At 41.3% G+C, this 54,174-nt stretch carries 38 protein-coding genes (1 of these 38 running past the window's edge); 13 read left to right on the plus strand and 25 right to left on the minus strand.

What is annotated here, in order from left to right; genetic code table 11:
- The 6 genes in view from HMPREF9447_RS18075 to HMPREF9447_RS18100 are tightly spaced (at most 50 nt apart) and all read right to left on the minus strand, a layout consistent with a single transcriptional unit that may run on beyond the window.
- Window positions 1-193 carry the start of a glycoside hydrolase family 88/105 protein gene (locus HMPREF9447_RS18075; protein ID WP_009131210.1) on the minus strand. 905 nt of this gene lie to the left of the window's left edge, so only the first 193 of its 1,098 coding nucleotides appear in the window; the start codon lies at window positions 191-193; the stop codon falls past the left edge of the window.
- A 16-nt stretch (window positions 194-209) separates the two neighbouring features.
- A complete protein-coding gene (locus HMPREF9447_RS18080; RefSeq protein WP_009131211.1) occupies window positions 210-1,982 on the minus strand; it encodes a RagB/SusD family nutrient uptake outer membrane protein in 1,773 nt (590 codons plus the stop codon).
- Between the two features lie 10 nt (window positions 1,983-1,992).
- Window positions 1,993-5,055 (minus strand): SusC/RagA family TonB-linked outer membrane protein, encoded by a 3,063-nt coding sequence (locus tag HMPREF9447_RS18085; protein WP_244267643.1) that lies wholly within the window; start codon window positions 5,053-5,055, stop codon window positions 1,993-1,995.
- 50 nt (window positions 5,056-5,105) lie between these two features.
- The gene (locus tag HMPREF9447_RS18090) at window positions 5,106-7,091 is read right to left on the minus strand and encodes a hypothetical protein (protein ID WP_009131213.1); all 1,986 of its coding nucleotides are present in this window, start codon (window positions 7,089-7,091) and stop codon (window positions 5,106-5,108) included.
- Window positions 7,088-8,314 (minus strand): DUF2264 domain-containing protein, encoded by a 1,227-nt coding sequence (locus tag HMPREF9447_RS18095; protein WP_009131214.1) that lies wholly within the window; start codon window positions 8,312-8,314, stop codon window positions 7,088-7,090. Before HMPREF9447_RS18095 ends, HMPREF9447_RS18090 begins: the two co-directional genes overlap by 4 nt.
- A 17-nt stretch (window positions 8,315-8,331) precedes the next feature.
- Complete coding sequence (locus tag HMPREF9447_RS18100; protein WP_009131215.1) at window positions 8,332-9,564, minus strand: DUF2264 domain-containing protein; 1,233 nt, start codon at window positions 9,562-9,564, stop codon at window positions 8,332-8,334.
- A gap of 1,132 nt (window positions 9,565-10,696) precedes the next feature.
- Between HMPREF9447_RS18100 and HMPREF9447_RS18105 the strand changes: the two genes are divergently transcribed.
- Window positions 10,697-13,960 carry a hybrid sensor histidine kinase/response regulator transcription factor gene (locus HMPREF9447_RS18105; RefSeq protein ID WP_244267644.1) on the plus strand — a complete coding sequence of 1,088 codons (3,264 nt, stop codon included), beginning with the start codon at window positions 10,697-10,699 and terminating at the stop codon, window positions 13,958-13,960.
- Window positions 13,961-13,967: 7 nt separating this feature from the next.
- Here the strand turns inward: HMPREF9447_RS18105 and mfd are convergent, their stop codons facing one another.
- Window positions 13,968-17,354 (minus strand): transcription-repair coupling factor, encoded by a 3,387-nt coding sequence (gene mfd, locus HMPREF9447_RS18110; RefSeq protein ID WP_044138444.1) that lies wholly within the window; start codon window positions 17,352-17,354, stop codon window positions 13,968-13,970.
- A gap of 97 nt (window positions 17,355-17,451) precedes the next feature.
- On the opposite strand from mfd, the gene HMPREF9447_RS18115 reads away from it, so the two are divergent.
- From HMPREF9447_RS18115 to HMPREF9447_RS18140, 6 genes are all read left to right on the plus strand, one after another.
- Entirely contained in the window at window positions 17,452-18,204 is a 753-nt protein-coding gene (locus tag HMPREF9447_RS18115; RefSeq protein WP_044138446.1) for a polyprenol monophosphomannose synthase, read from the plus strand.
- 27 nt (window positions 18,205-18,231) lie between these two features.
- Window positions 18,232-19,578, plus strand: coding sequence for a dihydroorotase (locus HMPREF9447_RS18120; RefSeq protein WP_009131220.1), 1,347 nt, complete (start codon window positions 18,232-18,234; stop codon window positions 19,576-19,578).
- Between the two features lie 14 nt (window positions 19,579-19,592).
- Complete coding sequence (locus HMPREF9447_RS18125) at window positions 19,593-20,498, plus strand: vitamin B12 dependent-methionine synthase activation domain-containing protein (protein ID WP_009131221.1); 906 nt, start codon at window positions 19,593-19,595, stop codon at window positions 20,496-20,498.
- Between the two features lie 116 nt (window positions 20,499-20,614).
- Window positions 20,615-21,100 (plus strand): RNA polymerase sigma factor, encoded by a 486-nt coding sequence (locus tag HMPREF9447_RS18130; RefSeq protein WP_009131222.1) that lies wholly within the window; start codon window positions 20,615-20,617, stop codon window positions 21,098-21,100.
- 1 nt (window position 21,101) lies between these two features.
- The gene (locus HMPREF9447_RS18135) at window positions 21,102-21,728 is read left to right on the plus strand and encodes a hypothetical protein (RefSeq protein ID WP_009131223.1); all 627 of its coding nucleotides are present in this window, start codon (window positions 21,102-21,104) and stop codon (window positions 21,726-21,728) included.
- A complete protein-coding gene (locus HMPREF9447_RS18140; RefSeq protein ID WP_009131224.1) occupies window positions 21,716-22,936 on the plus strand; it encodes a metallophosphoesterase in 1,221 nt (406 codons plus the stop codon). Before HMPREF9447_RS18135 ends, HMPREF9447_RS18140 begins: the two co-directional genes overlap by 13 nt.
- 250 nt (window positions 22,937-23,186) lie before the next feature.
- On the opposite strand, the gene HMPREF9447_RS18145 is transcribed toward HMPREF9447_RS18140, so the two are convergent.
- From HMPREF9447_RS18145 to HMPREF9447_RS18200, 12 genes are all read right to left on the minus strand, one after another.
- Entirely contained in the window at window positions 23,187-25,118 is a 1,932-nt protein-coding gene (locus tag HMPREF9447_RS18145; RefSeq protein WP_009131225.1) for a hypothetical protein, read from the minus strand.
- A 35-nt stretch (window positions 25,119-25,153) separates the two neighbouring features.
- The gene (locus tag HMPREF9447_RS18150; protein WP_009131226.1) at window positions 25,154-25,591 is read right to left on the minus strand and encodes a helix-turn-helix transcriptional regulator; all 438 of its coding nucleotides are present in this window, start codon (window positions 25,589-25,591) and stop codon (window positions 25,154-25,156) included.
- Window positions 25,592-25,608: 17 nt separating this feature from the next.
- Window positions 25,609-27,279: an O-antigen ligase family protein gene (locus tag HMPREF9447_RS18155; RefSeq protein ID WP_009131227.1), complete on the minus strand. Its 1,671-nt coding sequence runs from the start codon at window positions 27,277-27,279 to the stop codon at window positions 25,609-25,611.
- On the minus strand, window positions 27,276-28,184 hold the full coding sequence (gene lepB / locus HMPREF9447_RS18160; RefSeq protein WP_009131228.1) for a signal peptidase I: 909 nt from the start codon (window positions 28,182-28,184) through the stop codon (window positions 27,276-27,278). Before lepB ends, HMPREF9447_RS18155 begins: the two co-directional genes overlap by 4 nt.
- 40 nt (window positions 28,185-28,224) lie before the next feature.
- The gene (locus HMPREF9447_RS18165; protein WP_009131229.1) at window positions 28,225-29,127 is read right to left on the minus strand and encodes a DUF1573 domain-containing protein; all 903 of its coding nucleotides are present in this window, start codon (window positions 29,125-29,127) and stop codon (window positions 28,225-28,227) included.
- 71 nt (window positions 29,128-29,198) lie between these two features.
- Complete coding sequence (locus tag HMPREF9447_RS18170) at window positions 29,199-31,523, minus strand: hypothetical protein (RefSeq protein ID WP_009131230.1); 2,325 nt, start codon at window positions 31,521-31,523, stop codon at window positions 29,199-29,201.
- Between the two features lie 54 nt (window positions 31,524-31,577).
- Window positions 31,578-32,024: a hypothetical protein gene (locus HMPREF9447_RS18175; RefSeq protein ID WP_009131231.1), complete on the minus strand. Its 447-nt coding sequence runs from the start codon at window positions 32,022-32,024 to the stop codon at window positions 31,578-31,580.
- Window positions 32,025-32,048: 24 nt separating this feature from the next.
- Window positions 32,049-33,236, minus strand: coding sequence for a DUF4221 family protein (locus tag HMPREF9447_RS18180; RefSeq protein WP_009131232.1), 1,188 nt, complete (start codon window positions 33,234-33,236; stop codon window positions 32,049-32,051).
- A 125-nt stretch (window positions 33,237-33,361) separates the two neighbouring features.
- Entirely contained in the window at window positions 33,362-33,601 is a 240-nt protein-coding gene (locus HMPREF9447_RS18185) for a hypothetical protein (RefSeq protein WP_009131233.1), read from the minus strand.
- 87 nt (window positions 33,602-33,688) lie between these two features.
- Entirely contained in the window at window positions 33,689-34,750 is a 1,062-nt protein-coding gene (locus tag HMPREF9447_RS18190; RefSeq protein WP_009131234.1) for a BF3164 family lipoprotein, read from the minus strand.
- Window positions 34,725-34,964, minus strand: a complete 240-nt coding sequence (locus HMPREF9447_RS18195; RefSeq protein ID WP_009131235.1) for an NVEALA domain-containing protein — start codon at window positions 34,962-34,964, stop codon at window positions 34,725-34,727. Before HMPREF9447_RS18195 ends, HMPREF9447_RS18190 begins: the two co-directional genes overlap by 26 nt.
- A 151-nt stretch (window positions 34,965-35,115) precedes the next feature.
- Window positions 35,116-36,237: a helix-turn-helix domain-containing protein gene (locus HMPREF9447_RS18200; RefSeq protein ID WP_009131236.1), complete on the minus strand. Its 1,122-nt coding sequence runs from the start codon at window positions 36,235-36,237 to the stop codon at window positions 35,116-35,118.
- A 484-nt stretch (window positions 36,238-36,721) separates the two neighbouring features.
- Between HMPREF9447_RS18200 and HMPREF9447_RS18205 the strand changes: the two genes are divergently transcribed.
- Entirely contained in the window at window positions 36,722-37,474 is a 753-nt protein-coding gene (locus HMPREF9447_RS18205) for a lysophospholipid acyltransferase family protein (RefSeq protein ID WP_009131237.1), read from the plus strand.
- On the opposite strand, the gene HMPREF9447_RS18210 is transcribed toward HMPREF9447_RS18205, so the two are convergent.
- Window positions 37,468-38,202 (minus strand): DUF4369 domain-containing protein, encoded by a 735-nt coding sequence (locus HMPREF9447_RS18210; RefSeq protein ID WP_009131238.1) that lies wholly within the window; start codon window positions 38,200-38,202, stop codon window positions 37,468-37,470. The two genes, HMPREF9447_RS18205 and HMPREF9447_RS18210, sit on opposite strands and share 7 nt — an antisense overlap.
- 212 nt (window positions 38,203-38,414) lie before the next feature.
- On the opposite strand from HMPREF9447_RS18210, the gene HMPREF9447_RS18215 reads away from it, so the two are divergent.
- From HMPREF9447_RS18215 to HMPREF9447_RS18235, 5 genes are all read left to right on the plus strand, one after another.
- Window positions 38,415-39,641 (plus strand): anaerobic sulfatase-maturation protein, encoded by a 1,227-nt coding sequence (locus tag HMPREF9447_RS18215; protein ID WP_009131239.1) that lies wholly within the window; start codon window positions 38,415-38,417, stop codon window positions 39,639-39,641.
- 13 nt (window positions 39,642-39,654) lie between these two features.
- Window positions 39,655-41,814 carry a S46 family peptidase gene (locus HMPREF9447_RS18220; protein WP_009131240.1) on the plus strand — a complete coding sequence of 720 codons (2,160 nt, stop codon included), beginning with the start codon at window positions 39,655-39,657 and terminating at the stop codon, window positions 41,812-41,814.
- 140 nt (window positions 41,815-41,954) lie between these two features.
- Window positions 41,955-44,117 (plus strand): S46 family peptidase, encoded by a 2,163-nt coding sequence (locus HMPREF9447_RS18225; RefSeq protein WP_009131241.1) that lies wholly within the window; start codon window positions 41,955-41,957, stop codon window positions 44,115-44,117.
- Window positions 44,118-44,428: 311 nt separating this feature from the next.
- A complete protein-coding gene (gene trxA, locus HMPREF9447_RS18230; protein WP_009131242.1) occupies window positions 44,429-44,725 on the plus strand; it encodes a thioredoxin in 297 nt (98 codons plus the stop codon).
- A gap of 11 nt (window positions 44,726-44,736) precedes the next feature.
- The gene (locus HMPREF9447_RS18235; protein ID WP_009131243.1) at window positions 44,737-45,213 is read left to right on the plus strand and encodes a thioredoxin family protein; all 477 of its coding nucleotides are present in this window, start codon (window positions 44,737-44,739) and stop codon (window positions 45,211-45,213) included.
- Window positions 45,214-45,234: 21 nt separating this feature from the next.
- Here the strand turns inward: HMPREF9447_RS18235 and HMPREF9447_RS18240 are convergent, their stop codons facing one another.
- The 5 genes from HMPREF9447_RS18240 to HMPREF9447_RS18260 form a co-directional block, all read right to left on the minus strand.
- Window positions 45,235-46,092 carry a histidinol-phosphatase gene (locus HMPREF9447_RS18240; RefSeq protein WP_009131244.1) on the minus strand — a complete coding sequence of 286 codons (858 nt, stop codon included), beginning with the start codon at window positions 46,090-46,092 and terminating at the stop codon, window positions 45,235-45,237.
- 44 nt (window positions 46,093-46,136) lie between these two features.
- Window positions 46,137-48,017, minus strand: a complete 1,881-nt coding sequence (locus tag HMPREF9447_RS18245; protein WP_009131245.1) for an ABC-F family ATP-binding cassette domain-containing protein — start codon at window positions 48,015-48,017, stop codon at window positions 46,137-46,139.
- A 23-nt stretch (window positions 48,018-48,040) separates the two neighbouring features.
- Window positions 48,041-48,847, minus strand: coding sequence for a DUF3805 domain-containing protein (locus HMPREF9447_RS18250; RefSeq protein WP_009131246.1), 807 nt, complete (start codon window positions 48,845-48,847; stop codon window positions 48,041-48,043).
- A 346-nt stretch (window positions 48,848-49,193) separates the two neighbouring features.
- Entirely contained in the window at window positions 49,194-50,999 is a 1,806-nt protein-coding gene (locus HMPREF9447_RS18255) for a SusD/RagB family nutrient-binding outer membrane lipoprotein (protein WP_009131247.1), read from the minus strand.
- A gap of 28 nt (window positions 51,000-51,027) precedes the next feature.
- Window positions 51,028-54,174, minus strand: a 3,147-nt coding sequence (locus HMPREF9447_RS18260) for a SusC/RagA family TonB-linked outer membrane protein (protein ID WP_009131248.1), incomplete at its 5' end; no start/stop codon positions are given.

Below are 54,174 nucleotides of genomic sequence, written 5' to 3' on the forward strand. Positions count from 1 at the left end.
TCATACCCCTGTATAGTGCACCGTTTGTCCAATCCAAAGGATGATGCTTCACTTCCTTTTGATGGTTGATTTGCCACTTGGCCACTGCATCACAAACTTTCACTATATCAGCTTTCTTCATATTAGTTGAAAACTGCTGAGCGTATAGGCTATAACCTATTGAAAACAAAAACAGAACTAAAATCTTCTTCATGGTTTTAAATAATTTATTATTCAACATCTAATGCCGGTACGTTCTGGTCGGCTCCCGGATATCCTAAATTCTGATTGATGCGGCCGCGGGAATTAGAAGCTATCGCATTCTCCGGAACAGGCCATAATATGTGATATGGCTTAATGGTATAAATATTAATCCCATTATGATTGATCTTTTCACGGAAAAAGTTATTGTATCTCATCATGCGGTCATAATAATAATTCTTCTCTGAAATACTACCCAGTGAATATCCATTCAGGCCTTTTTCTGCCATAATAAAAGCCACACGAGTCAACTCCGTCTTGCGAGGTTCCTCAAAGAACAATTCTTTGGCACGCTCATCTAATATAGACTCAATGGTCACTTGCTGAGGGTTCGTTAACTCGGTTGCATTAGCACGCATCCGAATCTTATTAATATCGCTCATCGCAGCATCCGTATTTCCTTTCCAATAATAAGCTTCAGCTCTCAATAAATAAGTTTCAGCCAAACGGAATACATACCAATCTGTATATCCTCCCTGTGGAGTATCAGGTTTATTATCTTCAGGAACAAAAGTTTTGTAATGCATCATTGGGCTCCAAGCATAAATGGTATCTACGCAATACTCTTTTTGTAAAGGTTGCCCATAATATTTAGATGCCGGATTATTATAGACCATATCCTCCATATTCAGCCAGTTAGGAGCAGTATGACGATAATCTTCCTTAGAATCCCATATTTCATAGTTGAAATAATTAGTTGTCCTGACTCTACCTATGCCACGCCCCACTTGCCCTATCTGAGGCTGTCCTGCCGCTTTATCCATTGTTCCGCGTTTACCATCCGGATCATTGTTGGTATTTGCATTCCACCAGCACGGCACAAGGTCTCTCATCCGGTAAGAACCGGTAGATGTGCCTCCTTCAACTAATTGTTTATCCTCAACCAGAAAAATGCCTTCTAAATTCTCAGAAGAGTTGATGTTCTCCCTATTAAAGAGATCGCTTATAATGTTATATTGTGCATTCGACACATTAACTCCAAATCTCTTTTCCATCAGTTTATGCTGACTATGGTCTATAACAGCAGTAGTAGCAGTGACGGCTCCGTCAAAATCACAACATGCCAAACAGATTTTAGCCAGCAAATGATTTCCTGCCGCCTTGGATACAGCACCATGTGGAGCACTTTCCGGTAAATATTGAACGGCAAACATCATATCTTGCCGCAAGCGTTTCAAAATGCTGCCACGTGTATGCGAATAGAAATCCAGTTTAGGAGTAGTGACTTCTTTATCAATAAAGGGTACATCACCAAACTGATTTACCAATTTATAATACCAATAAGCTCTGTGAAAATAGCCTTCAGCCAAAATTACATTTTTATCATTCTCAGTAATCTCATCGGCAACCTGTACACGTGATATAATCGTATTCGCCTTCTGAATGGCACTATACCCTTTACTCCAGAAAGTACCAATTTGAGAATCTCCATAAGCACCCGGCTTTAACTGGATTTCAAAGTTCTTCAAAGTTTGGGCTACAATGTTCCCGGCTACGGCAACATCCGAAGTCATAAGTTCCGTACAGGCATAAGAATTATTGCCTATAAACTCCGGGCGTATCATGGCACGACAAGAAACCAGAGCACCTTCCAATCCCTCTTTCGTTACATAGGTATTCTCTGGAGAATAAAATGACAGTGGTTCCGGCTTCAGCCAATCATTACAAGAAACCAACAATGCGGCAAACAAGAATGCTGAGAATGCATAATGTGCCTTTCTGAATATTATTTGTGCTTTCATATCTATACTTTTATAACGAGAAATTAATACCAAAAGTAAACGTACGCGGTGCCGGAGATAATGATTCCGGATCCCAGAAATCCCATCCTGTTATCAATAAAGGATTAGAGATATTTACATAAACACGAGCATTAGAAACGCTCCATTTAGAAGTTATCTTATTAGGTATTCTATAAGCCAGCGAAACTTCCTGCAAACGCACATATGAACGATTCTTATAAACATTGAATGACGGAGATTTTGTATTCGACCCTAAACGTGCAAATTCATTGGTGGGATTCTCCGGAGTCCAATAGTCATATTTATAAGCATTGACGCGGTCATAGTAATAATCTGTGGGATGAGAGTAGTGACTATTAGAAGACTTATGCCCAAGATCCGAACGAATAAAGAATGAGAAGTCCACACACTTGAAGAACTCCATTGTATTACCAATACCGAATGAAAAACGGGGACGCTTGTATCCTTGAAAAACTTTATCATCTTCCGGCAAATATTCTCCGTCATTATTTACATCCCATATCTTAAAATCACCCGGCTCTTTACCATACTTAGCAGCCTCCTCACGCTCATTTTCCTGCCACACGCCCAGAATCTTATAATCATAGATTTCATCTAAGGCATGCCCGATATACCAACCATTCTGAATGTCATCATCTTCTCTCTGACCTATTACATTACCATCTTTATCCAGCACATCCACCATTTCGCCATATAAGTGGGCTATTTCATTCCGGTTGAGAGAAGCAATGAAAGAAGAAGACCATTTGAAGTTCTTATGCTCGATATTAACTGAATTTAAAGACAGCTCAAAACCCTTATTACGGACCTCTCCCAAGTTAGTGGTTACTCCGGAAAAGCCAATAATGTCCGGCAAAGAGCGAGTCAACAGTAAATCTTTCGTCGACATATAATAAGCCTCTATCGTTCCATTCAAGCGATTTCCCAGAAATGCGAAGTCGAAACCTACATTATACGCCTCCGTTTTCTCCCATTTCAGGTTTTCATTGGGAAGGCGAGTTGCATAAATACCAATAACCGTACTTCCGTTATGCAGATATTTCTCTGAATCCAAATTTGCCAAAGCGGCATAACGCCCAATACTCCGGTTTCCATTAATTCCCCAAGACAAACGAAGCTTCAGATTATCGATCCACGAAACAGTTTTCATGAAGTTTTCCTCATTCATTCTCCAGCCAAATGCAAATGCAGGAAAATTAGCATACGGATTATTAGAACCAAACGCCGAATAACCATCACGTCTGAAAGAAGCAGTAAATAGATAACGATCCATTAAATTATAGTTCAGCCTTGCCATCATGGCATTTCCGGTATCTACCGTGTCATCACTCCCCACAACCGGATTCGTTCCATTTGCAACGGCATGCCAGCCAAGCACTTCGGATGGAGTAAGATTGGAATTTTCCGCTTTATCAGACCAAGTCTGATTCTTTTCAAGATTAAACAAAAGAGTCAAATCGAACTTATGTATTTTATTGAACGTATGGTTCCACCTCAAAATATTATCCAACATCCAAGAATGAGCACTGTTATTACGCCGAACTGCATGTCCCTTATACTTTTCACCAGCCATACTGGTAGAGGAATCGAAATAATGATTCTTCTGCCAATCGTTGTAGTCCGAATAGTTCATTTCATACACAAATCCCAAAGGTAATGTAACCTTCGCACTGAGTGTAGCATTGAATGTCTGGGTCACATTGAAACGGTCACGTTGTTCATAACTTGCAAAGGGATTCGTGCTCATGTTATCATCATTAGGATAGAATTTCAGGGAACCGTCTTCTTCATATTTACTACCCCAGGGGCTAGCCTGAATGGCTTCTGCCCAATCAACTTCATCCACACTTTCATTACGGGTGGCATAGTGTGCCTGCAAACCAACCTGAAGCCAGTCTGTTACATTTACTTTCAGATTCAGGCGTGAACGAATGGTCTTATACTTGTCCCCTACTACAATTCCCTGATTATTAATGCTTCCTAATGACCAATAATAGGAAACTCTATCATTCTTACCAGAAATACTAACATTATAATCCTGACGCAAAGCATTCTGGAAAGAAGCATCATACCAATCCGTTTCTCTACCTGCAAGATAATTGTCTATCTCTGTAGTAGAAAAAGCCAGACGATTCATCCAAATCTCTGCCAGATTAGAATCTGAAGAAGCCCCTGTATATGATAGCCAAGTATTCAGATCGACTCCCTGCGGCAAATTGTCCGGATTATGAAAGTATCCCAAAGGACGAGACGGATTACTCCGTATCTTTTCATCCCTTCTCATTATCATATATTCCTGCCCATTAAAAGGCCGCTGATTACGAGTTAAATTCTGCATACCTATCTTCATGTCAAAATTGATAACTGGTTTCCCTTCATTGCCCTGTTTGGTCGATATGACAACCACCCCCGAAGCTGCACGCGATCCGTAAACGGCAGCCGAACTACCATCTTTTAAAATGTCAATCGTTTCAATGTCACTGGGATTAATATCCACCAGATCGCCATTAAAGATAACTCCGTCCAATACAATCAAAGGAGAATTACTGGCATTAATAGACTTTTCACCACGAATCAGCATAGAACCACCACCTTTAGCAGAAGTTCCGAATCCGGCTGAAAATCCGGCTACCGTGCCACGCAGCATCTCGGTTACACTGGTCACCGACTGTGTAGCATTCTCTGTCGAAATACGGGTAATCGCACCGGTAAGGTCCTTCTTCCTCATCGTTCCATAACCAACGACAACAACTTCTTCTAATTGAGCGACATCTTCTTCCAGTTCTACATTGATCACACTTTTTCCATTAACCGCAACCTCTTTAGACTGGTAACCTATAAATGAAAAAACGAGAGTCTCCTTAGAATTGTCCAGCGCCAACCGATAATTACCGTCCACATCAGTGATGGCACCGTTTATTTTCCCTTTCACTTGCACTGTTGCTCCGATGACGCTCTCGCCATTGGACGTTACTTTACCGGTGACTATAAAATTTTGTGCACAGATACCTGCCGAAAAACTGACCAGACAGAAAAACAGGTACAGTTTCATAAATAAATTGTATTTCTCATGCATAGTTATTAATATTTAAATGGTTAATACTAAAACTCAGTGGTTATTTTATATTGCATCCTATTCACATCAGATTCAAAGTAGGCAATATCTGCATACCCATTTCTATAAGGAATTCGTCTCTGTTTCCTTTGTACAGTAACATTTTGAGGCGATATGGCCTGGAAACAGATTCGACCGTCACGAGACTGCAATATCACTTTTTTCTCCTGAAAATCTATTTTTGTTTCTTCCATGCCATCATCCACCAACATGGGATAACATGCCCGCATTTTCTTTACATTTCCTTTCAGAATATCACGTATGGTAATTCCGGTATGATCTATATCAATACGTTGCGAAATTCGGCTAACCCCATCAAATCTACCCGTATAGACAACTTCAAATGCAACTCCATCTACAGATAGCTTGATATTTTTCACATCTATTTCAGGGAGTTTATCACCTCCATACGCAGAGAAGTACGAGGTATCCGGAAATAAAATATTGGTATATTCTGCCAAACGATGTACTTCACCTTTGGCATCGAACCATTCCGGCCCTACTGCATACAGTTCTCCGCCTAAATCCTTTTTCTTCTTATTATCCCATTTATGAGGAATACCATCCGAAGGTCCTAATTGTGGATTCGAATTTCTCAGATGTATTCTGATTAGTCCTGTTGCATTGTAGCGAGGATCACCACTCAGTTCATATTCAACGTAGTTTCCGCCGGAATTAGCAAAAACCTTATGGAAGACGTCTTTCATGACCAACACATATCCACCGGCATCAGCAGGAGACGGGCACTCGTCAATGGAATTATCAGCATATAAATATGCTACACACATTAGCCAACATGCCAATAAATTGTATTGAGACTGAGCAGAGTAGCTTTCATATCCATGCATCACTTCAATTGGGAAACGATTTTTCACAATAAAACCACTCCCGTCTTCTCTGATCCATCTTCCAATACTCTTAAGCGCTAAATGGGCAGCTCGCTTAAAGGCACCTGCTTCCTGCTTCTTCCCTAAAGTAGCATACTGCGAAGCATAAATCTCATATGTCACAGCTGCTGCCGCCTCATTCCAGATATGCTGAGCGCTTCTGCCACCTGTAGGCACCTCTCCATAAGGAGATTGCATAAAGAGAGAAGTCCATGCACCCAAACGTAACTTACGGGAATAAAAATCAAAAGATGTTCCACTATATCCTTCCACCAGAATAGAAGCCATGAACTGCCTCGTAAACTCATCATACACCATGGGCGGATTCGTCTTATTATCTATGTACAGACCAAAATCAGACATGTATTGCTGCTGGTGCTCCAAGTGAATATGAAAGAAATCATTATGACTGCCAAGTCCTTTCTTTAATCGCAAATACTCACCGGACAAAGCCACCACATTATGATTGTAACAGATTTTTTTACGTTTCAGATTATCCCGATACAGCACATAAGGATCTATCTCAGCCATCTTTTCATCCCATACGGTCATTTGTGCTTCAGAAACCAGTCCTTTATAAAGATCCATTGCCAACATGATGGGCTGAATGAAGAATTCGCCATGATGATGGGCACATCTATTTTCATGCATCTCACTCACAGAACAATCCAAAGCTTTTATTCCACTTTTTATCAAAGTATTATCTCTCAAATACCCAGTTCGCGCTAATAAGCCTATAGATAAAGCGTAGCAAGGCGTTGAATATTGCCACTCGATTTTATAAACCGGATCAATAATAGCCCCAGTCGCTTTATCCTGACAAGATGCAAAAGCACGGACCTGACATTCTATCAACCTCAAATATTCATTATTATCCAATCCTGAAGATTGAAAATCAAGCACTCGCTTCTGGTTTTTCAGAAAAGCCTCCACCAGTTGTCCCAATTGATCATTGTCTTCCCGAATGTCTTGTTCGGCCGGCAATATATTCTTTGCATCTCTCAACGCACCGGCATTTACCGTCAATACGCATATAAGAAGAGATAAGCAGACCAGACTTATCCTATGTATAATCTCTATTCTCATGGTTTTATGGCCTTATCAAGTTTAACATCCGGATTTCCACTCCATATCTTCTTTCCGGTCCATTCGGCATATGTAGTATCCCAGAATTCATCAATAGCAGGCAATCCCAATGCTGCAAAGACTGCCGTGCACAGATAAAGGCTTCCTGTAGATATATATCTTTCCGCTATCTGTGGCTGGTGTCCTGCAAACCCTAATGTCAGCCATCCCTTCGCGTCAAAATTTCCTTCAACTGACATATGCCTCTTTATAACAGCTGTCAAGGCACACCTCACCTGCGCCTTTACAACCGAAGTCGGCAACAAATCTTTCAATGCAGCTTGAGATAACACATGGAACGTCCCGAACCGATAAGCTATTGACCTTCCTATCACCGGATAGGCTCCATCCGGAGAAATCATTCTTTCCTGTTGTTCCGCATATCTGGTGAAACGCTTTTTCTCCAACTGGTAAAATTCTTCTTCACCCTTTGCATGCTTTTGCATTACTTCCAAGACATCCAATAACATAGGGTGGATAACATAACTATTGTAATAATCCATATGCAAGTCTGCTCCATCGCCATACCAACCGTCACCCTTATACCATTCCTTGAAACGCATAATTGCATAATTGACAGGCTCCATATTACACTCACCCGTCAGTTCCAGTAAGGTAACTTCTACCATAGCCGAAAATAACAACCAATTACTTTCTATCGGTTTTATCTTACGTATCTGCTGCAATGCATTCAGCACATTCTGCCGGGTCTCGTCCGAAAGGTTTCCCCAAATTTGCTTAGGTGCACGCAATATCCCCTGACAGAAAAAGGCAGCATCCACTAAAGGTTGCCGTGTTACTATAAAGTTTAAATAATCAGGAGACTGCGGGTTGAAGCCATTATCTATGGAAAGAATCATCAGACGTATGTATTTGTCTCTCAACTTACCTTCATCTGTCCCATCAGGCCCAAGTTCCAGCCATGGAGCTATGCCAACGAGCAAGCGTCCCAAAGCCTCCAAATGAGTGGTGCGTGTATTAGAAGGGTTCAAAGCTCCGGATATGGTCTCTACCGGCATATTCTTTTTCAGTTCCCCCTTACTCATATTATCCAATACAGGATCTGCTATTTTTGTTAATACATCAATCCAATAAGCACGGTCTTCCAAACCTGACGGATTCTGTGAGTAACTGCATAAACTTATCAATAGGAATAATGTACAGGTAAAAATATTCTTTTTCATAGCATATAGTATATTAATTACGGTTTTATAAATTTATCAATAGGAAACTCTTCTCCGGAAAAGGCTTTAACACTGGTCCACGGAGCAAGAGGGTCTGTCCAGAAAGCATCAGTTGCCGGCAATCCTAAAGGAAGGAAACCTAAAGAACAGAGGTAAACACAAGGGGTTGACAAATAAGAATCTCCCAATTCCGGTTGTTCCCCACACACTCCAATCGTCAACCAGCCATTTTTATCAAAAGTGCCAGACTGTTCAAACAAGCGCTTCAGCATAGCAGTCATTGCACCTCGCACCTGACCTGCTTTCAAACCCGACGGCAGCTTATGAAATAATGCACTGGCACCCAGAACTTGAAAGGCTGCCGAACGATAACTTACTGAACGTCCCAACACTGGATAACTTCCATCGGGCGCAATCATACGCTCCTGAATTTCTGCATATCTCACAAAGCGTCCCCACTCCTTATCTAAAAATTCCCGGTAAGACGAATCATGCTCCGCTACTACCTCCAAAACCTGCAAAAGCATAGGATGAATTACATAACTATTGTAATAATCCAAATGGAAATTCTCTCCATCTCCATAAATTCCATCTCCTTTATACCATTGTTCATGTGATGAGATGGCCTTCTTTACTACTCCAAAATTCCATTCACTGCCGAAACTTTTCAACCCACACTCTACCATTGCAGAAAACAATAACCAATTATTGTTTCCTGGTTTCATCGTACGGGTAGACTTCCATTGCTCTATCAAACGTTGTTGGGTCTTAACATCAAGATTTTCCCATAACTGAGTCGGCGCTTGCAGCAATCCTTGTATCAGAAAGGCACTATTCACCAAAATTTGCCGCGTAGCTGTACTGTTAAAATAATCATCTGCACGAGGGTCTACCGAGTTTTCCAATGCTTTGCAGGTCATCTTAATATATTTCTTACGCAATTTCCCTTCTGCGGTCTTGTCTGGTCCCAACTCCAGCCATGGCGCTATTCCTGCTATTGTCCGTCCCACAGACTCCATATGCGTAACAAACTCCCTACTACTGGCTTTTGCAGACGAAGAACGTCCAACCGGAATATTCTTCTTCAGCTGGTCTTTACTCAAATTACTTAAAACCGGATCTGCTATCTTCAATAGTGTATGTATCCAGTATCCTCTATCGTTCTGCGAAGAGTTCTGCCCCTGTACAGTAGAAACTACTATAAAAGAAAAGAAAAGAACCGATACAAATTTAATCAGTTGATGTGTCATAGCTTTATTTTTAGATTATAATTCTTGGTTGCAAAGCTATGGAATAAAACGAATTTCAAATAAGACTAAAATTCTAATATATATTCATTTCATTCACAAATTCTCCCCTTACTAAAAAAGGACAATATTGTTATTATTTGAACGATTGTATTATCAAATATAAGAGCGAAGCATTATTTTTGTATCACAATCAGTAATAATTTCAAATTTCATAAGTTTCTCCATATATCGAAGTGAGAAAAAGCATATATATTATAAATCCAATATAAGTATGATGCAAACTCGGTACAAATTCGATGCAAACTCGGTACAAATTCGGTTAAATGGCGTATTTTACCGGAAAGAACCGAATCTGCTAGAATGAAGTAGCAAGTATATATAGAAGAAAACAGGGACAAGAAACTTGAACAACAATTAAACTATGAGAAATGCCATTCTGCTAATACTTTACCTACTAACAGGAAATATATCCTGTATGCCTCTTTATGCAAATAACAGCATAAAACTACATGCATCTCATATATCTATTAATAAAGGAATGCATCAGTCAACAATTCATGCCATGTATCAGGATGAATTCGGAATGATATGGTTCGGAACCAAAAGAGGATTAGTAAGATATGATGGAACTCAAATGAAGTTCATACAAAAACTATATACTGATATTCCGAATGCAGAAGAGTTAGTACGCTCCATTACGGGCGATCAAAACGGCCATATTTATATAGAGACACGTTCGGGCATTATCGAGTATAACATACGAAAAGATCATTTCCGTACCATAACTCCTTATTCACAATGTATGTACTATTCGGACTCTTGCCTGTGGATAGGTCATAAAAACACAATTTATCAATGGAAGAACAATACCTTGAAACGGTACTTACACCTACCGAAAGAATCTTGTATCATTGATTGTATCACTGAAACATCCAAAGGGAATCTATATATAGGTACCAGAGACGATGGCATATTCCTCATCAGAAGAAATAAAGAGATAAAACAGATGCTATCGAATATCAATCAGATACGCCAATTATACATTGATTCGGAACAAAATATATGGGCTGCCACCCGAAGGAATGGACTATTTCTCATTGATAATGATGAAAATATCAAAAGTTTCAATTATGTGGAAAACAGCAATAATTGTATTTCAAGTAATATTGTGCGATCTGTTTGTGAAGACAACACCGGTAACTTATGGATTGCAACCTTCAACGGCCTAAACAAATACGATAAAAAAGAAAGGAAGTTCCTCCAATATGAATTTATCAATGAAAATGCCCATACTCTGAATGATGCATCCATCTATTGCTTAATGAAAGACCAACAAGGTACTATCTGGAGCGGATCATTTTACGGCGAAATCAACTGTTTCCATCCGGAACATAGCACTTTTTCCTATCATTTTATTACAAAGGATATAATGCCAACGTCTCCATCCAAACATGCAATCTTCGGAAAAACAGTAGAAGACAATGAAGGTAATCTATGGATGGCAACCGAACGGGATGGTTTATACTTCTTCAATACACATACCAAAGCATTAAAAAGGCTACCATTCACGGACAATATACAAACCTTATATCTGGATAAACAGAAAAACATTCTATGGATTGGAACACTACTTGGTGGACTTAAAAAATACAATCTACAAAACCAATCCACCCAGGTATTTCTCAGAAACGTACTACATAACAATAGCATCAGAGAAGTGATTCCGTATAATGATTCTTTAATAATAGCTACACACAATGGCATCAGTATATTTGATACTCAAACAAACAAAAGTACCATACTCTCTTCAAAACAAGTAAATTTACAAAGAATGTCTGTCACAACAATCTTATTAGACTCACAGAAACAATTATGGATTGCGGTCCAGAACCAACTGCTTTGCTATAATCTGCTAAATAAATCATGGCAACAGATTTGTATCCGTAAATCAGAGAACTGTATAGTCAATAAGATTATTGAGAATAGAAATGGAGATATCTTAATAGGAACCTCCCGGCATGGAATATTCCGGAAAAGAAAAGGAGAAGCAGAACTCAAACCTTTTGCAACAGACGCTATATTGATGAAAGACGTCATAGATATGTGCGAAGATAAATATGGTGGCATTCTCATTGTCACTAACGAAGGACTCATTTATATAGATAATGAGGAAGAAATCACTAATATTGATAAAAGCCGGTTCCTATCTACTTTTCAGGTAAGCAGCAACTGCTTATTTCTGGATCGGAACAATAATGTCTATTTAGGGGGAATCAATATGTTCTGCTCATTCCCATTAAAGCAAATATTCAATAAACCAGAGCATTATCAAGTGGGTATATCTGAAATCTCCGTCAATGACACCCCACTGGAGGCGGATTCAACCGGGAAAATTCTTCAACAATCCATTCTTTACACCAACAGGATTGAATTACCTTACGACCAACATGCCATAGGGATCAAAGCATATACCAATAACTATGCCGCCTCTTTCACCTGTGGCATAAAATATAAATTGGAACCCTTTGACAAAGAATGGAAACGTACCAATAGTTTAAATGAGATAAGCTACACAAATCTATCACCGGATAAATACACACTTCATATTCAAGGAGATGTAGCCTTGGCTAACGGAGAATTTCCGAAGCGTAAGCTTGATATAATAATAAATCCTCCTTTCTATCAAACTTCTTTTGCCTATTTATTATATATCCTATTGACCATTCTGTTACTATACGAAGCATACCAAGTCATCATTTTGCGCTCATCTCTAAAATTAGAAAAGGAACAGAAGCGGAACATGGAACAACTCAATCAAAGCAAACTACGCTTTTTCACCAATATATCTCACGAATTTAAAACACCTTTAACACTTATATCCAATCAAGTGGAACTACTGTTACAAGGCAAGAATATACCTCCAAAGTTAAATACCAAATTACTGAATATCTGGAGAAATATTACCCGATTAAACCAACTCATCATAGAATTGATGGAATTCAGGAAGCAAGAACAGGGATTTACCCCTTTAAAAGTAAACTGTTATAACTTAACAGAAATAGTGAATGATGTAGTAGGCTCTTTCAAAGAGTATGCGCAAACAAGAAAAATAAATTTAACTTTGCTGGCCGAGCAAAATGACATTTCTTTCTACTTTGACAAACAACTAATTGAAAAAGCACTGTTCAACTTGCTATCTAATGCTTTTAAATTCACACCAGAAAATGGTAGTATTCTTGTACGATTAAAGCATGAGAGCATGAAAATTACACTAGAAGTTTCAGATACGGGCGTAGGCATCAGTTCCGGAGAATTAGAGAATATATTTGTAAGATTTTACCAAACAGACAACACTTGCTTTACAAACAATATAGGAACAGGAATTGGCCTAGCCTACACTAAAAACATAATAGAAGCACATAAGGGAATTATTACTGTTAAAAGCATCAAAGGAAAAGGCAGCTGCTTCACCCTGCAACTGCCAACCAATATCGAATATCCCCCCAGCAATATTCAAGAGAATTTGCCTATTATAGAAGACAGTAACCTACATACAATCGATTTCACCTCCATAGATACAATAAACGAGGAAGATACGGAAAAAATGGAAAATAGTGAAAAACACTATAAGCTGTTGATTATAGAAGATAGTAAGGAACTCAGGCAACTGCTTGCAGAAGTCTTTTCTGCCCTCTACAATGTAGAAACGGCCGAAAATGGAGGAAAAGGATATGAAAAGGCCCTGTCTATCCTGCCCGACATTATTATCAGTGACGTTGTTATGCCGGAAATGTCCGGAACAGAATTATGCCAGAAACTAAAAAACAATATTAAGACCTCCCATATTCCCATCATTTTATTGACATCACAAACTGCTTCCGAATACATTATCGAAGGCTTAAAGATAGGAGCTGACGACTACATTTGTAAGCCTTTCAGCATTAAGCAACTGATTGTCAGATGTAATAATTTAATCAATCTACGTAGAACATTGCAACAAAAATATGCTAAAGAGAGCAATTCCAGCAGTGAATTGATAGCAACCTCTGCATTAGACCAGACTTTATTAGACAAATCTATCGAGTTAATAGAAAATAATCTGGAAAATCCTGTGTTCAGCGTTGATTTTCTGGCACAAGAACTTTGCATAGGACGCACCAAATACTTCACAAAAATAAAGGCAATAACAGGGATGACACCTAACGAGTTTATCATAAACATTAAACTCAAATTAGCCTACAGGAGTATTGAACAACAGCCTGATATTTCCATTACGGAACTGGCCATGCAACTGGGATTCAGTTCTACCAGCTATTTCATAAAACGATTCAAAGAATTTTCTGGAATGACGCCCAATCAGTACAAACAAAAAATAAATGAAAGAGAGATGGCATAACACAGGCCTACTCTTCCTCCTGCATTGCCACAATCTCCTGTAGAACACTGACGGCTGTCTCCACATTCTTCACATCTTTTACCAGCATACTGCGGCGATTATTCAACTCGCGCAGATCGCAACGACGGGTGTATTTCATCATGTAGGCAATAACCTTGCCGAATGCCTGGCTCTGATAGTACGGACTATCCGGGTTAGAAACAAAGAACAACGACATACGCCCACCCTTAAGAAAAACTCTTTCTACACCGATACGTGCAGCAAGACGGCGCAAAGGTACAATCCGCAGCAGTTCTTCTGTCTCTGACGGAATAGGACCAAACCGGTCGATAAGACGAGTACGGAAGGCCTCCACATCTTTGTCCAATGTCAGACTATCCAATTCGCGATAGAGCAACATGCGTTCACTACTACCTGTCACATAAGTCGCGGGAAGCAAAAGCTCCAGATCACTTTCTACCTGGCATTCATCTACAAATTGCTCACCGCTGATAGTACCATCCCCTTTCAGTTCTTCAGCATAGAGTTCTGCAAATTCATCTGTTTTCAGTTCGTGGACGGCTTCGGTAAGTATCTTCTGATAAGTTTCGTAACCAAGGTCGGCAATGAAGCCACTTTGTTCCGCACCGAGCATATTGCCTGCACCACGGATATCGAGGTCTTGCATAGCGATATGAATACCACTGCCAAGATCAGAGAAATTCTCAATAGCCTGCAAGCGGCGCTTCGCCTCGGGAGTGAGCGAGGACAAAGGAGGAGCAAGCAAGTAACAGAAGGCTTTCTTGTTGCTGCGTCCCACGCGACCACGCATCTGGTGCAAGTCACTCAAACCAAAGTTCTGAGCTTGATTGATGATGATAGTATTAGCATTCGGAATATCGATGCCACTCTCTATGATGGTGGTGGCAAGCAATACATCATAATCATAGTTCACGAAGTCAAAGATTATCTTTTCCAGTTCAACAGGCTCCATCTGTCCGTGACCGATAGCAACACGGCAATCAGGGATATGACGCTCTATCATCATCTTCAATTCAATAAGGTTGGAGATGCGGTTATTCACGAAGAAGACTTGCCCATTACGGCTCATCTCAAAGTTGATAGCATCGGTAATGATTTCCTCATTGAAGGTATGCACTTCTGTCTGAATGGGATAACGGTTGGGGGGCGGAGTTTGTATTACGGAAAGATCGCGCGCACCAAGCAATGAAAATTGCAAGGTTCGGGGGATAGGCGTGGCAGTCATAGTTAAGGTATCTACATTCACCTTCAGTTGACGCAGTTTTTCTTTCACGCTTACGCCAAACTTCTGTTCTTCATCAATGATGAGCAGTCCCAGATCCTTAAATTTCACATCCTTGCCGAGAATACGATGAGTACCAATGAGGATATTCACATTACCATCTGCAAGTCCTTTCACTACGGCCTTTGCCTGGGCGGCACTGCGGGCACGGCTCAAGTATTCCACCCGGCAGGGCAGATTTTTCAGACGGTCGCGGAAAGTCTGGAAATGCTGATAAGCCAATACAGTAGTAGGCACCAATACGGCAACCTGTTTATTATCCGCCACGGCTTTGAAAGCAGCACGTACAGCAATTTCTGTTTTGCCGAAACCGACATCACCACATACCAAACGGTCCATAGGACGGGCACTTTCCATATCTGTTTTCACATCAGCCGTTGCTTTGCTTTGGTCGGGGGTATCTTCATAAATGAAAGATGCCTCTAACTCACGTTGCAGAAAGCTATCCACGCTATATTGAAAGCCTTTTTCTTCGCGACGCTGAGAATAGAGTTTAATTAGATCGCGCGCAATATCCTTGATTTTTGATTTAGTACGGTCTTTCAGCTTCTCCCAGGCACCTGTACCCAGTTTGTTCAAACGCGGTGCTTCGCCTTCTTTTCCCTTATATTTGGAAACTTTATGCAGGGAGTGGATGGAAACAAACACGACGTCTTCATTCTGATAGACCAACTTCATCACTTCTTGGGTAGTGTCGCCATTGGGAATACGCACCAATCCTGCGAAACGTCCTACGCCATGGTCGGTATGCACCACATAATCTCCCGGTGTAAACTGATTGAGTTCTTTCAGACTCAGGGCTACTTTACCGCTACGGGCTTTGTCACTCTTCAGATTATATTTATGAAAGCGGTCGAACAACTGGTGATCGGTGAAGATACAAAGATGCAATGTATTATCGGCAAAACCCTCATGCAAGGTACGCTCCACAGCCGTAAAGGAAATCTCGTCACCACGATCCTCAAAGATAGCGCGGATACGGTCAGTCTGCTTCATACTATCACTGCATATATATAATGTATAGCCGAGGGAGAGATACTCCTTGAACGAATCCGCCACCATATCGAAATTCTTATGGAAGATGGGCTGGGCGGTAGTCCTGAAAGTGATGGTAGCATCCGGTGTGCCGGTGGGTTTATTACCAAATTCCATGCGGCGAAAATCAAGTGCACGCAAAGTGAATTCTCCGCCATCAATCAATTTTCCTTCTAAAGTGATGGAACCATTCTCTTCCGCCTCACGGGCTGCAATGGCTTGCGAGGTAAGCGATTCATCATGCACTGTCTGAATACGTTCGCGCAACCAAAGAAAATCGCGCATAGCTAATATGGTATCAGGTTGCAGAAAATCGAGGAAAGACACCATGCCCCCACTGCCGCCTTTCTCCAGACTGCGGCTTAAATCAGGAACAATCACAATACTTTCTTTTTTCTCTCTGGATAGTTGGGAATCCACTTCGAAAGTGCGAAGGCTTTCCACTTCATCACCGAAGAAGTCAATACGGAAAGGATACTCGGAAGAAAAGGAGAAAACATCGACGATGCTACCGCGTACGGCATACTGTCCCGGTTCGTATACATAATCCACATAATCAAAACCGTAGCTACGCAACACATCGGTAATGAAGTTCATATCCACCTTCTCGGCAGTATGCAGTTTCAGCGTCTTGTCTCCCAGTTCCTTGCGTGAAACAACTTTTTCAGCCAAGGCATCGGGATAAGTCACTACGCACAATCCCTCCTCGTTTTTCTGCAAACGGCTCAATACTTCCGTACGAAGAATTTCATTGGCCGCATCCTTCTGCCCGTACTTGATGGCACGGCGGAAAGAAGAGGGGAAAAACAAGACTTTCTCCGCTCCTAAAATCTGCGTAAGATCATGATAAAAGTATCCCGCTTCTTCCAGGTCACCCAGAATAAAGACAAAAGGATAGTCCCCCCGTTGCACCAACACGGATGAGAACAGCGAGGCGGCAGAAGCGCATAAACCTTCGCAGAACAGGGAACGAACGGACGGTTTCTTCAGTAAGCCACTCATTGCTTCTACATTGGGATGGGCGGCATATCGTTGTTGTAGCTCAGTAATTGTCATCATAACGGGTGCAAAATTACTAAATAATCCTTAGTTTTATTCGTATATGATAGAAAACGCTTAACTTTGTTCCCAATAAGAACCCCCTTTTATGAATATGCAGACATCGGACAGCATCGTTATCATTCCCACATACAATGAACGGGAGAACATCGAAAATATCATCCGCGCCGTTTTCGCCCTGGAAAAAGTATTTCATATCCTTATTATTGAGGACGGTTCGCCTGACGGTACTGCCTCTATTGTCAAGACGTTACAGCAGGAGTTCCCTGAACGCCTGTTCATGATAGAGCGTACAGGCAAACTGGGATTGGGCACTGCCTATATCACCGGTTTCAAATGGTCTTTGGAACATCACTACGACTATATCTTCGAAATGGACGCTGACTTCAGCCATAATCCTGCCGACCTTCCACGCCTGTACAAAGCTTGTGCCGATGATGGTGCCGATGTATCCATCGGTTCTCGTTACGTTAGTGGTGTCAATGTTGTGAACTGGCCTATGGGACGTGTACTGATGTCTTACTTCGCCTCCAAATACGTACGTCTCATCACCGGCTTGCCGATACATGACACGACTGCGGGATTCAAGTGTTATCGTCGCAGAGTATTGGAAACAATTGATCTTGACAGTATCCGTTTCAAAGGCTACGCTTTCCAGATTGAAATGAAATTCACTGCCTATAAATGCGGCTTTAAGATAGTGGAAGTTCCGGTCATCTTTATCAACCGGGAACTGGGCACTTCTAAAATGAATAGCAGCATCTTCGGAGAAGCCGTTTTCGGAGTCATCAAACTAAAAATGAACAGTTGGTTTCATAAGTATCCGAAAGCTGCGAACAACAATTAAGTGATTAACAATAAATGATTAGTGACGATGAAAAGAACGCTGATACATAACGCAACGATAGTTAATGAGGGACGTTCTGTGCAAGGTTCCGTAGTGATTGAAAACGGACTGATTGCCGAAGTACTGACCTACGGGAAAGAACCTTCCGCCCCTTGTGATGAAATAATAGAAGCTACCGGTTGCTGTTTGTTACCGGGTATTATCGATGACCATGTACACTTTCGTGACCCGGGACTGACGTACAAAGCTGATATCTTTACCGAAAGCCGTGCGGCTGCCGCAGGAGGAGTTACTTCCATCATGGACATGCCGAATACGCAACCGCTGACCACTACCCTCGATGCACTCGAACAGAAATTCGACTTGCTGAATGAGAAATGTATCGTCAACCATTCCTGCTACTTCGGTGCCACCAACAATAATTATACAGAGTTCAATAATCTGGATAAAAACCGTGTATGCGGCATCAAACTCTTTATGGGTTCCAGCACCGGCAACATGTTAGTAGATAAAACTAACAGTTTGTTGAATATCTTCAATGGAACGGACATGCTGATTGCTACTCATTGTGAAAGTCAGGAAATCATCAAAAAGAATACGGAATACTACAGGGAGATGTTCCGCAATGCACCGGAAGTTCCTATCAGTAAGCATCCTAATATACGCTCCGCAGCAGCTTGCTACACTTCAACAGAACTTGCTGTCCGCATGGCCAGTTTAGCTGGTGCACGCCTGCATGTACTTCATATTTCTACAGCAAGAGAATTGCAACTGTTTAGTGATGCACCACTTGAAGAGAAGCATATCACAGCCGAAGCCTGCGTTGCACATCTACTATTCCGCCAACAAGATTACAAAGTACAGGGAGCGCGCATCAAATGTAACCCGGCCATCAAGAGACAGGCAGACCGTGATGCTTTGAGAAACGCAATCAATACCGGAGTTATTGATGTAATCGCTACCGACCACGCCCCACATCTACTCAGTGAGAAAGAAGGTGGTGCTCTGAAAGCAATGTCAGGTATGCCTATGATTCAATTCTCCTTAGTCAGTATGCTTGAAATGGCAGAACAGGGTATCTTCTCTATGGAAACAATTGTTGATAAAATGTGCCATGCTCCTGCCAAAATATATGGTATCTGCAAGCGCGGTTATATCCGCGAAGGCTATCAAGCCGACCTTGTACTTGTCAGTCATGGCGAACGTTGGGAAGTAAACTCCGAAAACATTCTCAGCAAGTGCGGATGGAGTCCGTTGGAAGGCACTTCTTTCCGCTGGAAAGTGGAAAAGACTTTTGCCAACGGACACCTGATATACAGTGACGGACAGGTTGATGAAGCTTATCGTGGCGAAGAACTGAGGTTCAATTATTAATTGATGAATTATTAATGATGAATAGTCCTGCGGACAATGTGTTGACATACCCCATTCATGAAGTTTCTCCATACATCAACTGGATATACTTCTTTCATGCGTGGGGATTTCAACCCCGTTTTTCCACTATTGCCGATATTCATGGTTGTGACTCATGCCGCGCCATGTGGCTCACGACTTTTCCCGAAGGCGAACGTGCTAAAGCTGCCGAAGCCATGCAGTTGTTTAAGGAAGCAAACCGGATGCTCAACCAACTGGATGAAGAATTCCGCGTACATGCTGTTTTCCGTCTGTGTAAAGCAAATGCCGATGGAGACAATTTATTGTTAGACGGTACTCTTTTCCCTTTGCTTCGCCAGCAAATACCTCATCCGGATGGCAGCCCTTTTCTTTGCCTTAGTGATTTTGTCCGCCCGCTTTCATCCGGTATTCCTGATGTCGTAGGCATCTTTGCAGCATCCTGTGATGGAGGAATAGAACTTCTATACGAAAACGATCCCTACAAACGCATGTTAGTGCAAACACTGGCCGACCGCCTTGCCGAAGCCGCTACAGAAAAGATGCACGAGTATGTGCGTAAGATTGCCTGGGGATATGCTAAGGAAGAACATCTCTCTATTCCGGAACTACTGAAAGAAAAATTCCAAGGCATACGTCCTGCTGTGGGCTATCCTTCTCTACCCGACCAGTCCGTCAACTTCCTGCTGAACCAATTGCTTCATATGGAGCAAATCGGCATCAGTCTGACTGAAAACGGAGCTATGCGACCTCATGCCACTGTTTGCGGACTCATGCTGGCACATCCCGCCTCACGATACTTCGCTGTCGGGAAAATAGGGAACGATCAGTTGGAGGACTACGCCCGCCGCCGGGGAATATCCGTAACGGAGGCTAAGAAATTTCTGGCATCAAACCTTTGATTGTCTCCTCCCGAAATAGCTCAAAAGGATTATTAAATGATTAAAAACCATTCCCACCCTTGTGATTTTCTCACTACCTTTGCGACTAACAGTGCAAAAGCAATTCAAAAAGAAGCATGGAGAATGTAGAACAAGAGTTCCTGTCCGTGATACGAGAGTATGAACGCGTCATTTATAAAGTGTGCTACTTGTACACTACGCCAAATGCTACTCTCAACGACCTGTATCAGGACGTCGTGCTCAATTTGTGGAGAGCCTACCCCAAGTTTCGGCGAGAGTGCAAAGTATCTACATGGATATATCGCATCGCACTGAATACTTGTATCAGTTTTATCCGCAAAGAAAAAAACATCCCTGAAATCGTGACCCTTAGTCAAGACTCTGACCGGATGGAAGAATTGGACGAAACACAAACCATGCTGAAACAACTCTATCGGATGATTAACCGACTGGGGCAATTGGAGAAATCCATTATCCTGCTTTATCTGGAAGAGAAAAGCTATGAGGAGATTGCTGAAATCACCGGTCTGACAGTAACGAACATCGCTACCAAAATCAGCCGGATTAAAGACAAACTTAGAAAAATGAACAAGGAGGAATAATATGGAACTGGATGAACTGAAGAAATCTTGGAATGCGCTGGACGAGCAATTGAAGAAAGAACCGATTGCCGACGAAAAGCAGATTGCGGGAATGATTGCCGAATACAAGGCAAACGCACGCAAAAGCATAGGGCGCCTCACGGGTTGGCAACGCTTCTCCGTTGGCATCGGCGTAGTAGGCCTGGCTCTCCTTCTGGTTGTTTGGTTACTGCCATCTATTTTCCAAATCAGCGAAGACTGGCAGCCTAAGATTAATACACTCGTGATGTTTGTCGGCATCAGCATACTGCTAGGTATCTGGTGGGATCACAAGAATTACCGCTGGATAAAAAACACTAAGATTGAAGAAATGCCGGTAGCTATTGTCAGCAAACGCATGGCAAGTTTCCGCCGATGGACCAAATATGAAATTATTGCTATCTCCGTATGGGTGATAGTATTCAATGTACTCAATTATTGGGTGATGGGCTACTACAAGGCATCTTTCGGAGTTCAAGCCACACTTATTGCATTCTTTGTGTTGTGCGACGTTGCCATCATCTACCTGCTGTACAAGAAAGTTGCTTATAAATATCTCAATGACATTAAAAAGAATATAGAAGAATTAGAAGATATATGCACAGAATAACCCTGCTCCTTATCCTTTTTTTATTAATTCCCGATGTGTACATCTACTTCATGTACATCCTACGGAAAACCAAAAACATCTGGCTGCGCATTGCACACTGGATACCTACTGTTCTATTAATAGCCGGTTATTTTTTATTGATGCATGGGATAGGCGAGAATGCCATGGCACACCATGCCCAAGCCATCGGAAGATTGGCTATCTGTGTTTTCCTGTTTGCCATTCCTAAGACAATATTTATGATATGCTCGTTGGTGGGGCTACCTTTCCATTATCTACTGCGTTGGCCCCGTTCACCATTTACGGCTATAGGATTGGTACTGGGTGTAGTTAGTTTCTTTAATATCCTTTATGGCACATTGGTGGGCATTAGTAAATTTGAAGTAAAAGAAGTAGAGTTCCACCATCCGAATCTGCCTAAGGCATTTGACGGTTACCGTATCGTGCAATTGTCGGATATACATATTGGTAGCTGGATAGAGAACGAGAAACCTATCCAAGAACTGGTAGAACTCGTGAATGAACAGAATCCTGACTTAATTGTATTCACTGGTGACCTGGTAAATCAGCGTAGCTGCGAACTGGAAGGTTTTCAGAATACCCTGTCTCAACTTCATGCCCGAGATGGTGTATATTCCATCCTGGGCAATCACGATTACGGAAGTTACTACCGTTGGAAAAATCTGAAAGAGCAGGTGAACAACATAGATAATCTGGTTCGTGAAGAAAAAGCAATGGGATGGAAATTACTGAATAATGAACATGATATATTGTACCATCAGGGAGATAGTATCGCTCTGATTGGCGTGGAGAATGACGGTGAACCTCCTTTCTCACAATTTGCAGACTTGAAGAAAGCAGCAGAAGGTACAGACGGCATGTTCCGTGTTCTTTTAAGCCACAACCCCACACATTGGCGGCGGGAAGTATTGCCGAATACGGACATTGAACTGATGCTTGCCGGACATACACATGCCATGCAAGCCATTATGTTTGGTCATTCACTTGCTTCATTGATTTATCCGGAATGGGGAGGGTTGTACACCGAGGGAGAAAGAGGATTGTATGTCAATATCGGTATCGGCTATGTAGGCTTGCCGTTCCGCTTTGGGGCATGGCCGGAAATTACAGTGATAACGTTGCGCAATTCAAAGCATGAGACTTATCGCTGTAGCCAAGCAGATTTAAAGAATCGTTTTGGAAAGTAGCAGATAGATAATAAGACTTTAAATTCAAGACTTCCGAAGCGGAAAAAAGAAGATCTTCCGTCTTCAATTCCATCACATTTGTCAGTTCACCAGTATTCTGCTTCTTTGTTCCACTACAAGAGAACAAAACGGGAGTATTATGAATACACGATATTTCATACTTCTATTAAATGTTTGATACTGCAAATGTACGCAAAGTGTTCAAGCTTTCGGGTACTATTCATCAAAAAAACAGAATAAAACCAACCTATTATTCATATCCCACAAAACACTGTTCTCCATTCTCTATATAAAACACTTGTTCCTCTTTGCCACGAGTGAGATTACGCAACCACAACAAAGCACCGTCCGGAATATTAGAGTAGACCAACTCATAGGTAGTGGCAGTTTGCTTGCCTAATGATTTCCAACCGGACGTACCACTCTGGTAAAAAAGCTCATAATTGTTGCCCGGTGTAATAAAGTTATCATCATTGCGAGGCACAAATAAGATTTTCCTGATCCAGACCGGATGCTGTAAATCAAAGGTAACCGTTCCATTCGCTTCTTCCGAAAAAAAGAATGTAAGCCAGTCGCCGTCATTTGCCTTGTCCATAGCATATGCAGGATCACCATCGACAGGAGGACAACCGGATATGGCTTTTGAAGAAATTGCCGTGTCATCCTGAACATCCTCATAAAAAGCCAACTCTGCAAGTTCTGCACGCCAACCATTACGGGGAACAAAGCGCACGTAGCGATAAGGACGTGAAGGATGAGATGGATAAAAGTTAACATTCACCCGGGGAGTATCCGTAATACAATACAGTACTTCCTTACTACGGAAGTTTACATCATTGCTTCCTTCTATCTTAGAGCCGGTCATCCACGACATATATTCAAGAATATGATTTTGTAGTGGATATTTTCGTTTGATAGCCAAAGAAACCTTCTTTTCCATATCCGGGGTAAACGTTCGTACCGTATCATCCTTTATCATGAACGGATAACCGCATGGCTGGAAAAGTCCTTCCTTATTGTATAAAGGCTGGTAAATGACTTCCGGCTCAATATTCCTCACAACTGCTTGCTCACCATCCCGCAAAGCTACATCCACCGGAACATAACCGAACGGTGTAAAAATACCCAAAGCCACAAACTGCCCCTTTATCTTCCGGTCTATCCTGACTGAATACTCATTACTCCCGAAATATTCTTCCGTTACATCTTTCAACAAAGGGTTTCGGACCACCGGAGGAGTACTTTTATCCTTATACAATCCTGAATACTTCTCCCCCTGAATGCCATACTGCATACGATAAACCTTCCCCTTCTTACGTCCATCGGTCATTCCGACTGCCAGATCCCGGGAATCCATGTACCAAAAGGAAAGAGCTCTTCCATCCGTATTCTTAAGTATGTTCCAGACATGTGAATTCTGGTTAGAAGGAGAATACAGGTATTCATCTATCCCCACAGGAAAGCCCAGCGACCGAAATATATATACTGTATGATCTGTTGTCTCCTTACAAGTACCCAATCTATATTTCAACAAATATTTAGCTCCCAAATGCGGTAAATCAAAATCGGAATTAGGGGAAAAAGGAGTTTCATATTTCAAGAATTTATTCAGGGCAATGGCAGCTTCGAGAATATTATCACCCTGGTAGAGAGAATCCAGTATAGGATGATAATGGTCATAATAAGCTTTCCGCCAACTTTCCAAAGGCTCATCTCCTACACGATAAGGCAATATCCATTCACAAAAATCATCAAACGAATAGTATTTAGCCCAGGGAACCCTACTCCACGCTTCGAAAGCACCGTCTATATTCTCTATCAAAAGAGCTGCTGTCATCCGTTGCACGTCCTGCAATATGGGTAACGACTTATAATTGAAAGATTTCCACTTCCTTTTCCTTTCGCTGTCCGGAATATACCCATCCCCCAATGGAGCTGTAGCCAATATGGCTTTCACACTATCCAGCCGTACATCCTCATAGCCATAATGATAAGGCATATTCTCTATCAAGAAACACGCAGCCCTATACTTAAGGCTATCATCTTTATAATACTCAAGCACTTTTTCCAACTCTGCCCTATTTTCACCGGACAGAGCCAAAGCCCGTTCCAAGCGGTCCTCAGTACCCATACATGAAAAGAGAAATAAAACTGCAATTAGCAGAAGCAAGTTTCTATTCATAAATCTGTCGTTTTTTGTTCTATACCATAAAAGCTTCAATGCTGCTGTATGTATTCATCAAAACTATCTGTACCAGACAGAGACAGTTTAGCCTTGATGCGCTGTTTTGACTTCAATACAGACCTGGGCGTAATATTAAAAAGCAGAGCGATAGTTTTATTAGTCAAATGGGCACGCACCAGATAGCACAGTTTCAATTCCTGCATACTCAGATGAGTGCTTTTCAGGTCTGCCGGAAGCCAATTGCCACCATAAAGCAAATCAATCACTGCAAATAAATTCTGCCACTCATATTCACTCCTTATCACTCCATAGGCAGGAGCCAGATGCAATTTGAGCAACTGGCTCAAAGCCAGCATTTGCGAAGAAGAAACTGATAAAGCAGAAACATCCTCAAAACGTTTCAGTTCCTTGGTCAGTTGCTTGTTCCTGAATAACAGGCAGGAGCACCAGTTTTCGTTATATGTATCCATCGTTTATCTTGTTTTAGTTATTCCATATTTGCTTTCTCCAATATCTCCCTGACCTTGCTGCGCATTTCTTTTATAGCGGTAGAATGTACTTTAGGTTCTTTAGTCAGTACAATGCCTGCAACTTCCTTCAACTTGTCGGGATTATAAAAGTCCGGTTCCGCATAAAGGTTGGCTAACAGATAATAGGGGTAAATCCTACCGGGCAAGCGGTGAATAGCCTTGTAGAAGAAAGTCTCTGCTTGTTCATAACAGTGCAGTTCCTGATAATTTTTACCAATAACATTCAGCACCATCGGATCAGTACTATATAAGCAAGCCTCTTCCAGATATTTATTGGAATCACTGTACAGGAATGACTTATGCAGACTATGGCCATACTCAAACAGAAATGCTCCTCTATCTTTTAATATCGGATAAAGTTCTCCATAAGCCTCATTGGCTGCTTTATATGCACCCGAATAATAAAGCATCCGTGCATATACCCACTTCCGGCAAGCATCCTCTTCCTGCCGCCACTTCTCCATACAGCCACCTGTCCACAGAATGAGGCAAATGCAGAGAATGAGAGGTTTACCAATAACATCACCTATCCCACAAGCAAGAAGCAAGCACACGCCAGCCACCACGAATGCGGGAAAATGCATAGGATAGGAAGAAAAAGAAAAAACAAGCAAAGACAGGATTGCACCGCAGATACCATAACGCCCACGCTTCACTCCCATCCGCAAACAAATTTCAATGAGTACCAAAATCAGTACACAAACTGCAATCCCCTCCGTCAGGGCCAGCGATAGATATTCATTAAATGCATACTCCGGACTACCTGCTACGCGTTCTTCCCATCCGGCATAATCCTCTTGTGCAAAATAAGTTTCCTGAGCCTCACCATAGGCAAAGGCAAATCCCTTTTCACATCCCCAAGGATGGTTTATTATCGCTTTACAGGTTATTTTCCACATAAACAGACGTCCTAATGCAGAATCAGGTTTCAGAATAAAAGCCCCGGTAATTCCCAAAACCACAATAAAGAGTATTCCTGTTCCCCATAATATATAGCGTCTCTTATATCTTCTCCACAAAACATGCCACCTACGTTTATCACGATGCATATATGCCACCCAGCCACAGCCCATAACAGCAGCAATCCAGGCAGAACGGCTCATTGTAGCAGGTAATACGCAGAGTATAAGGATACTGATTATAACAACTGCCCACTTTTCTAAATTATGGATAATCGCTTTTTCTTTAGGAATGCATAAATACAAATGCAGGCAGAGAGGCAGCACCATCGCCAGATATCCCGCATAGGGTCCCGGATTAAAGAAAGAACCTGTAAGTGCATAACGGGAATGGCCGGAAGCAGCAAAGCCATATAACTGGCGTAATCCTCCAATAGCCTCAAAAGCGCCGCACAATATTAATCCCCACGAAACACAGACGGAAAAACAAGGGAATCGTAACGCATACTTCCGGGTCTCTTTTCCAAACAGTTGTAACAATACTGCAACAGAAATACAAACACCTGAAAGCAATAAAGCTTTTCCAAACCATACCCACTGTCCGATATTCTCGTCAGCGGGGAGCGCAGGTGTAGTAATCAACACCACACCTAATGGAGCACAGACTGCTACAAAAAGCAGGCAAACAGTCACGGTATCCTTTACTGTATGTATCTGCAATTTTATCATTCTATCTTTTTAAATATCCTGTTCCACTTTATTTTACCCGTATTCCTATCTACAGACTTCCATATCCTAACAGCCTTCCCTACAATAAAGGGTTCAGGCAACAAGCCCCAATAGCGAGAATCCTGAGAGTTCATCACCTTATCGCCTGCCACGAAATAGTAATTCTCCTTGAAACGATATGTGTGTATTACACTATCGTTCAACAAAACCATATCTCCACGTAGTAAAAGTTTCTTTTTCTGCTCCCATTCTATTACATTCCGATACAAGGCAACATGCTTGGAAGTCATCTCTATCACATCACCTTTTGCTGGGAGATATAAAGGACCAAAATTCATTATATCCCAATCCACAATGTCATTATAAGGATAACCACTCATCACAATTCCATAGTCCCCTTCCCGACCATGTTCAGCAATCCACATCAAATTGTCCTGTGACTCCACATTTCCCAATTCCGAGGTATAGCCATGTACTTTATAATGCCCTCTACTTATTTCAAATGTATCACCGGGCAAAGCAACACAACGCTTCACATAATAATTCATTACCTGAAAAACAATACTATCCCAACGCTGTTCCATATAAGGGAAGTTAAAAACCAGCACATCATTTCTTTTGACTTCACCCAGTTCAGGCAAACGGGATATATTAATTTTCTTGCCATCCAAAGCGTCCTTAATATTGAATAAACGCCCTCCCATCACACATTTATTCACCAATATATAATCTCCTGCAAGCAGTGCAGGCTCCATCGAGTCAGAAGGGATCTTAAATGTAGTAATACAGGTCACTTGAAGCAGTATCCAAATCAATACTGCTCCACAGGCCATCAAAAGCAGATTAAGAATCTTATCAAGATACCAATCTAAACCTCTTACATTATGCGAGTCCTTCTTTGTCATTTCATTTTAAAATCAACTTACTAATTTTCAGATAAAAAAATTATTCTGCATTCCCTGTTATTTTCAGAATTATCGGAGAAGATTCAATATTACAATGTACAGTGATAGTTTTCTCAAAATGCCCAATATGGTCTGCCTTATAAGTAATATCCAGACTTGTAGAGCTTCCTGGACGTATCGGTTCTTTAGAGTAAGAAACTGATATACAACCACAAGATGTACTAATATCTTTAATTACTAACAGATTACTTCCAGTATTCTTCAATGCCAAAGTAGTTTTCTGCTCCCTTTCCCCTATAAAACGCCCTAAAGATATGGTAGGAGAACTAATACCCACCTCTGTATTTAAAACTTCTCTTTCACTCCCTTCTTTCTTTTTATCTCCTTGAATAATTTTCAAATACAGATCTTTGACTTTAGGATTATGTATAGGATTTCCTATAGCAATAACCTTATTATTTTTATCTAACAGAAAAGTCTGAAAGTCCATATCAGAAGGAAAAATATTCAATTTATTTAATGAGTTTTGTTCATCAATACATACAGGATAGTCAAAACAAGAAAACTGTAACACACGAAGAATATCAACCTTTTTTTCTGGAGAAAAAAAGAAAAGAAACTGCACTGAATTATTTGAAATAGAATCCATTTCCATCATATATTTTTTCCATTCAGTTAGTTGCAATTTACAACTAACACATCCTGTAGAGTCTGTATAAGTCAATATCTTATATTTACTCTGAAGAGGAAAAACAACTGTATCTTTCCCTAAGACAGTAAAAACATGATTATTGAGAAACCTAATTTCACGCTTCTCCCATTCTTGTAAAACAGCTAATGCACCTGTTTTTTTTACATCAGTACAAGAACAAATGAAGAAGTCTAAAAAAAATGGAATAAACAATGTCATACTTTGTTTTAGTAAGCTATTTCTATTTTTCACGTCTTCCTATTTTATTAATATTAAAAATCAAATAAGTCCAAATAAAAAATACACAAAAGGGAAACAGAGGATTAGTATCTAACCACTCTAAAATCGAAAACCTCATTACCTAATAATCCACTTCCATCGACACCTTCGATTACACCTACAAAACTGGAATTAATATCAGAACAATAAAAAGTGACCATAGCTTCACCTTTTTCATCCGTCACAATCGAAGGTGCCCAAAGTAAAGTATTACGAGCATCCGGGGTAGACAACTGCATATCTATTTCATCAGGCTGGTAAAACTCACGGGCAGCATAATAACCTTGGGTACGCCAAAGATTATTCATACGCAACAATTCCTCTTCACTGAACTCAGGACCATTATATACAACAAAATCCAAATCAGTAACAATCCACTCACCCTTCGGTCCCACAGGCTCATACTTAATAATATCATAGCTTTTCCCCCTTACAGGCATAGACTTATTCTTTAGTGGACCACCACAAGTAGGACAGCCAGCCGGATGATGTGAGTACCCTCTATAATCATTCAAATAGCCATTGATAGTCTCACCTCCACAATGGCACACCCAAGCAGGATTTAGATCTTTTTGTACCAAACTATCCAATTTTCCCATCATCTTATCCCGAAATGGCCTCACAGCTTTCCGGGTAATGACCACCTCATCCAGTAAAATCGTACTATCACCACTTACAACCGGAACATCAAAGCTTTGCATATTCATTACTTCTGACAAATCTACAATTGGATAATAAGGCTGTCTGCTCTTCCTGACACTGTCAATCTGTGGAAAACAATCCATTATAACCAGCTCAGGCTTAAAATCTTTTGGTAACAAAGGCTTCAAGTATAAATAGCCACTACGAAAATCATTCATTATATCAGCATCCACCGTAAAATTTCCCATAGAATCTGCCAAAATCAATCCAGCCTTTCCGTCAGCGTTCGATACCTGAACTAACTGTTCCGAACCTTGAAGCTCTTTCCTTTTACTCCTACTCCTTATTCGCTGAACACCTGAGATTTCATCAGTCAGAAACATTTCTCCATGATACACAGGAGTATTGAATGCCCAAACATATCGCCTCCATCCTTGGGTCAATAACAATAAGTCTAAAGCTGAAGAACGCTCTTTGTCCACACGCTCAAAATAATAAGCGGGGTTATATATCCTTCCACGAATCTGAGAAGACAAGTAACAATGAGTAAGTATATTAACCGGATCTACAGGATTACTATAGGCTCTCTCATAAACACTGATACCAAGGTTAGCCTGAACCGGAACACCCGATTCATCCGTCACCTTTATTTTAGCGGTAGCTTTCTCACGAATTGTATAAGTATGCTTATTCAATTCAACTGCAACATGCAGCTTTTTATCCGGATGAACATAGACTAACCTTTCAGCCACTGGTTCCATATTTCCATTGAATAGGGTAATTTCTGCTATTCCTTGATAAGGGATATTATCCAAAGGAATATTTATCCTCAAATTATCCTTCAGCAGTCCTTTGCCTACACAACACAACATTCCACGTATCTGGCACATCAAATAAATCGGCTGTACAGCAGTTCCTGCACTTTTGGAAATAAGGAAAGTCAATTCCTTTTTATTACGCTTGATAAGTCTCATCACAATCCCTTCCGAATGGATTGTCTCCTGTAAAGGAAACTTCTTTCCGCCCTTTAGTTCAACATAATATGCACTACCTAAGCAAGGAGTAAACAGGATACTTCCCATTCCATCATGCATACTTTTCACATCCGTTATAAGCTTGCCATCCTGAAACAAAGCTCCATCAACATTGATTGGAAGACCATTTCCGTCAGTAGTTTTAAAAGCGAGTATTGAAGGAATGCCGGCCACCAGATTACCTCCTTCCGGATATATCTCAAAACGACATAAACTATCCTTTGGGGGTTCCGGCACTTGAGCATGAATTATATTCTTAACTATTTTCACTTTCCGGGAAGGAATAATCCCTATAGTGTCCTTGGCATAAAAAGAACCTTTTGTATATCCAAATAAGAAATAATCACCATTCGATAGTTTTTCATCAATATAAATATGACCAGACACAACTCCTGACTCTATCGGATATTTCTCTTGCCAGACTATAGAGTCACAAGAATTAATCATTTGTAAATAAAGCGTTTTACTCTTATCTGACAAGCCAAAAGATTGTGCATCCAGTTGATAAACTTTAAACCATAGATCTTCACCTGTTTCATAAATACCCTTACTTGTCTGGAAGTACAGTACTTCCGAAGGATTAGCAGAAGATTGCTCATGCAAATTCTCAATAACAGTATCTATAGCCACCTGTGAGTAGCATTCATCAATGAAAATACAGAAGATGAATAAAAAAAATATCCTTTTATACATAGTACATAGTATTTAGGTGAATATTCATATCCTACATTGTGACTTCATATAATATTATATACTCTTCCTTAACTTATGAAAAGCATCTGTTTTAGGAGATTGAAAAATACACTGTGAGATTTTCCCATCGACCATATGAATAATGCAAGGATAAATAGCATTCTCCGTCAATAACTTAAAATGATTATCCCTATCTATATAAATATTAGAGTGTTCACTAACTTTTATGTCTGTTTTTTGTTGGAATATTTTCAATGATTCAATGTTAGTCAGAACAAATAACATTTGGGGATTCGACACATTTTCTTGCATAAAAAATTCCCCTTCCTGAATACAACCATGACATCCAAGTCCTGGAAGTATTATAATCCATTCATATTTTGTATCAACATTAGCCTGCTTTATGGCATTCATCAAGAACTCCTTTTCAGAATTTCCACTACAAGAAACGAATAATACAACAAAGTATAATGCCAATCTTGTTACGATATTTTTCTTCATACGACCCATATTTATATAAGAAACTTAAATAAGTTCAGGAATGAAAATTCTAAAATTAAGATAATCCTCATTAGTATCCTCATTATCAATATATTCTATATTTAATCCCTCACAGGTTACAAAAGAGTTTGTCCAATTCCACTTCTTCCCCGTTCCTATTACAGTTTCTCCCAAATAATTAAAATTCTCATCCATAATTATTATATTTATAGGCTTTTCTTCTTTTGAAGTAGCAATCGTGGCATTTGGAATACCTTGCAGTAAAAACCGATAATAAACTTTACGATAAGGATCGTATATAATTGCTCCATACATATCTTCATGCAAAAAATTAGAGATAATTAAATTATCCGGAGTTCTTGCTGTATCATCATAATCGATAGAATGAATAGTACCTGCATTGTTACTTCCTCCATATACTTGAGCAATGATAGTATCAGAATCCCATCTTGATAAATACAAGTCATGAGAGGCAGGAAAACTATGTATTAATTCTCCTTTAGCTGATAAAGTGGGATAGACTCGTGTTGGTATTCCCCCTTCCCAATTCACTCCATTACCATATATTTCTTTTGGATAAGTATGCCGGAATTCTACCATATTATTATTGGTATTTATACAAGCTGTAAACTTAAATCGATCAATATCAGTAGCTGGTATGGATGAGAACAACTGACCTGTTAACAATAAAATATCATTTACTAAAAGAAATGGATTTACTGTACTGGGCAAATATTGTGGATAGTAACTAAACCAATCCAATTTATTATCACTACCCCGAAGTGAAATATGCTCTTTTACCTCAGCAGAAGAATTAGTTAAAATGACTTCTGTCATCGGCATGTTATAAACATAGATAGAATCCGAATTTTTAATATAGTATCCAGATAGTCTTGAAACAGCATTACCGCCCTCTTTTTTATAAACAATTTTTCCCACAAAGGACGTATCTTCATAATTATATAGATAAATAGCATTTTTATATAAATTCAAAAAAGTCAGTATTCTTCTCCCTAACGAATCTTCCGTCATTTGCATATAAGGAGACTTAGGAGCCGTTTCTGAATCTAAATAAAATTTCTTTCCACTATTTTCTACTAATTGATAAGTTGCTTCCACTTTCCCTTTCTTATTGTTCTTAATACTCACTACATTATTAGTGCATGAAACAAGTAAAAATAGGAAACCGACAATATATAATTGAAGTTTCATTGTTACAAACAATTAATAGGCTATATAGAAAACCTTATAAATACAAATAATACGTACAAGTTTTATAAAAAACACAAGCATCAATATCATCCGTATTAATATGTATTTCTATATAGCCTCATTTTTTACCACTTATATGGATCACATGTATAATAGCCCTGTGCAAACACACAAATTTGTTCTAAAGTTATGCATTTACCACCAACAGAACCTCCAGGATGGCACTCAGCATTCGCAACAGTTGAACTTGCCAGATCCAATAGACTCACATCTTGCACTTCATTAGTCACAGCTTTTGACATGTTAAATGCCACTGCACAAAGACATACTGCTAATCCTACAGTTTTCAAAATTTTCTTTTTCATAATAGCTTAATTTTAAATTGTTAATACTAACTCATACCATAATATTGGTATATTTTTTTCTTTCTCTATCCCAGTTTTTATCTACTATCAAGGAATGTTATACCTTACTATTGGTTCATCTTCATTCACATCCATAGCAGTGATAATTCCTTGTAGTTCATCTACCCAGATACCATGAACATAGCGGTCCAGCACATACTTTCGAAGCGGTTCACCTTTCAGACTAAACACATAAATAGACTGTCCGCCATCAGGTAATTTATTTCCCTGCTTTGCACTCTCCATAATATCCTTAAATGTTTTTCCCTGAAAAACGGCATAAATGGCATTATCCGTCACTTGTACATCACCAAAACCCATAATACCTGTCGGTATGCCATAGCCCTCCGCAATCTGAAACTCCGGTTCTCCATGCGGACCGATGCAGACAACATGCGTGCTGTCTTTCAGATTATAGATTTCCAGAACCTCGCCAAGCTGAGTAGCAGCAACCAACACACCCTTACGAGGGTTGTAGTCAATAAAACTACGCCAGGCCTGTGCCAGTGCAGGACGGGAATTCTCCAAAGCCTCTTTGTTGGCAGAAAGAATTGTCCCGAACTTCCGTAACAACTTTCCTTCTGAATTGACCTGACAGAAACGGTTATCACCCGTATAGTCAGGGATGATAAAAGTGGAATCCTCATATATTACAAAATCTAAAGCCCGGAGAATTTCCTTATCCAGCTTCACCACTTCTTGACGAAGTAGCGTGTCACCAGATAGAGCAAGCCCTAATTCTGTTAACTCCGACTTATTTGCATCCAATGTCCATAAATCTCTTCCACTCCATCGAAAATTCTCTGCTGAAAGCATCTCTTCGGGTGAATCTCCTCTCTTTCCAAAAGAAGACAGATAATGGAATTCCGGATAATTGAATGCATGAAAATAATGATCCGTTCCATGCAAATCCAGCACCACAGCTTTATTGTCCGAAGCATGTATCCGGAAAGGATAGCGGAACAAGGCTGTATCCAATTGTATCGTCTTTGCTTTTAGTTCCTGTACTTGAGGAAAATCAGTATATCTATTGTTTGTAGAAACAGTTGATTGGAATGTACAGGAAAGAAAAAAGAAGAGGACACTAATAAAGTAAACTATACGGTGCATAATAAGAATCTACTTTAGTATTATTAAACGGACAATCGACAGTTCCAACACCAAAACAATAGCGACTACCTGCCTCGTCATGTGCCAAAGCCTCTACATTCTCTAATAATAAAGAAGAGACTTCTGATGATGACTGACTTTTCTGAATATAACCAATTGTGATAGCAGCTATCACTGCTACAATTACCAGAACCTTGTTAATTTTGTTTTTCATAAATCATGCGATTTTCAATATTTCGATGTAGCAAATATAAAGATTACGCAAATATCTCTTAAGCATTTTATCGGTTTTATAAAGCTACAGGGGCGTGAGAAAATTCTCACACCCCTGTAGCACTCTTTTTAATGATATATTAATGATTTATTTAGTCTGTTATTAATAATTTAAAGCCTTCGCCATATTTTTCGTTCTGCATAGCTACTATGTTCACGCACGATTCATTAGTTTCAAGCAACCTTCTAAGTTGTGATATAGCCGTTCTTTTTTTATTATTTACACCAATATCAGTCAAATTCCAGTCACAAATTTCTATAATTTTATTGTTCGACAAGAAATGGTCTTCTGCATGAATAAAAGCAGATAATAACTTATAGGGCTGTTTAGGACATTGCTTCACTTGTTCTCCCAAAGTTATTGTCATTTCAAATTCATCAAAAAGAATTTCACGTAGCCGGTATCTACCATTACCTAAACAGCAAACCACTTCATCCTCTGATACAATTTTATCAGAAGATAAGGCCTCATCAGGTTGAACAAGCACGTCAGATGGCAGAGTACCCACTTTATCATCTGGAATTCTATTCCTATTATATATAAGTAGAAATGCCAAGATGAATATTCCTAATAGTATTCCTCCAATACACAAAACAATATCCATACGTCTCCAGTCTGCACACCACCACACAGACGGTGCAGACAAATAGGCTTTCACTTCAAGAAAATACATATTATCCAGATAATAATCTCCGAGTTTATTCTCAGGCAGACAAAGGTTAGGGTTTCCAGCAATAGTTTGTGGCAGATTCTTTTCATAATTGGGCATTTGAGAAATAAATTCAAGCACAGAATAATAATAAGGTAAACTTACGTCCAACTTTTTTTGCCATTGCTTATTAAATTCATCAATAGACGAACCACCGGATATAAACAAATAACGAGCCATAGAAGCCAAGAAGTCTGAGGAAAGCAATCTCTTTGTTTCTTTTACAGAATCAATCTCTACAATTAAGGTTCCTGCCGCTGTAACAATACGACGTCTCGAACTCTTCATCTCACTATTACCACCTTCTGAAGAAAATGGTACCCCCTGTCGTTCAAACTCTTGACTCACCCAAACCATTGCTGCATCTTTCAATAGCATTTCAGCAGTTTGTTTATCTTTTCTTTGCTCTTCGACGCCACTTTTATACACCAAATAAACCAGTGCTCCTGATGTTAGTACCAGTAGCCCCCCTAATACACATAATATTTGTTTATAGTGTTTCATCTTGTTGATAGATATTTGTCGTACAAAAATATACAAAACATCTAAACCATTCAATTCCTTTCGTCATAAAGTATCAGTTTGTTCCATTTTTCTTCCCCCACCCACCAAGTTCACATCCCCTTCGCTTCTATAGCGAAGGCAAAATAGCGAGCTTGGTACGAAGAGAGTACGAACCAGGTATAAGGAAGATACGAAGGAAGAATAATTGTTCTTTTTTTCGGTTTCTGCTCACTACAAAATAAAAAATGCACCTTACTCACAACACGCCGTTACCCCTTCAGGAAGCCCTTACAGAAAGGATTTAAAAGGGCTACACCCTTTCCCCGGGATGGCTACACCCTTTAGGGCAGATGGCTACACCATCCAGAGCAAAAGGTGTAGCCATCCCGAAAGAGTAATTATCGGATAAATTTAAAGTATTATAACCGGGTGGCATATCTAAATCAAAATATATATCTTTGCGGAAACGAAAAGTCCGATGCCCATGAAGATACTTTATTATATTTATCAAATATGTTTTGCATTGCCAATTCTGTTAGTATTAACTATTCTCACAGCATTGGTCACTATTATCGGCTCCCTGATAGGAGGTGCGCACATCTGGGGATACTATCCCGGAAAAATATGGTCGCAACTCATTTGTGTCTTCCTGCTTCTCCCCGTGAAAGTGCGCGGACGGGAGAAAATACATAAACATACATCGTATGTATTCGTTCCTAATCATCAGGGAGCATTCGATATATTCCTTATTTATGGTTTTCTGGGACGTAACTTCAAGTGGATGATGAAAAAGAGCCTGCGGAAAATACCATTCGTGGGAAAAGCATGCGAAAGCGCAGGACACATCTTCGTAGACCGCTCCGGCCCGAAGAAAGTACTGGAAACCATTCGCCAGGCAAAGGCTTCACTGAAAAATGGCGTTTCGTTAGTGGTATTCCCGGAGGGAGCGCGTACGTTTACCGGACACATGGGATACTTCAAAAAAGGTGCTTTCCAGTTGGCGGACGAATTACAGTTAGAAGTAGTGCCCGTCACTATCGACGGGTCATTCCAGATTCTGCCCCGTACTGGCAAGTGGATACACCGTCACCGCATGATACTGACCATCCACGACCCTATCCCACCCAAAGGACAAGGTATTGAAAACATCAAGGCGACGATGGCCGAAGCCTACGCCGCCGTAGAAAGTGCTTTACCGGAAGAATACAAGGGAATGGTGGTCAATGAGGATCAGTGATTGCTTTCCTCCATACGCTGGTGTTCCTCAATCAATTTCATATTTTCTTTGGCTTTATCAAGGAATTCTCTCACCAAAGGACTATTCTTGAAAGTTTGAGGAGCCGTTCGGATGATATCCTCTATTTGCGGTGTCATGACGGGATAAGGCAGCGTACTACACATCATCATAAATACGCTGGGACCAAGAACATTTTCATAATTGGTAGAAATAAATTCCCTAATATAGTCATTCATCTCTTTCACCAGGGCTTCACCCTCCTGAGTCAGTTGTTCGTGGATGTCCTCCAATGCGGCACCATCCAGCACCATACGTGCCTCTTTCCTTTCCAGTTCTTCAATCTTCAACTCAAGCGCATTGCGCTTTTCGATGAATTCATACAGAGCATTGTTTAGCGGCGTACCTTTGGCGGTGAGTTGAGAATTGGATATGGAGACTTCAATCTTGCCGCTTTCGAGCACCAGAGGCATGATAGCCTCCTCATTCATGTAGAGCGTCACCATCATTACAGAGTCCGACGGGCCACTCGTAGAAAACAAACCGTGTACCACTTCGGCGGAATCAATTGTTATCCATTGCCCGTCGCGGAGCGTTTTCAGGTATAACATCTTGCCGTCGAGGCTGGTCACCGATGACACGCCCTCAACCTTATATTTGCGACTGCACGAAGCAAAAAGCACGAGCAAAAGCAATAAAGGCAAAATACGGTTCACATTCATTCTAATCATGCAGGAAACGATTTTTATGAAACACGATACAAAGGTACAATCTATTCACGCTGTAAAGAAACTTTTTATCAATATTTAATTTTTGGTCTCTTTTTTCCATTAATAATCCTTATAAGGAGGGAGAAAAGAAAGGATATTTCATTTAGTTTACTTATTTTTGCAGTGATAAGTAACAAAATGTAAACCGTATAACTAAAACAAGAGAGTCTCCCATGTCAACTTATGCCCCTTTTGCCAAACCTCTATATGTCATGCTGAAACCGGTAGGTGCCGTATGCAATCTGGCATGCGACTACTGTTACTACCTGGAAAAGAGCAAACTATATCAAAGCAACCCCAAGCATGTAATGAGCGAAGAATTGCTGGAAAAGTTTATTGAAGAATACATCAATTCGCAAACCATGCCTCAAGTGATGTTCACCTGGCACGGCGGAGAAACCTTGATGCGTCCTTTGTCTTTCTACAAGAAAGCCATGGAACTGCAAAAAAAATATGCCCGGGGACGCACCATAGACAACAGTATCCAGACCAACGGAACCATGCTGACGGATGAATGGTGTGAGTTCTTCCGCGAAAACAACTGGCTGGTGGGTGTCTCCATAGACGGTCCGCAAGAGTTCCACGACGAATACCGCAAAAACAAACAGGGGAAACCCTCCTTTGTAAAGGTGATGCAAGGTATCAACCTGCTGAAAAAACATGGCGTGGAATGGAACGGTATGGCGGTAGTGAATGACTTCAATGCCGATTATCCGCTGGACTTTTACAATTTCTTTAAAGAAATAGGCTGCCACTACATTCAGTTCGCTCCTATCGTGGAACGGGTGTTCGGACATCAAGACGGGCGACATCTTGCCTCGCTTGCCGATCAGGAAGAAGCGACCAAGCTGGCAGACTTCTCCGTCAGCCCCGAGCAATGGGGTAATTTCCTTTGCGCCATTTTCGACGAATGGGTGAAGAAAGATGTAGGCACTTATTATATACAGCTATTCGACTCCACCCTTGCCAATTGGATAGGCGAACAACCGGGCGTCTGCTCCATGGCAAAGACTTGCGGACACGCCGGAGTGATGGAGTTCAACGGGGATGTGTATTCCTGCGACCACTTCGTGTTTCCCGAATATAAGTTAGGAAATATCTATCAGAAAACACTGGTAGAGATGATGTACAGCGAGAAGCAGCAGGCCTTCGGACAAATGAAGCAACAATCGCTCCCCACACAGTGCCGGGAGTGCGAATGGCTGTTTGCCTGCAATGGCGAATGTCCCAAGAACCGCTTTACACGAACGGCAAGCGGAGAACCGGGACTGAACTATCTGTGCAAAGGGTATCATCGTTTCTTCAAACATGTAGCACCCTACATGGACTTCATGAAGGAAGAGTTGATGAACCAGCGCCCTCCTGCCAATGTGATGAATTTCACGAAATCTAAATCATAATAATTAAGTTACAATGAAAATTAGAACCTATTTAGTAGCGCTCGCAGCGCTGGCGTTCGGCTCTACAACACGTGCCGACGAAGGAATGTGGTTGCTGCAACTAATGAAACAGCAGAACTCCATTGAGTTGATGAAAAAGCAAGGGCTGAAGCTGGAAGCGGATGATTTATACAATCCGAACGGAGTTTCACTGAAAGATGCAGTAGGTATCTTCGGCGGCGGTTGTACGGGTGAAATCATCTCACCGGAAGGTTTGATTCTGACAAACCATCACTGCGGTTATGCTTCCATACAGCAGCACAGTAGCGTGGAACACGACTACCTGACAGACGGTTTCTGGGCTAAGAACCGTAGTGAGGAATTACCTACTCCGGGATTAAAGTTCCAGTTCGTTGACCGCATCGAAGACATCACGGACATCGTGAACCAGAAGATAGCTGCCGGCGAAGTAGACGAAGTTACAGCTATGACCCGCCCTTTCCTCAATAAGCTGGCTAAGGAATTATTCGACAAGAGCGATTTGAAAGGCAAAAAAGGCATCGAAGTGCAGGCACTGCCGTTCTATGCAGGCAATAAATTCTATATGTTCTATAAGAAGGTATATTCAGACGTACGCATGGTAGCCGCTCCCCCCTCTTCTATTGGTAAATTCGGTGGAGAGACCGACAACTGGATGTGGCCGCGCCACACGGGAGACTTCTCCATGTTCCGCATCTATGCCGACGCTAACGGTGAGCCCGCAGAATACGCTGCATCAAACGTACCTTTGAAAACCCCGAAGTTCCTGTCCATTTCCATCAAAGGACTGGAAGAAGGTGACTATGCCATGATTATGGGCTTCCCCGGAAGCACCAGCCGATATCTCACTGTATCGGAAGTGAAAGCACGCATGGAAGCAGAGAACCAGCCTCGCATCACTATCCGTGGTGCACGCCTCGGTGTATTGAAAGAGGTGATGGCTGCCAGTGACAAGACTCGTATCCAATATGCCAATAAATATGCCGGAAGCAGCAACTACTGGAAGAACTCCATCGGTATGAACAAGGCTATCATTGACAACGATGTAATGGGCACGAAAGCAGAACAAGAGAAGAAATTTGCCGAATTTGCCAAAGGCAAACCCGAATACGAAGGTGTAGTAGAAAAGATTGATGCCATTGTAGACCAGACGATGCCATTGACTCGTCAATATTACTATCTGGCAGAAGCTTTCAGTGGTGCCATTGAATTCGGCAGCACGTATATGATTATGGACAATCTGAAAAAAGGATTAGAAGAAAAAAATGACTCCATCATCAACAAATCCCTGGAACAGTTGAAGGAGGTCTATGCCGAAATCCATAACAAAGATTACGACCATGAAGTAGACCGCAAAGTGGCTAAAGCCATCTTCCCGGTATATGCTGAAATTATTCCGGCAGAACAACGTCCGGCTTTCTACCAGATTATCGAGAAAGAGTTCAAAGGTGATTATAATGCTTTCATCGACGCTATGTACGACAATTCTATCCTGGCCAATCAGGCTAACTTCGACAAGTTCATGAAGAAGCCGACTGTGAAGGCTATCGAGAAAGATCTGGCAACTCAATACTCACGTACCAAGATTGAAAAGCTGATGTCACTGGCACAAGAGTTGAACGGTACTTCCAAGGAACTGGCACTGTTGCATAAAGCCTACATCCGCGGTTTGGGCGAAATGAAAGAACCTGTACCCTCGTATCCGGATGCTAACTTCACAATCCGCCTGACATACGGTAATGTGAAATCATACAATCCGCGCGATGCCGTACATTACAAGTATTATACCACTACGGACGGTATCCTGGAAAAAGAAAATCCCGAAGATCGTGAGTTCGTGGTTCCTGCCAAGTTGAAAGAACTGATTCAGAAGAAAGACTTCGGACGCTATGCACTGCCCAACGGTGACATGCCAGTTTGTTTCCTCAGCACAAACGATATTACCGGTGGTAACTCCGGCAGCCCGGTGCTGAACGCAAATGGTGAATTGATAGGTTGCGCTTTTGATGGCAACTGGGAATCTCTCAGCGGTGACATCAACTTCGACAACAACCTGCAACGTTGCATCAACCTCGATATCCGCTACGTGCTGTTCATCCTCGAAAAACTGGGAGGATGTGAGCATCTGATAAAGGAAATGAACATTATAGAGTAACAGGCCACCCTATGGAAAGATGCCTGTACGACTGAGCATAGATGACTATACGACTGAATAGGGTTCAGTCGTATAGTTAACCCTATTCAGTCGTATACTGATTCCCCCCCTCTTCAGAAGTATTTCTAAAGCACTTTTATATGAAAAGAATTATATTATCATTATTCCTGACATTTACAGTCTTCTCCGCCCGTGCCGACGAAGGTATGTGGATGCTCACCGACCTGCAAAAGCAGAATGAGGTTGCTATGACGGAGCTGGGACTACTTATCCCCGCAAACCAAATTTATAATCCTGATGGCATTGCCCTGAAAGATGCGGTTATCCACTTTGGTGGCGGCTGTACGGGTGAGGTGATTTCCGCCGAAGGACTGGTACTGACCAATCATCACTGCGGATACGGCTCTATCCAACAGCATAGCACGGTGGAGCATGACTACCTCACGGACGGCTTCTGGGCCATGAGCCGTAAAGAAGAACTTCCCTGCAAAGGGCTTACCATCACCTACATTGATGAGATATTGGACGTAACGGACTTCGTGAATGAACAATTGAAAATTGATCCGGACCCGAATGGTACGAACTACCTCTCACCCAAGTATCTGAAAGAAGTAGCCGAACGGTTCTCTTCCGAGCAAGGCATTGCCCTGACACCGGGACGCAAGCTGGAACTGAAAGCATTCTACGGCGGAAACCGTTATTATCTCTTCATCAAGACCACCTACAGTGACATCCGCATGGTAGGCGCACCTCCCTCATCCATCGGTAAGTTCGGTGCCGACACCGACAACTGGATGTGGCCGCGCCATACGGGCGATTTCTCTTTGTTTCGCATTTATGCCGACAAAGACGGAAACCCGGTAGAATACTCCAAGGATAATGTACCCCTGAAAGTTAAGAAGCATCTCACCATCAGCCTTGCCGGTTATAAAGAAGGTGATTTCACTTTCGTCATGGGTTTCCCCGGACGCAACTGGCGCTATATGATTTCCGATGAAGTGGAAGAACGTATGGAAACCACTAACTTCATGCGCCACCATGTGCGTGGAGTACGCCAGGAAGCATTAATGGAAGAAATGCAAAAGAACCCTGCCGTACGTATCCACTACGCCAGCAAGTATGCTTCTTCTGCCAACTATTGGAAAAATGCCATCGGCATGAACGAAGGTCTTGTCCGCCTGAAAGTGCTCGACACCAAACGTGCGCAACAGGAACAACTCCTGGCCCGCGGACGCGAGCAGGGTGACGATTCTTATCAGAAAGCATTCGACCAGATACGCAGCATTGTTGAGCACCGCCGTCCCGCCCTTTACCATCAGCAAGCCATTCAGGAAGCATTGGTCACCGGGCTGGACTTTATGCGCATCCCCAACACTTCCGCCATGCTGACTGCCCTGAAGAGCAAAGACAAAGCACAGATTAAGGCAGCCGCCGACAGCCTGAAAATAGCTGCGGACAAGTATTTTGCATCCGTACCTTTCCCCGAAGTGGAACGCACTGTTGCCAAAAAAATGTTGCAGACTTACATGCAATACATTCCGGCAGAACAACGCATCAGCATCTTCGAAGTGATTGACAAACGCTTCAAAGGCAACAGCGACGCTTTCATAGACGCTTGCTTTGACTACTCCGTCTTCGGGAAAAAAGAGAATTTCGAGAAGTTCATCCGCAAACCCGGTTCGTATAAGCTGGCTTTCGACTGGATGGTGCTGTTCAAGCACTCCATCACGGACGGACTGTTGCAGACAGCTATTGCCATGGCAGATGCCAACAAGAACTATAATGCCGCACACAAAGTATGGGTGAAGGGCATGATGGATATGAAGCGGAGTGCAGGTATTCCCATCTATCCGGATGCAAACTCTACCTTGCGCCTCACTTACGGCAAGGTATTGCCATATGAACCGGCAGACGGTGTGGAATATGGTTATTACACTACCCTCAAAGGTGCTATGGAAAAAGAAGACCCCAACAACTGGGAGTTTGTGGTTCCTGCCAAGTTGAAGCAACTGTATCAGGCAAAAGACTTTGGACGCTATGCCATGCCAAATGGTGAAATGCCTATCTGCTTCATTGTGAACACGGACAACACTGGTGGCAACTCCGGTAGCCCGGTATTCAATGCGAAAGGCGAACTGATAGGTACAGGGTTCGACCGTAACTACGAAGGACTGACGGGAGATATTGCCTTCCGCCCGTCTTCACAGCGTGCAGCTTGCGTAGATATCCGCTATACACTATTCATTATTGAAAAGTATGCCGGAGCTTCCCATATCATCAAGGAGCTGACGATTGCGGAATAAACCAATAATCGTTCTCCCTCACTACCCGAACGAATGATTATTCGCCCCTACAAACTATATGACCGCTAAATGCATATCATGCTTGTAGGGGCGAAATTGTTTTCACCTGTATATATACCCTTGAAATTATTTTCTCATGGAAAATGTTTCTTTTATGCAAGTATTCTAAAAAATACCCAAAAACGTATGTATTACAGGTATGAAAAACCATAATCCGTGAACAAAAAATACCATAATACGTTCTTACTACAGAAGTAATACAATTATTATATTAACAAAAAACATGTAGTAACAACAGAAAGGAAAAGATTATGGAAAAATTTGAAGAACTCATACAATCAGAAAAGCCCGTTTTAGTAGATTTTTTTGCAACTTGGTGTGGTCCGTGTAAGGCTATGCATCCGGTACTGGAAGAATTGAAAGGACAAATAGGTGAATCTGCACGTATCGTGAAAATAGATGTAGACCAGCATGAAGAACTGGCTTCCAAGTATCGCATACAAGCTGTGCCTACATTCATTGTATTCAAAAAGGGTGAAGCCGTTTGGCGTCATTCCGGAGTTATCAAAGGCAGCGAACTGAAAGCTGTCATTGAGCAAAATTCATAAAAAACAAGAAGATGAAGAAAACACTGACATTTGCAGTCTTGATTTTTGCAAGCGTACTCACATTTGCTTGCACCAATGGGACTAAAGCACAACCCAATGGGGTGGAACAAAAAGACGCCAAAAGTGGCGAAGTAGTCGTAATGAACAAGGATATGTTCGTAAAGGATGTATTTGATTACGAAAAATCCCAGGATTGGAAATACAAAGGCGATAAACCTGCTATTATTGATTTGTATGCAGACTGGTGTGGTCCCTGCCGTATGACGGCTCCTATCATGAAAGAACTGGCAAAAGAATATGCCGGTAAGATTGTAATCTATAAGGTGAATGTGGACAAGGAACGTGAACTTGCTGCGCTATTCAATGCAAGCAGTATTCCTCTATTCGTATTCATCCCGATGGAAGGAGAGCCGCAACTTTTCCGGGGAGCAGCCGATAAAGCTACCTACAAAAAGGCAATTGAAGATTTTTTGTTGAAAAAAGAATAATAAAAGGAAAAGTCACAGGAGTTAAGTATTAATAATTAGCGGCATATCTTTCCACTCATTATTATACCGCTCCGTGACAGTGTGATAACCCGACGCTTGCAGGGCCGCCAAGGCTTGCAGGCGTCCGTTGTTTATACGCTCCGGGTAGTGGGAATCGCTGTTCACCTGTACACGAATCCCCTTCTCAAGCAACATTGGGAAATAGCGTTCATTGGGGTAGAAAGTACCTAAGTCAAGCCATGCCTTTGTATTGACTTCTACGATATATCCTTTCCGGGCAATAGCATTGAAATAGTCCTGCATCAAAGCATCATACCAAGGTTCATCCAGCAATCCGGGACGATAGGCGGCAGCATTATAATGCATCTTGTCGGCATGACCCACAATATCAAAACCACCCAGTTCCACCATACGCATCAAACGTTCGTAATAGAGATGCACAACCCGCATCAAGTCGCCGCCAAACTCCTTATTTACGATGGTGCGGAATTTATCTGCCGAGACATCTATATCCACTACTTCTCCTTTATCATTATAGAGCAGGTGTACAGAACCGATACAATAATCCAGTGGCAGCTCGCGGAAACGAGCTATGGAGGGGTTACTTTCTTCATTCAGATAGTCTATTTCCAGACCGATATACAGTTCTATTTGTCCGGCATATCTAGCTTTCAGACGGCGGAATTCCGCCAGATAGTCGTCCATAGAGTCCCACTCCATCGTCCATGCCGTAGAGAATGGCAGGGGGGCATGTGAAGAGAAGCCATAGGATGTAAAACCTCCGCTCAGGGCAAAGCGGACAAAGTCTTCCATATTGGCACGTCCGTCACAATACAAGCTATGACTATGATAGTTAGTTAAATTTTCAGTCCTCACCATCTGATATATTTCATTCTTAATTCTTTCATTCTCAATTTCGAACTTCAGTTCGATTCTATTTCGCTGAGTTCCAACCAACGCATTGTCTTTTCATCAATCAAATCCGTTACTTCGGGCAAGCGTTTTGATTTCTCCGTCAGTTCTTCTACAGATAAGGTTCCACTGCACAAAGCAGCTTCGATGGCTTTTTTTTCTTCTTCCAAAGCAGCAATCTCCTCTTCCAGTTGTTCAAATTCCCTTTTCTCCTTGAAAGACATCCGGCGTTTTTCGTTCATACGAACTTTGGCTGTTTTATCTTCCAACGGCTTAGAAATTTCTTTCTCTTTCTCCTTTTCCAGACGAGTTTTCTCTTCTTTCCAATCACGATACTGGGTGTAGTTTCCGGGGAAATCGCGGATGTCCGCCTGACCATTGAACACCAGCAAGTGGTCTACCACCTTGTCCATGAAGTAACGGTCGTGGCTCACCACAATAACGCAACCCTTGAAGTTCTGCAAGTATTCCTCCAGTACATTCAGGGTAATGATGTCCAGGTCATTGGTAGGTTCATCCAATACCAAGAAGTTGGGATTGCGCACCAGTACCGTACATAGATACAGGCGGCGGCGCTCTCCACCACTCAGTTTATAAACATAGCTATGCTGGGTTTCGGGAGTAAAAAGAAAATGTTGCAGGAATTGAGATGCGGTAAGCTTCTTGCCGTTACCCAGTTCAATGACCTCGGCGATGTCCTGCACCACATCAATCACTTTCATTTGTTCGTCGAATTGCAAACCATCCTGCGAATAATAACCAAAGCGCACGGTTTCACCAATATCAATCGTTCCACTATCTGCCTTCTGCTCTCCCATCAGAATTTTGATAAAGGTAGATTTGCCCGTACCATTGTTTCCTACGATACCCATCTTCTCGTAACGGGCAAAGATATAGGAGAAATCTTCCAATATCTTCAGATCACCGAATGACTTGTACACATGGTCTGCCTCGAATATCTTGCTACCGATGTAGGATGCTTTCACATCCAACTTCACATTGTCGTTGTTGGAACGCTGTTTGGCTACCTTCTCCAACTCATAAAAGGCCTCTTCACGATAACGTGCTTTGTGCCCACGGGCTTGCGGCATGCGGCGCATCCATTCCAGCTCTGTGCGATACAGGTTGTTGGCACGGGATATTTCAACATTGGCTGAATCAATCCGCTCCTGGCGCTTTTCCAGATAGTAACTGTAGTTACCTTTATATTGATAAATCTGACGGTTATCTATTTCAATAATTTCGGTACAGACACGATCGAGGAAGTATCTATCGTGTGTCACCATAAGCAAGCTGAGGTTCGTGCGACGCAGGTAGTCTTCCAGCCATTCAGTCATGTCAAGGTCGAGGTGGTTGGTGGGTTCGTCCAGAATCAGCAGGTCCGGCTCGGTGATAAGAGTGTTGGCAAGTGCCACACGTTTCAATTGCCCACCTGACAGATGATTCACTTGTTGATCGAAGTTCCGTATCTTCAGTTGAGACAGGATTTGCTTGGCTTTTTGCTCATAATCCCATGCTTTCTCATGGTCCATACGCACCAGGATTTCGTCTAGACCGGGATGTCCTTCCGTCTCCATGCAACGTTCGTATTCCTTAATCAGTTCTACGGTACTGTTGCCATGGTGGAAACAGGCCTCCAAAACGGTAAGCCCCTCGGGATATTGCGGATCTTGTTCCAAATACCCCACTCTGAGGTCACGGCGGAAAGAAATTGTTCCACTATCATAGCCTTCTTTACCGGAAATAATATTCAGCAAGGTAGTCTTTCCACTACCATTCTTAGCAATCAGTCCGATACGCTGTCCTTCGGCTACACCAAGAGAAGCACTCTCAAGCAATACCAAATCACCGAATGACTTGGTTAAATTTTCTATCTGAAGATAACTTATCACAATTAATAATTATAAGTTAAAAATTAAAAGAGGGTTTTGTAGGTCTCTGTCAAATTGCAGGATTCGCCGGCTTTCACTTTACTCCATACCAACTTCATGGGATCGAGCCATTCTCCGGTAGTTGAGTTTTGCAGTACAGGGGCTTCCCGGTTACCGTCTATCAATGTCATCCACTCCAGACCATCTACCTCATTGGCAAGAATAACGCATAAAACAATGCCGAACGACAACCATGCTTCTTTCTTCTTTGGAGCGATAACACCACTGTCAATGATCTGTTGCATGCTAACTAAATCTTCCTCAGCACCCTGAAAATCTTTTTTCAATTGTTCCTTCACAGTGGTCGTCACCCACTCAAAAGCTTCATTAATCTGGTAGATTTCAGACAAGCGGACAGGTATAATCTCCGCCGGATACTTCACTCCTTCCTTGCGTACTTCCAGCGAGGCGATGACAGCCTCGGCTTCCGTAATAGACGCTCCCTTGTTTACAGTAAAAGAACACTCGAAAGCAATATCACCTGTGCCGGCAATCCAGAGATGGGAAGTATAATATGCACCGTCTTCTTCAAACATCTCTCTACTGTAAGCACATTCCAGATTTCCTATTTTTACAGAAGTTGCCGAAGGGTTTTCCTTCAGTTCCTGGCAGACGGCTTCCTTGCCGTACGTAGCGCTGCCTTTATATGCGGAAATACGAAAATTTCCGGTCCATTCACTGGGATTATAGAAGAGAAAAGAGCCTTCCCCGTCTTCAAACTCATTCCAGTCCGCGGGATATATCATGGAGAACCAAGCTCCCGGAGAGATAAATTTCTTACCTTGTGCCATTGTCATTCAGAGATTAATTGCGAGGCTATCTGACCTCGTCCGGCAAAAGTAACACTACCGCCGTTGATATGCAAACAAATAGAAACAAAAAACAGCCGATTCTCACGAACCGACTGTCCCAATCATCATCTATGAATGAAGACCACTATAGTCTTCAATATCTTATTAAATCCCTATGAAACTTTAATGAAAATCACATTTCTGTTTTCGAGCGCAAAGATAATCAATGAAATACATAGGTCCTCAATATTTTAAGATATTTAAATTAACATTCCATAAACTAAGGGATTTCACTCTGTTTATCGTCTAATGAATGAAGATTTATGTAATTCCCCATTAGAAAATCTTATTCAGCAACATCCCACCAAACTGAAACAGACCAGATATCATTATCTGTAGCTTTGGAGTTAGATTCTTTCAAATTTTTAGCATTAAAATTCACCTCATGAGAGCAATGAGCCATACGACGCCACCAATAACTATTATCCACTTTTGTAGCACCCGGGAATTTTTGAGAAGCAGCCGTAGCACGAATACTCTTCGGACGATCGAAGTCAGGATATACAACCCCAAAATCACCAACATTACCCGCCGAGAAGTTGAAGCGACGCATATCATTCCAGTTTTGTTGTGAGAATGACATTGCAATAAATTTCTGCTTCATGATTTCTGCCATTGTCAACTCATTTACAGCTTGGGCAATACAGCCACTTGCTAAAAATTCATCAATCGCAGCTTGAGATATAGGATTCTTACCAGGATTATTATTTGTTCCGTAAGATTTTAATTTAGTGTTCATAAAATCAAGATGACCTTTAATAGCATTTTTATAAGCAGTCAGCGCACCACCTTTATCGCCTTGACGGAAAATAACCTCGGCTTTGATAAAATCCATTTCATAACTTGTCATTAAGTGCGTGGGAGATTCCGGCAGTGTGTAGAAGGTTCCTGTGGATAAAATGGTACCATCAGCACCCTGATAAAAGCTTTCATCAGCAGCTCCACCTTGCTTACAGCATACTCCTTTCAAAGTCACATAGATAGTATCACCTTCACGTCCGGCAGTACTGACTGAGTAGGATTTCGTAGAAGCATTATATGTCTGCTGTGCAGGGCCTGAATTATTTAAAATATCAGAGTTAATAATATCAACACCGGCTGTCACCATGAAATAAGATTTTCCATTTTTATAATGCTCGTTCATAGGCAACATCTTTTCACGACGAGGATCATAAACTATACTTCCATCCGTTTGCGGATATTCAAATAAATCCGTGTAATATTTAGTCATACGAATATGATCGGACCATGCAGCACAGTCAAATAAGAACGATGTTTTCAAAGGGTCTCCCGCCAAAGCATCAGTACCTGTATCACCCGGATCATTCACATGATTCACAATGGTACTGGTGCTATAATCCTTAGGACCTTTTTCAATAGCAGATAATATCTCTGCAGGTTTATAAAGGGTACTCTTTTTGGAAAGATTATTAAGCCAACGCGCCTTCAACCCATAGACCAGCGCTTTCCATTTAGCCACATCACCATCGTTCCAACTATCTCCACTTTTCAGCGGAGTAGCATTAGGTTCCTGCGTCATATCGAAATAAGGCAAAGCAAGATCCAAGTCAGCCAGGCAACCTTCAAAAATAGCTTGCCCTGTATCATACTTCGGAGTAAGATAAGCTCCCAACGCTTCAGTATACGGACATTCTCCATACCAGTCAGTCATCAACATAAATCCCATAGCTCTGATTACATGAGCAACACCTATGTAATGATATGCTCCTTCTTCCTCAGCTTTTTTTATTAAATCTTCAAGATTACAAGCCGCACCTACAAACCAATGCTGGTAAGGAGTAGTAGAAATACCATTGCTGGCATCCCAATAAGGCATATAGTTATGCAGGTTTGTGGCCAAAGTGGAAACTCCCTTTCGAGAGGTAATTGTACCGTTGATAAAGCCTGCACGAAAACCTGCTGCACCGGCAGCATACCCATAGTGATGTTCAATCCACGGAAGCCTGGATTCCAAAGAAGCAACATCCTGCGTCGGAGTATTGGGATTATCATTCACCTCAAGCCAATCCTCACAGGATACAAATCCCATTGCTAAAACAAGGCTTAATCCTATATATTTTATCTTTTTCATAATTCTTACTTTTTATAATTCATATCTTTTAGAATGTCAAATTAATGCCGAAAGACATACTTGCCGTACTCGGCACACCACAATAGTCAATCCCCGTTGAACTTGAACCGGTCACACCGGAGCCAGCCACACTATTTTCGGGATCAAGTCCTTTATAGTTAGTGAAGAGCAATAAATTATTACCCGTCACATTGATGCTACATCCTTTTATAAATTTGGTCTTTGCCAATAAAGATTTATCAAATGTATATGAAAGAGAGATAGAGCGTAAACGCATCCAATTGGTTTTAGTGATAAAGTTCGATGATTCTTTCGTATAAATATTCGAATAATAATCCTGAATAATCTGATTACCGTTTCTCGCAGTTTTCACCGTGCCGTCAGGGTTCAAAATATCATAATTCTTTCCTGCCTCAAAAATAAATGTCGCATCTTTATAAATCGTATTGCCCTTTGCATCCGTCCCGTCAGGAACAACGCCTGTGATTTCTAATCTATCACGATTTTGCGTGCGGGTACTTAAACCGTTAACGGTCAAATCATACTCCGTACCATTATATATAGCACCGCCAAAACGGAAATCCCACAACATGGATAGATTCCAATTTTTATATTGTATGGTGTTATTCCAACCTCCAGTCATAGTCGGTTCACGGTTACCGACAAATTCAGTTCCATTGCTGGTATACGTAGGCAACCCCGTAGTTGCATCCAATATTACTTTACCAGCATCTGTACGCTTCCATTTATTTCCGGTTAATGCCATAAAGTCACCACCATTAACTGAGGCAGCTTTCACCCCACCAATTTGTACGTCCGTAACATACAATAATTCCATACCCTGCAACAGATTCTCAACAGTACCACGGTTTCCTGCAAAGTTCAGAGTAGTTTCCCATCTCCAATCTTTCGTCTCAACAGGGGTTGCAGTGATAGAGAGTTCCATTCCTTTATTATACACATTACCAACATTAGTTGAATACATAATATATCCATTTGTTTGGCTTAACCGAGGAGACACAATCTGATCTTTACTGTTATTCGTATAATAAGTAAAGTCAAATCCGATACGTCCATTAAAAAAACGCATTTCCAAACCCAGCTCAGTAGATTCTGTAGTTTCAGGTCTCAGATAAGGATTACCACGCGTCCATGAATTACCAGTGCCTACCCCTGCCAGAAAACTTCTTGGTGCCCACAGTGCAGTTGTAGTGGCATAGGCATCAGTATCTTTACCTACACGCGCCCATGATGCACGAATCTTACCAAACGACAAAACATCATTCTCTGGTAACAATTCTGTAAAAACAAAGCTACCACTCACAGATGGATAAAAATAAGAGCGATTATTCACAGGCAATGTAGATGTCCAGTCGTTACGTCCGGTAACTGTCAGATATGCAATATTCTTATAAGCTGCACGAAATTCTCCGAAAACACCCATCAATCTTTTACGACTCTGATAAGATTGAAACTGTTTGGTAGATTGATCTATATTTTCAAAGCTTGGAAATTCCGGAGTGATAAAATTATATCCTGTACGACGTTCGCGTTTTACTTTAGTATCTTCCGCTGAATGGCCTAACATCAGATTTAAATCGAAATCACCCACTTTCTTATTTGCCGTAATGATTAAATTGGAAGTCAAATATTCATAAGTAAAATCAGTAGTTGACAAGCGCCCATTCTGATAAATATCTTTCATTGCTGCCCCCGGAGCAATATAAGTATAATCATTAGTAGTATAGCGATCTATGCCAGCACGATAGCTAACATTCAACCAATCCGCTATTTTATAACTTGGAGCCACAGAACCTGTAAAACGGGTTGTTTTATCCCACATCTTATTCTTATTGATAATCCAATACGGATTGTCAGTGTCTGATACCAGATTCTGATTATCAGGATCTAACTCCTGAAAAATACGGTATTTACTGCCATCATCATTTATCCAACGCGACATATCCTCACTACGAGCCCAACCATACACAGCTTGCATAGCACCATTACCCCCTTTACCATCAGAATCCCAAAGTCCACTGGAAGTTAAAGTTTTATCTGTATTAGAAACCGAGAAAGCTACATTTGCTGCTATTGTAAAGTTACCATATTTACGGTCTCCATTAAAACGGAATGTAGTTTTATCATATCCTGTATTAGGCACAATACCATTTTGATCAAAACGAGAAATAGATAAAAAATAACTACCAGCCTTATTTCCACCAGATACAGTCAACGTATTATCATAACTTGCTCCGTTATTAAAGAAATTTTCGAGATTATCATATACTTTCTCTCCACTCTTGTATTTTTCTCCCCAAGAAGACGTAACCCAATCTGTTTCCAGATTCCCCAAATCATTATATTGTCCTCTTTTATAAGTATCTTGCATTTCAGGCAAACGATTTACCCAACTTGTAGTGAAACGGGTGTTAAAGGTTACTTCCGTATTACCATCAGTATTACCTTTCTTTGTGGTAATCACAATGACACCGGCAGCAGCACGCGAACCATAAAGGGCAGCAGCAGCAGGTCCTTTCAATACTGACATATTTTCAACGTCTTCGGGATTAATATCCATCACACGATTACCAAATGAAGATGCAGTACGAAGCATGCCATCGAAGCCAGAGTCACCACCAATAGCGGTTGAGTTATCATAAATAACTCCATCTACAACAAACAGCGGTTGATTATCACGTTCCAGAGAGGTACCACCACGCAATACAATTTGTGCACCGGCGCCTGCAGAGCCACCAGACTGAGTTATATTAACACCCGCAATCTTCCCATTCAATGAATTGATTACATTGGCATTCTTATTTTTTAAAAGCTCCTTACTATTTACGTCTTGTACTGCATACCCCAACGCTTTACGTTCTTTTTTAATTCCCATTGCTGTTACTACAACTTCACTCAATGCCTGAGCATCATCTTGAAGAGTTACATCATAAGTCGCAGCAGCACCCACAATTATATTAACTGGCTTGTAACCCACGAAGGATATTACTAATGTACTACCAACTGTAGCATCCACAGAGAATCTTCCATCGATATCTGTCACTGCACCTGTACCCGCACCTTTCACTAACACACTAGCCCCAATGATCGGTTCACCTGTCGCGTCTACAACTTTACCCGTGATTTTCTTTGCTTGTTGAGTACTTTGGGAACT

Source organism: Bacteroides oleiciplenus YIT 12058, assembly GCF_000315485.1.
GTDB lineage: Bacteria > Bacteroidota > Bacteroidia > Bacteroidales > Bacteroidaceae > Bacteroides > Bacteroides oleiciplenus.

What these genes read in the sequence shown, in the direction of transcription:
- HMPREF9447_RS18080 (WP_009131211.1), bottom strand. Translation starts at nt 1,982, where the DNA reads ATGAAAGCACAAATAATATTCAGAAAGGCACATTATGCATTCTCAGCA.
- HMPREF9447_RS18085 (WP_244267643.1), bottom strand. Translation starts at nt 5,055, where the DNA reads ATGAAACTGTACCTGTTTTTCTGTCTGGTCAGTTTTTCGGCAGGTATC.
- HMPREF9447_RS18090 (WP_009131213.1), bottom strand. Translation starts at nt 7,091, where the DNA reads ATGAGAATAGAGATTATACATAGGATAAGTCTGGTCTGCTTATCTCTT.
- HMPREF9447_RS18095 (WP_009131214.1), bottom strand. Translation starts at nt 8,314, where the DNA reads ATGAAAAAGAATATTTTTACCTGTACATTATTCCTATTGATAAGTTTA.
- HMPREF9447_RS18100 (WP_009131215.1), bottom strand. Translation starts at nt 9,564, where the DNA reads ATGACACATCAACTGATTAAATTTGTATCGGTTCTTTTCTTTTCTTTT.
- mfd (WP_044138444.1), bottom strand. Translation starts at nt 17,354, where the DNA reads ATGACAATTACTGAGCTACAACAACGATATGCCGCCCATCCCAATGTA.
- HMPREF9447_RS18115 (WP_044138446.1), top strand. Translation starts at nt 17,452, where the DNA reads ATGCAGACATCGGACAGCATCGTTATCATTCCCACATACAATGAACGG.
- HMPREF9447_RS18120 (WP_009131220.1), top strand. Translation starts at nt 18,232, where the DNA reads ATGAAAAGAACGCTGATACATAACGCAACGATAGTTAATGAGGGACGT.
- HMPREF9447_RS18125 (WP_009131221.1), top strand. Translation starts at nt 19,593, where the DNA reads ATGATGAATAGTCCTGCGGACAATGTGTTGACATACCCCATTCATGAA.
- HMPREF9447_RS18130 (WP_009131222.1), top strand. Translation starts at nt 20,615, where the DNA reads ATGGAGAATGTAGAACAAGAGTTCCTGTCCGTGATACGAGAGTATGAA.
- HMPREF9447_RS18135 (WP_009131223.1), top strand. Translation starts at nt 21,102, where the DNA reads ATGGAACTGGATGAACTGAAGAAATCTTGGAATGCGCTGGACGAGCAA.
- HMPREF9447_RS18140 (WP_009131224.1), top strand. Translation starts at nt 21,716, where the DNA reads ATGCACAGAATAACCCTGCTCCTTATCCTTTTTTTATTAATTCCCGAT.
- HMPREF9447_RS18145 (WP_009131225.1), bottom strand. Translation starts at nt 25,118, where the DNA reads ATGAATAGAAACTTGCTTCTGCTAATTGCAGTTTTATTTCTCTTTTCA.
- HMPREF9447_RS18150 (WP_009131226.1), bottom strand. Translation starts at nt 25,591, where the DNA reads ATGGATACATATAACGAAAACTGGTGCTCCTGCCTGTTATTCAGGAAC.
- HMPREF9447_RS18155 (WP_009131227.1), bottom strand. Translation starts at nt 27,279, where the DNA reads ATGATAAAATTGCAGATACATACAGTAAAGGATACCGTGACTGTTTGC.
- lepB (WP_009131228.1), bottom strand. Translation starts at nt 28,184, where the DNA reads ATGACAAAGAAGGACTCGCATAATGTAAGAGGTTTAGATTGGTATCTT.
- HMPREF9447_RS18170 (WP_009131230.1), bottom strand. Translation starts at nt 31,523, where the DNA reads ATGTATAAAAGGATATTTTTTTTATTCATCTTCTGTATTTTCATTGAT.
- HMPREF9447_RS18175 (WP_009131231.1), bottom strand. Translation starts at nt 32,024, where the DNA reads ATGAAGAAAAATATCGTAACAAGATTGGCATTATACTTTGTTGTATTA.
- HMPREF9447_RS18180 (WP_009131232.1), bottom strand. Translation starts at nt 33,236, where the DNA reads ATGAAACTTCAATTATATATTGTCGGTTTCCTATTTTTACTTGTTTCA.
- HMPREF9447_RS18185 (WP_009131233.1), bottom strand. Translation starts at nt 33,601, where the DNA reads ATGAAAAAGAAAATTTTGAAAACTGTAGGATTAGCAGTATGTCTTTGT.
- HMPREF9447_RS18190 (WP_009131234.1), bottom strand. Translation starts at nt 34,750, where the DNA reads ATGCACCGTATAGTTTACTTTATTAGTGTCCTCTTCTTTTTTCTTTCC.
- HMPREF9447_RS18195 (WP_009131235.1), bottom strand. Translation starts at nt 34,964, where the DNA reads ATGAAAAACAAAATTAACAAGGTTCTGGTAATTGTAGCAGTGATAGCT.
- HMPREF9447_RS18200 (WP_009131236.1), bottom strand. Translation starts at nt 36,237, where the DNA reads ATGAAACACTATAAACAAATATTATGTGTATTAGGGGGGCTACTGGTA.
- HMPREF9447_RS18205 (WP_009131237.1), top strand. Translation starts at nt 36,722, where the DNA reads ATGAAGATACTTTATTATATTTATCAAATATGTTTTGCATTGCCAATT.
- HMPREF9447_RS18210 (WP_009131238.1), bottom strand. Translation starts at nt 38,202, where the DNA reads ATGATTAGAATGAATGTGAACCGTATTTTGCCTTTATTGCTTTTGCTC.
- HMPREF9447_RS18215 (WP_009131239.1), top strand. Translation starts at nt 38,415, where the DNA reads ATGTCAACTTATGCCCCTTTTGCCAAACCTCTATATGTCATGCTGAAA.
- HMPREF9447_RS18220 (WP_009131240.1), top strand. Translation starts at nt 39,655, where the DNA reads ATGAAAATTAGAACCTATTTAGTAGCGCTCGCAGCGCTGGCGTTCGGC.
- HMPREF9447_RS18225 (WP_009131241.1), top strand. Translation starts at nt 41,955, where the DNA reads ATGAAAAGAATTATATTATCATTATTCCTGACATTTACAGTCTTCTCC.
- trxA (WP_009131242.1), top strand. Translation starts at nt 44,429, where the DNA reads ATGGAAAAATTTGAAGAACTCATACAATCAGAAAAGCCCGTTTTAGTA.
- HMPREF9447_RS18235 (WP_009131243.1), top strand. Translation starts at nt 44,737, where the DNA reads ATGAAGAAAACACTGACATTTGCAGTCTTGATTTTTGCAAGCGTACTC.
- HMPREF9447_RS18240 (WP_009131244.1), bottom strand. Translation starts at nt 46,092, where the DNA reads ATGGTGAGGACTGAAAATTTAACTAACTATCATAGTCATAGCTTGTAT.
- HMPREF9447_RS18250 (WP_009131246.1), bottom strand. Translation starts at nt 48,847, where the DNA reads ATGGCACAAGGTAAGAAATTTATCTCTCCGGGAGCTTGGTTCTCCATG.
- HMPREF9447_RS18255 (WP_009131247.1), bottom strand. Translation starts at nt 50,999, where the DNA reads ATGAAAAAGATAAAATATATAGGATTAAGCCTTGTTTTAGCAATGGGA.